The 46,563-nt window shown below is 44.0% G+C and carries 40 protein-coding genes (1 of these 40 running past the window's edge); 5 read left to right on the top strand and 35 right to left on the bottom strand.

Going from position 1 to position 46,563, the window contains the following annotated elements; translation table 11 throughout:
• Positions 1-695: 695 nt before the first annotated feature.
• The 12 genes from lysS to pth all read right to left on the bottom strand — a co-directional run bounded on the left by lysS (position 696) and on the right by pth (position 15,575).
• Positions 696-2,189 (bottom strand): lysine--tRNA ligase, encoded by a 1,494-nt coding sequence (gene lysS / locus AEQ18_RS14390; protein WP_054117042.1) that lies wholly within the window; start codon positions 2,187-2,189, stop codon positions 696-698.
• Positions 2,190-2,290: 101 nt separating this feature from the next.
• Positions 2,291-3,301: a tRNA dihydrouridine synthase DusB gene (dusB, locus tag AEQ18_RS14385; RefSeq protein ID WP_054117041.1), complete on the bottom strand. Its 1,011-nt coding sequence runs from the start codon at positions 3,299-3,301 to the stop codon at positions 2,291-2,293.
• On the bottom strand, positions 3,302-4,183 hold the full coding sequence (hslO, locus tag AEQ18_RS14380; protein ID WP_054117040.1) for an Hsp33 family molecular chaperone HslO: 882 nt from the start codon (positions 4,181-4,183) through the stop codon (positions 3,302-3,304).
• Between the two features lie 143 nt (positions 4,184-4,326).
• Positions 4,327-6,438: an ATP-dependent zinc metalloprotease FtsH gene (gene ftsH, locus AEQ18_RS14375; protein ID WP_054117039.1), complete on the bottom strand. Its 2,112-nt coding sequence runs from the start codon at positions 6,436-6,438 to the stop codon at positions 4,327-4,329.
• A 73-nt stretch (positions 6,439-6,511) separates the two neighbouring features.
• A complete protein-coding gene (gene hpt / locus AEQ18_RS14370) occupies positions 6,512-7,057 on the bottom strand; it encodes a hypoxanthine phosphoribosyltransferase (RefSeq protein ID WP_054117038.1) in 546 nt (181 codons plus the stop codon).
• 19 nt (positions 7,058-7,076) lie between these two features.
• On the bottom strand, positions 7,077-8,468 hold the full coding sequence (gene tilS, locus AEQ18_RS14365) for a tRNA lysidine(34) synthetase TilS (RefSeq protein WP_054117037.1): 1,392 nt from the start codon (positions 8,466-8,468) through the stop codon (positions 7,077-7,079).
• Between the two features lie 96 nt (positions 8,469-8,564).
• Positions 8,565-9,008: a S1 domain-containing RNA-binding protein gene (locus tag AEQ18_RS14360; protein ID WP_054117036.1), complete on the bottom strand. Its 444-nt coding sequence runs from the start codon at positions 9,006-9,008 to the stop codon at positions 8,565-8,567.
• Positions 9,009-9,082: 74 nt separating this feature from the next.
• Positions 9,083-9,520 carry an FtsB family cell division protein gene (locus AEQ18_RS14355; RefSeq protein WP_054117035.1) on the bottom strand — a complete coding sequence of 146 codons (438 nt, stop codon included), beginning with the start codon at positions 9,518-9,520 and terminating at the stop codon, positions 9,083-9,085.
• 83 nt (positions 9,521-9,603) lie between these two features.
• A complete protein-coding gene (locus AEQ18_RS14350; RefSeq protein ID WP_054117034.1) occupies positions 9,604-9,870 on the bottom strand; it encodes an RNA-binding S4 domain-containing protein in 267 nt (88 codons plus the stop codon).
• On the bottom strand, positions 9,857-11,467 hold the full coding sequence (locus AEQ18_RS14345) for a polysaccharide biosynthesis protein (protein ID WP_054117033.1): 1,611 nt from the start codon (positions 11,465-11,467) through the stop codon (positions 9,857-9,859). The genes AEQ18_RS14350 and AEQ18_RS14345 overlap by 14 nt, the downstream gene beginning before the upstream one ends.
• A gap of 18 nt (positions 11,468-11,485) precedes the next feature.
• Entirely contained in the window at positions 11,486-15,004 is a 3,519-nt protein-coding gene (mfd, locus tag AEQ18_RS14340) for a transcription-repair coupling factor (protein ID WP_054117032.1), read from the bottom strand.
• Between the two features lie 10 nt (positions 15,005-15,014).
• Positions 15,015-15,575 carry an aminoacyl-tRNA hydrolase gene (gene pth, locus AEQ18_RS14335; RefSeq protein WP_054117031.1) on the bottom strand — a complete coding sequence of 187 codons (561 nt, stop codon included), beginning with the start codon at positions 15,573-15,575 and terminating at the stop codon, positions 15,015-15,017.
• Positions 15,576-15,931: 356 nt separating this feature from the next.
• Here pth and AEQ18_RS14330 point away from each other — a divergent pair, with 356 nt between their 5' ends.
• Both AEQ18_RS14330 and AEQ18_RS14325 read left to right on the top strand, forming a co-directional pair.
• Positions 15,932-16,915, top strand: a complete 984-nt coding sequence (locus AEQ18_RS14330) for an L-lactate dehydrogenase (protein ID WP_054117030.1) — start codon at positions 15,932-15,934, stop codon at positions 16,913-16,915.
• A gap of 215 nt (positions 16,916-17,130) precedes the next feature.
• Positions 17,131-18,528 (top strand): L,D-transpeptidase family protein, encoded by a 1,398-nt coding sequence (locus AEQ18_RS14325; RefSeq protein ID WP_054117029.1) that lies wholly within the window; start codon positions 17,131-17,133, stop codon positions 18,526-18,528.
• A 34-nt stretch (positions 18,529-18,562) separates the two neighbouring features.
• On the opposite strand, the gene AEQ18_RS14320 is transcribed toward AEQ18_RS14325, so the two are convergent.
• On the bottom strand, positions 18,563-19,261 hold the full coding sequence (locus AEQ18_RS14320) for a YoaK family protein (RefSeq protein ID WP_054117028.1): 699 nt from the start codon (positions 19,259-19,261) through the stop codon (positions 18,563-18,565).
• 53 nt (positions 19,262-19,314) lie between these two features.
• A complete protein-coding gene (locus AEQ18_RS14315) occupies positions 19,315-19,821 on the bottom strand; it encodes a VanZ family protein (RefSeq protein WP_054117027.1) in 507 nt (168 codons plus the stop codon).
• A 113-nt stretch (positions 19,822-19,934) separates the two neighbouring features.
• On the opposite strand from AEQ18_RS14315, the gene AEQ18_RS14310 reads away from it, so the two are divergent.
• On the top strand, positions 19,935-21,740 hold the full coding sequence (locus AEQ18_RS14310; RefSeq protein ID WP_054117026.1) for a M3 family oligoendopeptidase: 1,806 nt from the start codon (positions 19,935-19,937) through the stop codon (positions 21,738-21,740).
• 38 nt (positions 21,741-21,778) lie between these two features.
• Here AEQ18_RS14310 and AEQ18_RS14305 read toward each other — a convergent pair whose 3' ends face one another.
• The 3 genes from AEQ18_RS14305 to AEQ18_RS14295 all read right to left on the bottom strand — a co-directional run bounded on the left by AEQ18_RS14305 (position 21,779) and on the right by AEQ18_RS14295 (position 24,729).
• Positions 21,779-22,246 carry a TspO/MBR family protein gene (locus tag AEQ18_RS14305; protein ID WP_054117025.1) on the bottom strand — a complete coding sequence of 156 codons (468 nt, stop codon included), beginning with the start codon at positions 22,244-22,246 and terminating at the stop codon, positions 21,779-21,781.
• Positions 22,247-22,309: 63 nt separating this feature from the next.
• Positions 22,310-23,137: a glycosyltransferase family 8 protein gene (locus AEQ18_RS14300; RefSeq protein WP_054117024.1), complete on the bottom strand. Its 828-nt coding sequence runs from the start codon at positions 23,135-23,137 to the stop codon at positions 22,310-22,312.
• 203 nt (positions 23,138-23,340) lie between these two features.
• Complete coding sequence (locus tag AEQ18_RS14295; RefSeq protein WP_054117023.1) at positions 23,341-24,729, bottom strand: glycoside hydrolase family 1 protein; 1,389 nt, start codon at positions 24,727-24,729, stop codon at positions 23,341-23,343.
• 154 nt (positions 24,730-24,883) lie between these two features.
• Between AEQ18_RS14295 and celB the strand changes: the two genes are divergently transcribed.
• Together celB and AEQ18_RS14285 are read left to right on the top strand one after the other, a co-directional pair.
• On the top strand, positions 24,884-26,158 hold the full coding sequence (celB, locus tag AEQ18_RS14290) for a PTS cellobiose transporter subunit IIC (RefSeq protein WP_054117022.1): 1,275 nt from the start codon (positions 24,884-24,886) through the stop codon (positions 26,156-26,158).
• Positions 26,159-26,305: 147 nt separating this feature from the next.
• Complete coding sequence (locus tag AEQ18_RS14285; protein WP_054117021.1) at positions 26,306-27,022, top strand: GntR family transcriptional regulator; 717 nt, start codon at positions 26,306-26,308, stop codon at positions 27,020-27,022.
• Between the two features lie 42 nt (positions 27,023-27,064).
• On the opposite strand, the gene AEQ18_RS14280 is transcribed toward AEQ18_RS14285, so the two are convergent.
• The 18 genes from AEQ18_RS14280 to fliM form a co-directional block, all read right to left on the bottom strand.
• A complete protein-coding gene (locus AEQ18_RS14280; RefSeq protein ID WP_054117020.1) occupies positions 27,065-28,087 on the bottom strand; it encodes a saccharopine dehydrogenase NADP-binding domain-containing protein in 1,023 nt (340 codons plus the stop codon).
• A 105-nt stretch (positions 28,088-28,192) separates the two neighbouring features.
• Positions 28,193-30,646: a heavy metal translocating P-type ATPase gene (locus tag AEQ18_RS14275; RefSeq protein WP_054117019.1), complete on the bottom strand. Its 2,454-nt coding sequence runs from the start codon at positions 30,644-30,646 to the stop codon at positions 28,193-28,195.
• A 164-nt stretch (positions 30,647-30,810) separates the two neighbouring features.
• Positions 30,811-32,247 (bottom strand): glycoside hydrolase family 1 protein, encoded by a 1,437-nt coding sequence (locus tag AEQ18_RS14270; protein ID WP_054117018.1) that lies wholly within the window; start codon positions 32,245-32,247, stop codon positions 30,811-30,813.
• A gap of 128 nt (positions 32,248-32,375) precedes the next feature.
• A complete protein-coding gene (locus AEQ18_RS14265; RefSeq protein WP_054117017.1) occupies positions 32,376-34,145 on the bottom strand; it encodes an ABC transporter ATP-binding protein in 1,770 nt (589 codons plus the stop codon).
• Complete coding sequence (locus AEQ18_RS14260) at positions 34,138-35,853, bottom strand: ABC transporter ATP-binding protein (RefSeq protein ID WP_054117016.1); 1,716 nt, start codon at positions 35,851-35,853, stop codon at positions 34,138-34,140. The genes AEQ18_RS14265 and AEQ18_RS14260 overlap by 8 nt, the downstream gene beginning before the upstream one ends.
• Positions 35,850-36,398, bottom strand: coding sequence for a MarR family winged helix-turn-helix transcriptional regulator (locus tag AEQ18_RS14255; RefSeq protein ID WP_235505559.1), 549 nt, complete (start codon positions 36,396-36,398; stop codon positions 35,850-35,852). Before AEQ18_RS14255 ends, AEQ18_RS14260 begins: the two co-directional genes overlap by 4 nt.
• A 48-nt stretch (positions 36,399-36,446) precedes the next feature.
• Positions 36,447-38,174 carry a hypothetical protein gene (locus AEQ18_RS14250; RefSeq protein ID WP_054117015.1) on the bottom strand — a complete coding sequence of 576 codons (1,728 nt, stop codon included), beginning with the start codon at positions 38,172-38,174 and terminating at the stop codon, positions 36,447-36,449.
• Positions 38,175-38,329: 155 nt separating this feature from the next.
• A complete protein-coding gene (gene fliS / locus AEQ18_RS14245) occupies positions 38,330-38,698 on the bottom strand; it encodes a flagellar export chaperone FliS (RefSeq protein ID WP_054117014.1) in 369 nt (122 codons plus the stop codon).
• Positions 38,699-38,712: 14 nt separating this feature from the next.
• Complete coding sequence (locus tag AEQ18_RS14240) at positions 38,713-39,063, bottom strand: hypothetical protein (protein WP_235505556.1); 351 nt, start codon at positions 39,061-39,063, stop codon at positions 38,713-38,715.
• 15 nt (positions 39,064-39,078) lie between these two features.
• Positions 39,079-40,503 carry a flagellar filament capping protein FliD gene (gene fliD / locus AEQ18_RS14235; protein ID WP_054117012.1) on the bottom strand — a complete coding sequence of 475 codons (1,425 nt, stop codon included), beginning with the start codon at positions 40,501-40,503 and terminating at the stop codon, positions 39,079-39,081.
• A 4-nt stretch (positions 40,504-40,507) separates the two neighbouring features.
• Positions 40,508-40,882 (bottom strand): flagellar protein FlaG, encoded by a 375-nt coding sequence (locus AEQ18_RS14230; RefSeq protein ID WP_054117011.1) that lies wholly within the window; start codon positions 40,880-40,882, stop codon positions 40,508-40,510.
• Between the two features lie 111 nt (positions 40,883-40,993).
• Positions 40,994-42,013: a flagellin N-terminal helical domain-containing protein gene (locus AEQ18_RS14225; protein WP_054117010.1), complete on the bottom strand. Its 1,020-nt coding sequence runs from the start codon at positions 42,011-42,013 to the stop codon at positions 40,994-40,996.
• Positions 42,014-42,152: 139 nt separating this feature from the next.
• Complete coding sequence (gene flgL, locus AEQ18_RS14220; RefSeq protein WP_054117009.1) at positions 42,153-43,073, bottom strand: flagellar hook-associated protein FlgL; 921 nt, start codon at positions 43,071-43,073, stop codon at positions 42,153-42,155.
• A 4-nt stretch (positions 43,074-43,077) separates the two neighbouring features.
• Entirely contained in the window at positions 43,078-44,598 is a 1,521-nt protein-coding gene (flgK, locus tag AEQ18_RS14215) for a flagellar hook-associated protein FlgK (RefSeq protein WP_054117008.1), read from the bottom strand.
• An 11-nt stretch (positions 44,599-44,609) separates the two neighbouring features.
• Positions 44,610-44,966: a hypothetical protein gene (locus tag AEQ18_RS14210; RefSeq protein WP_054117007.1), complete on the bottom strand. Its 357-nt coding sequence runs from the start codon at positions 44,964-44,966 to the stop codon at positions 44,610-44,612.
• On the bottom strand, positions 44,967-45,239 hold the full coding sequence (gene flgM, locus AEQ18_RS14205) for a flagellar biosynthesis anti-sigma factor FlgM (protein ID WP_054117006.1): 273 nt from the start codon (positions 45,237-45,239) through the stop codon (positions 44,967-44,969). It abuts the gene before it with no gap.
• Positions 45,240-45,335: 96 nt separating this feature from the next.
• Complete coding sequence (gene fliY, locus AEQ18_RS14200; RefSeq protein WP_054117005.1) at positions 45,336-46,394, bottom strand: flagellar motor switch phosphatase FliY; 1,059 nt, start codon at positions 46,392-46,394, stop codon at positions 45,336-45,338.
• Positions 46,394-46,563: the 3' portion of a flagellar motor switch protein FliM gene (fliM, locus tag AEQ18_RS14195; protein ID WP_054117004.1), read on the bottom strand. 838 nt of this gene lie beyond the right edge of the window; the window shows 170 of its 1,008 coding nt (coding positions 839-1,008); its start codon lies beyond the right edge, outside the window; the stop codon is at positions 46,394-46,396. Before fliM ends, fliY begins: the two co-directional genes overlap by 1 nt.

The following is a 46,563-nucleotide window of genomic DNA, read 5'->3' as shown; positions in this document are numbered from 1 at the left end:
CGCCAGCGTTCGTCCTGAGCCAGGATCAAACTCTCATAATGATTTGTTTGAACGATCCAAAGGATCGTTAAGCTCATAAAATTAAAACTTTGCTAGCTATTGCTTGCATGTATTTGCTTCATATAAATGAAGCGTCCTACACATTGGTTCGTTTGCTTGCTTTGTTCAGTTTTCAAAGGTCTACAGTGTTGCGTTAGCAACTTTTATATCATATCAGAGTGACAAGCGATTGTCAACACTTTTTTATAAAAGTTTTTTTTGCTCGTTGTTTTGCAACAACGTGTCGGCTGCCTTAGCAACTTAATCATAATAACAAATGATTTGTTATTTGTCAACAACTTTTTTTCAATTAATTTGCTGTCATATCAACAACGATCAATCAATTTATTTTTGCGACTTCGTTATAATATCATCTGTTTTATCGTGCGTCAACCTTTTTTTCAAAAAAGTTTTTTTGATTGTATCGGTCATTTGGCACATGTAATAATATACCAACTAAACGGCTATCGGTCAATCATTTTCTATTTATTTTTATGGATATTTTGCAAAGCCGTTCAATGACTAATTGACGCTTTTTTATCGTTCGCTATTCATGCGTTTTCTCGTTACAAATATCCTTTGACAGCCGTCTCAACTTGCTTTTTCAATAAAAACAAAAACCAACGCCTTTTTAAAAGACATTGGTTTTCGACTGATTATCGCATCGTTGGGAATAATAATACATCACGGATCGATTGAGCATCTGTCAAGAGCATCACTAAACGATCGATACCGATTCCTAACCCTCCGGTTGGCGGCATACCATATTCTAGCGCTTCTAAGAAATCTTCATCCACACCATGTGCTTCGTCATTTCCAGCTTCGCGTTCTTTTTCTTGTGCTTCAAACCGTTCCCGTTGATCGATTGGGTCATTTAATTCTGTAAAGGCATTGGCAAATTCTCTACCAACAATAAACAGCTCAAAGCGATCTGTGAAACGACCGTCTTCTGGATTTTTCTTCGCCAAAGGAGAAACTTCGACTGGATGTCCAAAGACAAATGTTGGTTGCTGTAAGGTTTCTTCAACAAATGTTTCAAAGAATTCATTGATGATATGTCCTACTGACATAGCATCCGTTATTTCGACATGATGGGTTTTAGCCAATTGACGTGCTTCTTCGATGCTCATTGGTTGCCAGAAATCAACTCCGGTTTCTTTCTTGATGGCATCTACCATATGGATCCGGGCAAAATCACTCGCTAAATCAACTGTTTGTCCATCATATTGGATCGTCGCAGTTTGCAGTACTTTTTCTGCAGCATGACGAATAATACCTTCAGTTAAGTCCATGACATCTTTAAAATCCGTATAGGCAGTATACGCTTCTAACATCGTAAATTCAGGGTTATGGGTCGTATCGATCCCTTCGTTTCTGAACACACGACCGATTTCATAGACTTTTTCCATGCCGCCTACGATCAATCGTTTCAGATGCAACTCTAGCGCAATACGCAAATACAAATCAATATCTAATGCATTGTGGTGCGTAATAAATGGACGTGCCGCTGCGCCGCCTGCTTGATTATGCAGTACTGGTGTTTCGACTTCAATATATCCTTGACCATCTAAGTAACGACGGATTTCACTGATGATCAAGCTGCGTTTCATGAATCGATCAAAACTTTCTTTGTTGCTGATCAAGTCTAAATAGCGTTGACGGTATCTTTGTTCAATGTTTGTTAGACCGTGATATTTATCTGGTAAAGGACGTAATGCTTTCGATAAAATGACGATTTCTTTGGCTTTGACTGTTACTTCGCCGGTATCCGTCTTCATGATTTCCCCTGACACACCAAAGAAATCACCTAGATCTGCATGTTTGAACACTTCATATGGTTCATCTCCAACTTGATCTTTGCGGACATATATTTGGATTTGGCCTTCGCGGTCTTGAAGATGGGCAAATCCAGCTTTCCCTTTGCCCCGTTTGGTTACAATTCTTCCAGCAATACTGGCAGAAAGATTCATTTCAGCTAATTCTTCTTTGGTTCGTTGATCAAACAACTCATGCAACTCGGCAGAATTATGGGTGCGCTCAAATCGCTTCCCAAAAGGATCGATACCTTCTTCCCGTAATTTGTCCATCTTTTCACGGCGAACCAGCATTTGATCGTTTAATTCTTCTTGTGTTTGTCGTTCTTCTGTCACGAGTTTTCCTCCATTCTTAACTTGTGCTTCCTTCTTATAATGCCAATGAACAGCCAAAAAATCAAGCCGAACTTTTGAATCAGCTTGATTTTACAGCTTATTTACGAAAGTTTTACCGCTTCTTGCGCTTCGGTTTTTTCTACAAAAGCATCTAGCAGATCAAACATGGTTTGTTTGTCCTCCGCTTGATTGATCGCTGCTTTGACTTTCGCCGCACGAGAGGTACCTTTCAAATAATAGGCGGCATGTTGCCGAAATTCTCTGGAAGCAACTTTCTCCCCTTTTAAATCAGCCAACCGCTCTAAGTGCAGTTTTGCCGTCGCGATTTTCTCTCTGGCTGAAGGTTCCGGCAATAGTTCCCCTGTTTCTAAATAGTGTCGGGTTCGATGGATCATCCATGGATTGCCTAAAGCTGCTCGGCCGATCATCACTGCATCCGCCCCCACTTCTTCCAACATACGTTTCGCATCTTCCGGCGTCCGGACATCCCCATTCCCCATAAATGGAATGGTAAGATTCTGTTTGACACGCTTCAACACAGACCAATCAGCAGCACCTTCATACATTTGTACTCTAGTTCGTCCATGCATCCCAATAGCCGCAGCGCCGGCGGCTTCTGCAGCTTGGGCATTTTCAACCGCAAAGACATGTTCGTCATCCCAGCCAATCCGCATTTTGACTGTCACTGGTTTATCGATTGCGCTAGACACCGCATGCACCATTTCATAGACTTTGTCTGGATCAAGCAGCCACTTCGCTCCAGCTTCTGCTTTGATGATTTTGTTCACTGGACAGCCCATATTGATATCGATAATATCAGCCGTCGTATGTGCAGCAACAAATTGCGCTGCCTCAACCAAAGAAGCTTTATTGCCGCCGAAGATCTGAATACTCAACGGATGTTCTGTTTCGTCGATGAATAGCATATCTAAGGTTTTTTTGTTTCTTAATTGAATCCCTTTATCACTGATCATTTCACAAACCACTAAACCCGCACCAAATTCTTTGACGGTCACGCGAAAAGCTGAATTGGTGATTCCGGCCATCGGTGCAACAACAACGCGATTGGGGATCTCAACGTTCCCAATCGACCATGTATGTGTTTCTTTCAATTATGCACTCGCCTCTTTCTTTAAATCAGCTAGTTCCATTTCGTCAAAATGATATTTATTGCCACAGAAGGCGCACACTGCTTCAGCACCATGGTCTTCATCGATCATCGCTTGTATTTCTTGCGCGCCCAGCGTAATGATTGCTGTAGCAAACTTTTCTTTGTTGCAATCACACTTGAATTGAACAGGCAGCTTCTCTAACACTTCTACACCAGCTTCTGGCATCAAGGTCATCAATATTTCTTCAGGCGTTTGTCCTTCATCGATCAAGGTAGAGACGCGAGGCAATTCTTTTAGTCTAGCTTCAATTGCTTCGATGATTTCCTCACTGGCACCGGGCATGATTTGCAGCATAAAGCCGCCTGCTGCACGAATAGAGTCGTCTGTTTCCACCAAGACACTCAATCCTACTGCCGAAGGAATTTGTTCTGAAACAGCTAAATAGTAAGTAAAGTCTTCCCCTAATTCACCTGATACGATCGGCGTTTGACCGGAAAACGGTTCTTTAAGACCTAAATCTTTAATGACCGTAAAAATACCTTGGTCACCGACAGCGCCTCGCACATCCAATTTTCCAGCAGCATTTAGCGGTAAACTGATATGCGGATTTTTTATGTACCCTTTAACGTCCCCGTGGCCATTGCTATCGACAATGATCGCTCCGGCAGGACCATTTCCTTGGATTTTTACTGTTAATTTGTCTTCGCCTTTTAAGGTACTGCCTAACAAAAGGCCGCCAACCATGCTGCGTCCTAATGCAGCTGAGGCAGTGTTCCACGTTTGATGACGTGTTTGCGCCTCCGCTACTGTATGGGTAGCTGATACCGCATATCCACGGACATACCCGTCATACGCTAGGGCTTTAACTAGATAATCTTTCATCTTCAATCTCCTTTTTTCCATTCATTAGTGAATCATACTAGGAAGTGTCTTTTTTTTCAACTGTCTGTATTCGATTTTAGAAAAGCCTACTTATTCATAAGAAAAAGCATCGAGTTTCCTCGATGCTTTTCAGTGCTTATTGATTATGCTTTGTCATCTGGTTCATGTGTGTCTTCGCTGTTGCGTCGAACATCTTCCAGTTGTTGATCAAAGTCTTTGCTTTCATGATCGTCGTGATGCGCAGTTGCTTTTTCGGCAGCTTGTTTTTCAGCGTCTTTTTCTTCTAACGCACGTTTTGCTTCTTCAAAAGTCTGTGCTTTTTCACTTGGATATTCTGAATCCTCAGTACCTTCAGGCATTTTACCTTCTTCAAACAACGATTTGATTGCTTTAGCATCCAATGTTTCGTGTTGAAGCAGTTTTTCAGCGATCAACTTATGTTGCGCACGGTGTTCTTCGATGATTTCATGGGCTTTTTGATGTGCATCCATTAAAATCTTGCGCACTTCTTGGTCGATTTCGTATGCTACTTGTTCAGAATAGGCTTTTGTTTGACCATAATCGCGGCCAACAAATACTTGGTGGTTGCCTTCGTATTGAACTGGCCCCAATTTGTCGCTCATGCCATATTCAGTGACCATACTTCTTGCTAATCCAGTTGCTTGTTCAAAGTCATTTGACGCCCCAGTAGATTGTACACCGAAGATGATTTCTTCTGCTGTACGTCCACCTAACAAGCCAACGATTTGTTCAAACATATCTTCTTTGGTCATCAAGAATTGATCTTCTTTTGGTAAAGCAATCATGTAGCCGCCAGCGCGTCCTCGAGGGATAATGGTTACTTTATGCACCACACGGGCACGGCTCAAGACCAAACCAACGATGGTATGACCCGCTTCATGGTATGCCACCATTTCACGTTCACGTTTATTGATCACACGGTCTTTCTTCGCAGGTCCGGCAATCACGCGGTCTTCTGCTTCATCGATATCCGACGCATCGATTTTTTTCTTGTTCCGGCGCGCAGCAACCAATGCTGCTTCATTCAAGACGTTTTCCAAATCAGCACCGGCAAAACCTGGTGTTTGTTGGGCAACGACTTTCAAATCAACATCATCTGACAATGGTTTGTTGCGGGCGTGGACACGTAAAATCGCTTCACGACCTTTCACGTCTGGACGGCCAACTAAAATTTGACGGTCAAAACGACCTGGACGGAGCAATGCTGGGTCTAATACATCAGAGCGGTTTGTTGCAGCGACGACGATCACGCCTTCATTGCCATCAAACCCATCCATTTCAACCAACAATTGGTTCAATGTTTGTTCACGCTCATCATGTCCGCCACCCATGCCAGCGCCACGTTGACGACCGACAGCATCGATTTCATCGATGAAGATGATCGCTGGCGCATTTTTCTTCGCTGTTTCGAACAAGTCACGGACACGGCTTGCACCGACACCGACGAACATTTCTACGAAATCTGAACCAGAGATCGAATAAAACGGCACGCCTGCTTCTCCGGCTACTGCTTTAGCTAATAGGGTTTTACCTGTCCCTGGAGGGCCTTCAAGCAAGACACCTGCTGGGATCCGGGCGCCTAATTCGACGAAACGTCGGGGATCTTTTAGGAATTCCACAACTTCTACAAGTTCTTGTTTTTCTTCTTCCGCACCGGCTACATCTGAGAACCGAACACGGTTGGCTTTTTTGTCGGCTTCTTTGGCTTTGGATTTACCGAAGTTCATCACTCGGCCACCACCGCCGCCGCCACCGCCACCTTGTTGACTCATCATCATATAGAAGAAGAAGATAATGATCACGATTGGTAAGAAGCTGATCAATAGTGACAACCAAATCCCACTATTTGACTCTTCTTCAATCGTGGTTTTCACCCCTGCGGTTGATGCAAGGCTGGTTACTTCACTCAATGTGGAGTCATTTGGCAACACAATGGTTGTAAATCGAGTTGAGCTTGATGAAGAATTTCCGCCTAAAACGGATAAACTATTGTCATTGCTGACTGTCTGTTCTTCGTTGTACTCTCCTACGATTCGATACACTCCATTGGCGGGTTGTACAGTAAACTGTTTGATTTTCCCGTCTTTCAGTTGTTCTGTAAATGTAGAATACTCAATCGTTGGTGTTTGCTGGCTGCCATTTCCAAAAATGAAATAAACGACCATGACCATCGCCAACAAGACGAGTACATAATATAAGGTATTTTTTACCATACCGTTATTTTTCTTATTCATGCGTACCTCCCTGGCTATTTTGTTTTATCAATCCTGACCATTTGATTGTATCACAATTGATTTAGAACAGTCACTAATTTGACTGATAAACACTTGGTTTTAATACACCCACATAAGGCAAGTTGCGGTATTGTTCTGCGTAATCTAATCCATAGCCGACCACGAACTCATTTGGCACATCAAATCCGATATAATCAGCTTCAATATCAACCACTCGGCCTTCTGGTTTGTCTAGCAGTGTAACGATTTTCACCGATTTGGCTTTGCGGTATTTGAATAAATCAACCAAATAAGCCAATGTACGGCCACTGTCGATAATATCTTCCACAATCAGTAGATCTCGGCCTTCAACATTGGTATCCAAATCTTTGACGATCTTGACCTCTCCAGATGAAATCATGGCATTGCCATAACTGGATACATCCATAAAGTCAATTTCTAAGTAACAATCCATCTCACGCACGATATCTGCCATGAATGGGACTGCACCTTTCAACACACCAACAACCAACGGGTTCTTATCAGCATACGCTGTTGTTAGTTCTTGACCCAACTCAACACAACGATTTCTGATCTCATCACGTGTAATCAAAACTTTTTCAATGTCTTTATCTAGCATAAAGTTCTCCTTCCAACTCTTACTCCTGATATTTATAAAGAAGTATGTAGTGTATTTTATCAGTTTCCGCCGCAATACTCAAATAGGAAAATACGTAAGGGATCAAGGCTACGACTTCTTGCCCAGGGGTCGTGACGACCCAACTTTTTTCCCGCTGTTCATTTGGTACTTTGCCGTCAATGAAGTAACGACTGATTTTTTTGCGCAGATTGGCTTGCAATTGAATCCGGTCTCCCGGTTTTCGTTTACGAAGGATCAGCTCAGATGAATAGTTTAGCGGTAAATCTTGCGAAAACTCCGACCAATTTGTGATTTTTTTGGGAATTTCGATATGATCACTGCGAAAAAATCCGATCCATTCGTTTTCTGACAAGAATAAGGAACTGCCAATTCCCACGCGCATTTCTTGTTTCGACGACACAACCGTTTCTGAAGGGACTGGTTTTTGTTCCAATATCACGACATCGTAACTGCGGCGTATCTGCCAACGGTCCCCCATGTCGATCTGCCATTGTCCTTGTGGCGTGTCCAATGCGTCTAGAACTTGTTGCAGTTGTTTATGGTTCAACGCCCCTCGCTGGCTATTGGTTTGTTGCAGCAAGCCTGCAAAAAACCAATACCTGGCCGCCTTAGACAAATCCGACAGTTGCTCCAGCCAAACGATTTGCTGATTTTCTCTGCGCTCGACATAACGGGACAACCATTCTTTTTGCAGGTCAGCGATCAATTCTTGCCCGTAAATCATTTCTTCAGATAATTGTTGGAAATGCGGAATGGTCTGTGCATTTTCTTTTTTCAGCGTCGGAATGATGTGATGTCTGATTCGATTGCGCAAATAAAGATCTTGTTGATTGGTTTCGTCCTCAAAATAAGGGACTTGATTTGCCGCAGCAAATGCATGAATGTCATCTTTGCTCAGTTTTAGCAACGGCCTCAGCAAGATACCCTGGCCAAAATGTTGCGTTTGCCGTATACCAAAAGCGTTATGCAGGCTGCCATCTCGCACCATTTTCATTACCATGGTTTCCGCTTGGTCATCTCCATGATGGGCCGTCAACAAGATGGGGTAGTGGTCATGTGCCATGATTTCTTTAAAAAAATCATATCGGAATGCTCTGGCGGCCGCTTCCACTCCAACTGCCGGACGCTTTTCCCATGTTCTTTCGACATACACAATGCCCCGCGTGGCACAATAGGCGCTGAGGAAAGCTGCTTCTTCTTTGGACGCCGTCCTTAATTGATGATTGACATGTGCGACAGCAAAGGGTTTATCCTTTTGATCAGCGAATAACTTTTCCATCGCCGTCAACAAAACCATCGAATCTACGCCTGTCGACACAGCCAACAAATAGCGCGGTCGCGGAATCGATGTGCAAGATGCCAATTGCTGCCGCAGTGTTTCAATGACCATCCGCTTCCCTCCTTTGATCTGTACTCAAGAAAGAAAGCTGAAACAAAACAATCCAATGGTTTTGTCCCAGCTTTCGTCTAACTTGCTATTCACCTTTTAGTTGCGTCGACCGCCTCGGCCACCGCGTTTTCCTTCAGTGTTGCGACGTAATGATGACAGACGATCATCACTATCTTTAAGAAAAGAACTCATCAATGAATCGAAGTCTTGTTTATTTGTATTGGCAGGTTGATTGCGTGAAAAAGATTTCTTCGGATTCGGCCGATTGAATTCTTTTTTCGGGTACTCGCGTTTTTCTTCTGGTTTGTCTTCTGCTTTTCGGATTGACAAACCAATTTTCCCATCATTCCCAATGGCTGTAACTAGCACAGTGACTTCATCGCCAACAGTTAATACATCATGGATATCTTTTACAAAACCATTTGATACTTCACTGATATGTACCAAACCAGTTTTCCCCTCACCCAAATCAATGAACGCACCAAAATTTGTAATACCTGACACTTTGCCCTTTAGTTTCGCTCCAACTTCGATTGACATATAAAAAATGTTCCTCCTAATTTTAACCCATTTGAAATTCATTCAAACTACTCGATCGAGTAGGTATAACCTTGCTAATCTTGTGATGCTGTTGTCGACTCGGTACTGTCCTCAGTCGCATCCCCTGTTGTGTCTGTTTCATTGCTATCCGGCAAAACAGGATAAATCTTCTCGTCGTCCTTTGAGTAGAACAGACGGCTGCGGGCTAATTTCGCCACGTATTCATCATCTTGCAACAAAGCTACATCTCTTGCTAAATCGGCGTTTTCTTTTTCAGCAGCTTCTTGTTTTGCGATCGTTTCCGCCTTGTATTCATTCAACTTCTGCAATCGCACTTGATCATTAAATAGCTGGATACCGACAATGGCAAACAGTGCCAATGCTGCGATGAAAAAAACGGCGAGTCGGCGTCGGCGAAAAATAACTTGACGCCGTTCTTTTTCAAACTGCGCAAATTTTTCTTTTGCATAATCCGTTTGCAGCAGTTCTATTTTGTTTTTATCTTTTGACAATTGAACTCGCTCCCGTCGTTACGCTTGTTTTTTACATTATACCAACATACACATGGCTTGTCTAACTGAAAATGCCGTAAAAATCAAGCATTTTCTGAAATTCTTTCTTCTGAAATGAGCTCATACATTTTGGCAGCGTCATCTTTTTTGGTTGACTCGTGCAATTCTCTAACTTTGATTTCCAAGACTTTATTGCCAAACTGGATGCGCACAGTATCGCCTACTTTGACATCCGAACTCGACTTCGCTAGTTTGCCGTTGATTTGGATACGTCCTTTGTCCGCAACTTCCTTCGCGACTGAACGACGCTTGATGATTCTTGAAATTTTAAGGAATTTATCTAATCTCATGTTTTCCACCTCTTAATATTTTTTTCCCGAATGGGACGAGCAGCCATTCTCTGATCGTTAATAAATTGATTTTGAGCGCTGTAAAGATAAAAATGCCCCCTCCGATGATCACACCACCGATACAAAAGAGAAACGCCTGCCAGCGATGTGCCAATGTCCCGTTGATCAAAATAGAGATAACGGCATAATACAAGAACAATCCGCTCGTCATCACAGCTAAGCAAGCAAACAACTTCTTGCCATAATTGCCTTCAAACCAGAACTGATTCAAGTTACTTACTTTCCCACGGTGTTCTGACCAGACAAAACAGGCAAGCGTGGCCGCTAAGCCCAGCAATGTACTGAGACTTGCACCTGCTGTACCCAAATAGACCGTTAACGGCCACATTGATACACCTTTCGTCAATAAGCCAACCGCTGCGGCAATCAGTCCAAAACGAAAGATATTCCGGCTTTGCTGGATACTCTGATAGGCTTGGATCGCAGCCATCAACGCCACGGAAAAGACAAACAAGACCAATGTCGTATTGCCTGATCCATCCTTAAACAACGCAAAATTGATATAGGGCAGCAAAATAGCCAAACCGACAGCGGAAGCCGAAGCAATTCCGATCGTGAGCCGTAAATACATCTTGGCCGACTTCTCAAAAAGTCTATGATTTCTGACTGTCATATATTTGGTCAATGTGGGCAAGAACGTTGAACTTAAAGCCATCGCAATCACCAATCCCAGTTGAACCAATGGTTGGCCGCGATCATAGATCCCTTTAGCAATACGGGCACTTTGTGCAGGCATACCGCCAGCATCCAAGGCATTCGTCAACAAAAAAGAATCGATCAGCTGAAATAAAATCAAGAAACCACTATAGACCGTCAGCAGGCCACCTTCCAGAAAAAATCGCTGCCGCAGTTCACCCGCCTTTAGGCCATCGCTTCTGCTAATTCTCAGTGAAATCGTTTTACCTTCGATTTGCCGACTATAATAGCTTAAAATCCGCCATGCCGCAAGTCCGCCTATCAACGCCCCAGCCATTGCCAAGGTGCCTGTTTGATAAATCGTCCAGCCAAACCGTTGGAAGCACATCGCTGCAAACAGGATCACACCTACCCGCAACAACTGTTCCACCACTTGCGAAACAGCAGTGGGTACCATTTGCAGATTGCCTTGAAAGATACCGCGATAAAATGTCAACGGCGGCACGAACAAGAATGTAAAAGAAACCACCCGGATCAAATTGGCCAATTGCGGATCGCCCATGACTTGTGCGATAGGCCCGGCAAAGGCAAAGGTGCCGAACCACAAACCGACAGCGGACCACATTACGTAAGGGATCATCACCTGTAGTTTTTCTCTGCGTTTCAGAGGATCGATTTCTTCCGCCACGATCCGAGAGATAAATTGCGGCAGCCCTGACAAGGCCAACGTCATCGCCAATCCATAGATCGGATAGACTTGCTGATAGACATAAAATCCTTCATCCCCCACCAAATTCTGAAAAGGGACACGGTAGATCGCACTTAATATTTTCGCGATGAACGATGCGATCGTGAGAATAAATGCGCCTTCCATCGTGCGTTTCAATTGTGATTTCGGCATCTCATCGGACCCTTTCCCTTAGTTTGCTGCTTGATACTTTTGTTCTCGCAACGCTTTGACAAAGTCTTGTACTTCTAATAACCAAGCACTTTCTTTCATTGTTGGCGGAATCTGCAATTTGATCGTCATCTGTTCTCGCTCAACCCCCATAGTAGCTTTAAGTTTTGTGGCGCTTAACGCTTCAAACAATTGTTCTACTGAATATTGCTTGGTGCCCACTTTGCTCAGGGTAAAATGAATCGATTGCTGTTGCTTGCGAATCGTATCCAACAAGGCACGATCTCCGTTCATCTTGATCTCACCCACAGTCAGCAAATGAACCACTTCCGTCGGGTACTCGCCGAAACGATCCAACAAGTCATCTTGCAACTCATCCACCGCTTCTTGGGTATCCAACTCACGAATACGTTTGTAGATTTCAATTTTTTGCCGTTCATCTTCAATATAAGTTGTTGGCAAGTAGGCATCGATACCGAGATCGATCTCGACGGTTGTTTTTTCGGTTTGGGCATTTTTGCCTTGCTTGCGGGAAACCGCTTCTGAAAGCATTTGTGAATACATATCAAAACCGACCGCATCGATAAAGCCGTGCTGCTGCGCACCCAACAAGTTCCCCGCACCGCGGATCGATAGATCCCGCATGGCAATTTTAAATCCAGAACCTAGTTCGGTAAAATCTTTGATGGCTTGCAAACGCTTCTCACTGACTTCATTTAAGACTTTTTGTTGTTCATACATAAAATAGGCATAAGCAACACGGTTGCTGCGCCCGACCCGTCCCCTTAATTGATATAAGGTCGATAAGCCCATATAGTCGGCATTCTCCACAAACAATGTATTGGCATTCGGAATATCGACACCCGTTTCAATGATCGTGGTCGTGACTAAGACATCAAATTGACCTTCAATAAAGTCAAAGAGTGTGTTTTCTAATTGAATTTCTGTCATTTGTCCGTGGGCATACGCAATGCGTGCTTCTGGAACCAAGGCTTGAAGTTCTTCTACTTTTCGTTCAATCGTATCCACACGATTATACAGATAAAAGACTTGACCACCACGTGCCATCTCTCGTTGAATGGCTTCCCGAACCGCCCCAGGGTTCATTTCCATCACGTATGTTTGGATCGGATACCGATTTTCCGGCGGTGTTTCAATGACAGAGAGATCACGCACCCCCAACATCGACATATGCAAAGTACGCGGGATCGGCGTAGCGGTCAGCGTTAAAACATCTACTTGCGAGCGCAACTGTTTTAATCGTTCTTTATGTTTGACGCCAAATCGTTGTTCTTCATCGATCACCAATAAGCCTAGATCAGCAAAGACTACGTCTTTTGACAATAGCCGATGGGTACCAACTAAAATATCCACTTGGCCTTTCTTGACTTGCTCGATGGTTTCATTCTGCTGCTTTTTGGTTCGAAAACGGCTCAAGACACCGACATTGACTGGGAATCCTTCAAAACGGTCCACCATGGTTTCATAGTGTTGCTGCGCCAAAATCGTCGTTGGCACAAGGAAGGCCACTTGTTTGCTTTCTTTGATGGCTTTAAAGGCCGCTCGTAATGCGACTTCTGTTTTCCCGAAACCAACATCTCCTACGAGCAAGCGATCCATTGGCTTTTCTTTTTCCATGTCTCGTTTGATTTCTGCGGTACTCCGCAGCTGATCATCGGTTTCTGAATACGGAAAGGCATCTTCGAATTCTTTTTGATAGCCATCATCCGGTTGAAAAGCAAACCCTTTTTCTGATTCGCGTTTGGCATACAACAAGATCAGATCATCTGCAATATCCTCAATTTTCGCAGTGACTTTGCGTTTGGTTTTTGCCCATTCGCTGCCGCCGAGTTTATTGATTTTTGGTGTTTTTGATTCTGATGCTACATACTTTTGAATAAGATTCAATTGCGTGACCGGAATGAACAGTTTATCTTCATTTTGATAAAGGATCGTCATATAGTCTTGATGGACACCATCGACTTCTAACGTTTCCATGCCAATATATTTACCGATTCCGTGGTTTGCATGTACCACATAATCTCCGGCTTTCAATTCGTTATAACTCTTTAAGCGTTCCGCATTGGTGACATTTTGGCGACGGGTCCGCTTTTTGTTCATTTTTTGGAAGATCTCTTTTTCCGTCACGACGACTAGCTTGTCTTGCGGCATTTCGAAACCACTTTGCAACGTCTCAACCACGATTTGTGTCCGACCTGTAAAGAGCCGTTCTTTTGATGTTTGGACAGCATATATGTCATGATCACGTAAATCTTGTTCCAACTTTTTGGCCCGTTCTAGATCGCTGACTAGGAAAATCACCGTTTGCTGTTGTTTCTCCCAGCGATCGACTTCCACTTTCAACAAGCCCATTTGACTGAAAAATTGCTGCATTGGCCGATATTGAAATTGGTGGATCGCTTGAAAACGGATATTGCCCATCCCTTTTTGGAACAACGAGAAAAAGCTTGTCACAAAAGTTTCTTTTTGAATCAATTGGTGCACATCGATGCCGAAACGCTGCTCGGAAAAGACCCGTAATTCGGCTAGCTTTTGGGTGTGCCATTCCGCTTCCTCGCGTTCAATTTCACGATTGGTTTCCATAATACGCGCATAATCATCAATCATCAGCAACGCATCTGGTGCGAAGTAGTCTAAAATCCCAGTTTCCTTACTATATAAAAGATCTGCATAAAAGCGTGCATTTTCGCCGGGGATTCCTGCTTGCCACTCCGCCGCTAACTGACCGAAATAATCCTGCAAGAAGTTGCGGTCCACTTCCTCTTTGGTAACGGCCAATCTCTTGGTCAGTAATTCTTGGATGCGGACTTGCCCCCCGGCTAGATCTTGCCCAGAGAAGACGAGTTCGGAAGTCGGCAAGATCGTCACCTCTTCTAAAGCTTCAACTGAGCGTTGTGTTTCCACGTTGAAAGAACGCATCGAGTCGATTTCTACATCGAACAACTCGATCCGTATCGGATAAGCGGCACTCAAAGGGTAAATATCTAAAATACTGCCGCGGATACTGAATTCTCCAGGTTTGCCAATCATTGACTGGCGTTCATAGCCCATCAAAACCAACTGCTGCGGCAGCGCATCTAACTCGATCTCATCACCGACACGCCAGTGCAATCGGTTGGCTTGCCATGTTTCTTTAGCAGGCAAATATTTTCTCAAGGCTGCAACTGGCAAGACGTAAATACCAGCTTTTCCTTGTGCAACGGCATTGAGGGCAGTCACCCTTTCTTCTCGCGCTTCTGGAGAAGAAAAAGCCATTTCTGCAGATAAGACTTCATCTACTGGAAAAACATAGACGTCTTCGATCACATTACGCAGATCTTCTGCCAATTGATTGGTGTAGTATAAATTAGGTGTCACCACGATGACTTGTTTATGAAACGACTGATAAGCGCCTGCAATGGCTAACGTTTTGGCAGATCCTGCCAAGCCCGTCAGCAATTGCCGCGGTGCTTGGTCTTTCAGTTCTTGATGCCAAGCAGCGACAGTCGGTACTTTATTGATTAATTCGATAACGTCCATTTTGGCCTCCTTAATTAAATCGATTCATTGTGGCAATAAAGTCGCCGTTGGTCAAGTAATCAACACTGGCATCAACCGCCTGATCAATACTACCAAGAACAATAGGTAAATCATCCTTGCCAAACGGACTCAGTACATGATCCACGACTGTTCGCCCAGGCAAAGGACGATCAATCCCCACTTTGATGCGGTCAAAAACTGTCGTATTTAAATGGGCGATAATACTCTTGATACCATTGTGACCGCCAGCGCTGCCTTTTTGCCGTAAGCGGATTTTGCCTAACGCCAAGTCTAGGTCATCATAGACAACGACCAACTCTTCCGGGTAAACACCGAAGTATGTCATCAAAGGTCCTACCGCACGGCCAGATTCGTTCATAAATGTTTGCGGCTTGACCAGCAAAATCTTTTCTCCGTTTAAAAAAAAGGTCGCCACTTCTGCTTCAAAGGCCGATCCTTTGAATGAGGTCTGGTGCATTTTTGCTAACGCATCCACCACCATAAAACCGATATTATGTTTTGTTTTTTCATATTTTTTGCCGGGATTGCCCAAGCCAACGATCATTTTCATTTAGGCATACACTCCATTAATTCGCATCATCTGCAAGTCTATTTTGTTTATTTTATAATTTTTTTGCGCCAAACACAAAATACTGGGCACAAATATATGCCCAGTTGTTCTTACCAGTTGATTATAACACAAAACTGACTGTTATGGTTACGCTCTCTTGCTCAGTTTTTATCTTTCTTAACAAATCTTAATGAAAGCTTGATATATAAAGATTTTGACGTAATAACAAAGAAAGCATTTACAACTAAAACAGCAATATTTTGTGTAATATTGTTGTGCAAATCACATGACAAATGTTGTTGGAAGTGTTAGGATATTAGCGTGTAAAACAATTAAGTGGAAGGAATGATACACAGATGACTGCAAAAACGAACAAAAAAGATCACCAAAAGGTAATTCTTGTTGGAGACGGTGCGGTTGGTTCTAGTTACGCATTTGCGTTAGTGACACAAAACATTGCGCAAGAAGTCGGAATCATTGATATAAATACAGCAAAAACAGAAGGCGACGCAATTGACTTGTCACACGCTTTGGCATTTACTTCCCCTAAAAAAATCTATGCAGCTTCATACGCTGATGCCCACGACGCTGATTTAGTCGTTATCACAGCAGGTGCGCCTCAAAAACCAGGCGAAACGCGTTTAGATTTAGTGCATAAAAATTTAAAAATCAATCGTGAAGTCGTTACGCAAATTGTTGACTCAGGTTTCAATGGTATTTTCTTAGTTGCAGCGAACCCAGTTGATATCTTGACTTACTCAACTTGGAAATTCTCAGGTTTCCCTAAAGAACGCGTCATTGGTTCAGGTACATCATTAGACTCTGCTCGTTTCCGTCAAGCATTGGCTGAACTTGTCGATGTCGATGCACGTAACGTCCATGCCTACATTTTAGGCGAACACGGCGATTCAGAATTCCCAGTTTGGTCACATGCCAATGTGGCTGGCTTGCAAATTTATGAGTGGGTCAAAAACAATCCAGATATCGATGAAGAAGCGATGGTCAACTTATTCTTTAGCGTTCGTGATGCTGCTTATACGATCATCGAGAAAAAAGGCGCGACGTTCTATGGTATCGCTGTTGCCTTGGCCCGTATCACTCGTGCCATCTTAGATGATGAAAATGCAGTATTGCCATTGTCTGTTTATATGAATGGTGAATATGGCTTGAAAGACATCTATATCGGTGCCCCTGCTGTCATCAATGCGCAAGGTATCCAAAAAGTCATCGAAATTCCACTAACAGATGCAGAACAAGACCGTATGGCAGCTTCTGCAAAACAATTACAAGATATTTTGGACGAAGCTTTTGCAAAACTTGAAGCTGAAGAAAAAGCATAAATTTTGCTCTCTAAGCGATTCAGCACGAGGGGTACTTTGGTATCTCTCGTGCTTTTTTCTATGAACTGGCCACCAAAGCACTTACTTTAAGATAGTTTAAGATTTCTCTATTTTTCAAGAAACTTTCATGTGCCTAGTTCGCTTTCATCCTAGAATATGGTATTATTTAAACGTTCTTATTGTTTATTATGACATGGAAAAAAAGGAGTAATTGAATGACTCGTTCGAACAAACATAGCAATACAAACAGCAAAACGAAGAAGATCATTCTGATCGTCTTAGCAGCTTTGCTTGTAGTGATTGCCGGCGGTTATACCTATCGGAGTACATATTATGCCACACGATTCTTGCCTAACACCAAAATAGACGGCGTCGACATGAGCAATAAAACCGTTGCCGAGGCCAACACCTTGCTGCATGATCGTTATTCTCAAGAAGATTTCACCATCAAAGACGGAGATAGCGAATGGAAAACCGTTAACCTGGCACAGTTCGGTTTGCAAACAGACTTTACCGATGAATTGCAATCGATGAAGGATGATCAGAATCAGTGGCGCTGGGGGATCTCGTATGTATCCGCTGCGGAAGAAAAAGACTTAGACAATGTGTCTGTTGATCAAGACACGTTGACCACTGAAACAAAAAAAATCCAAACTGAATTAGAAACCTTGAATGAAGACCGGACCAAATCTGCAGATGCGACCTTAGAAAAAGGCGAAGATGGATTCACGATCAAACCAGAAGTCGTCGGTGATGCCATCGATGTTGATCAAGCTATGACAGATTTGCAAGAAGCGATCGTTAGTGGTGAAAAAGAGTTGGATTTGACTGCGTATGAAACGAAACCAACAGTCACTTCAGATGATGCAGATTTGACCAAAGAAATGGATGCATTGAATAAAATCGCCCAAGTCACAGCGACTTATTCGATCAATGGTTCAACCTTCCAGATCCCTACGGATACAATCATGGACTGGTTGTCTTTTAAAGAGGGCGAAACAACGATCGATGAAGACAAAGTACGATCTTATGTCAGTGACCTAGGTGACAAATACAATACCAGCACCAATTCGTCAACATTCAATAGTACCAAGCAAGGGGAAGTCACTGTTCCGGTTGGAACACTGAGCTGGACGATCCAAACAGATACCGAAACTGCTGCGTTGATCGACGCTTTGAAAACAGGGGAAGACTTCACCCGATCACCAGTTGTACAAGGCAGCGCTGATGCAAGTGGGCCATTATTCGGTAATACGTATATCGAAGTCGATCTGAAAAATCAGCATATGTGGTATTACAAAGATGGCGAAGTCGTCTTAGAAACAGATATTATTTCTGGGAAACCAAAGACCCCTACCCCAACTGGTGTCTTCTATGTCTGGAAAAAAGAAGAAGATGCAACTTTGACCGGTGAAGATTATGCGTCTCCTGTTGATTACTGGATGCCAATCGATTGGTCAGGTGTTGGGATCCATGATTCCGACTGGCAAACTGAGTACGGCGGCGACCTTTGGAAGACCCGTGGTTCTCACGGCTGTGTCAACACCCCGCCAGGCGTGATGAAAGAACTTTATAGTAAAGTTGAAGTGGGTACACCTGTTATCGTGATTTAACAAAAAAACTTTCGACGTTTTGTCGAAAGTTTTTTTAATATCTATTTTGACGCGTCACCGTGATTGCCAACACCGCGATCAAAATCACAGACACCAGCCAAATCGTACGATGGAACATAATCGTCCCTAGCAAACTACTCAAGAGCGCTCCTAGAAAAAAGCCGCCGATGATCAAAGCAATCGAAATGATTTTCGGTGTCACAGTCGCATCTTTCTTAAAAAGTCTCAGATACAGGTAGTCGGCCAACGAACGCAAATTGCCAGTGGTCATCGTTGTAGCATAAGGCATCCCAGCTAACTTGCGATAGGCAGCATATTGGATGGCGGCAAAAAAAGACAAGCCTGCATCGACCATGACATTGGGCAAACTTTGGGCAAAGAAGCCTAAAATGAAAATGCCAATGGCTTCAAAAATCAGCGCCGCATTTTGCCAAACGATCCAGCCTCCCGTTGGAAAATGATGCTGCAAATAATTGGTCACCATGATCCCAATCAAAAACAATGTGATCGGCGGCACATAATGCATCGCTTGAGCAACATTTCCCGTTGAAAGATTGATCCCCAGTAAAATGACATTCCCCGATTGCATACTGGCAAAGACTTCGCCATGAAAGAGATAAGTATACGCATCTAAGAAGCCCCCTGCCATGGCGAGAAGGATGCCGACGGGCAAACTCTCATGGACAACCAATGTCGCTTCATTTTTTGTTCCCTTACTTATTTGTTTTTGCATCATTCTTCCCTCTTACCTTTTGAATGGTAGATGTTTCATTCCTCAGATAGGAATTATCGTTTACGCTTTTTTTGACGCCACAAGCAACAGAGCCAGCTAATCAACACGGCTGTCAATGCGCCAGCAGAGTCCAACATCACATCTTGGAACAACGGCGTCCGACCACCAGTCAGCATTTGATGATACTCGTCGATCCCAGCATACCCTGTCGCTGCCAACCAAGCAAAAAAGGCTGCCAACCACAGAGGCACTCGTCGATAGACCAACACAAAAAACAAACTACCGCTCAATACGAAATAGGTAAAAAAATGCGCCCCTTTACGGATAAAAAATTCGACAAACGAAAAATAGCCCTTAGCTGCAATACTCACTTCTGAACCCGCATAAGCAAAAGAAATACCTGACAACCAATCTTTCAAGGGTTCATTTTTCAAAAGGCGCGACAATAAGCCAATCTGAGATTGCTGCTCATAGGTTTGAGAAGAGCTAATAAACAGCACCAAGATCACTGTTACGGCCACAAAAAAATAAAAATTTGAATCTTTCAGTAACTTTCTCATCATTTCCACTCCTCATTTTCTTATCTTACCATTTCCATTGATCGATGCAACCACTTTTATTGAGTTATGCTATACTTGAATAGGTTCACTATTATAAAGGGGGTTTGATAGGGATGACCTATTCAATCAATTGGAATCTTGAAACGATTTTTCCAGGAGGCAGCCAGTCTGAAGCGCTGCAAGAACGATTAGCACTTCTGACAGAGCAAATTACCAACTATCGGACACAAGTCGATGGATGGACACCTGGTGGAGAAGATACCGCCGCTGGTTTAGCGGATCTACTCGATTTATCTGCAACCATTAGCCAAGGCTTTTCTCAATGCGGCAGTTTTATCAATGCGCTATTGTCAGCCAATGTCAATGACAATCAAGCCAAGTTGTTATCTGGCGATCTGTATGCCAAACTACCCGCACTGCAAGCGGCACAAACCGTTTTTTCAAAAAAATTGACAGAAATTTCTGAGGATGACTGGCAGACATTGATGACCAATCCATCTTTAGCACCCGTTGCTTTTCGTTTAGGTGAAATTCGCCGTGATGGCAAAGAATTACTGTCCGAAGCCGAAGAAAACATCATCAATACCCTCAGTCTGGATGGTTTGAATGCTTGGAGTCAGCACTACGATACGATCGTGGCAAGTGTTGAGATTCCATTTAAGCAGGCAGACGGCACAACGATCACCTTATCAGCTGGTCAAGCCTTCAACAAAATGATGGGAGATCCCGATGCTGAAGTGCGGGCACAACTATTTGACACTTGGGAAAAAACCTGGGCAGAAAAAGAAGACCTATTCGCTGATACGTTGAATCATTTAGACGGCTTTCGTCTATCTACGTTCAAATTACATGGTGTGACTGATTATCTGAAAGAACCTTTAGACTATAATCGTCTGCAAAAAACAACACTGGACGCTATGTGGGGCACGATTCAAAAAAATAAACAACCGATCGTCGATTTCTTGACGCGTAAAGCCAATCTTTTCGGCAAAGAGAAAATGGCTTGGCAAGACCAAGACGCACCGATCATCTTAGGCGATATGGAAGAACGAACTTATTCTTTCGATGAAGCAGCCGACTTTATTTTGACCAATTTCCGCAAATTCAGTCCAAAAATGGCTGATTTTGCCCAAAAAGCTTTTGAAAACAGTTGGATCGAAGCGGAAGATCGTCCCGGTAAACGCCCTGGCGGTTACTGCACGAGTTTACCTGAAACCAAAGAGTCACGAATTTTTATGACCTATAGCAACTCCGTCAATGAAGTAGCTACGTTAGCCCATGAACTTGGTCATGCTTTTCATAGCAGTGTTTTATGGGATCTGCCGGAACTAAACCGGAACTATGCCATGAATGTAGCCGAAACAGCCAGTACCTTTGCTGAATTGATCGTGGCAGATGCAACATTGAAAGAAGCGACCACTAAGGAAGAAAAAATCAACTTGTTAGATGCCAAGATGCAAAATGCGATTGCGATGTTCATGAACATCCATGCCCGTTTTATCTTTGAGAACAGCTTCTACCAAGCACGACAAGAAGGATTGGTGTCACCTGCACAAATCACAGAAATGATGACAGCGGCCCAAAAAGAAAGTTATGCGGACGGGCTTTCAAGCTATCATCCGCATTTCTGGGCTGCAAAACTGCATTTCTTTATTGATGATGTGCCGTTCTATAACTTCCCTTATACCTTTGGTTATCTGTTCAGTATGGGTATCTATGCCTTTGCCAATCAAAAAGGCGCAAGTTTTGAAGAAGAGTATATCGCACTTCTACAAGATACTGCCTCCATGACTACAGAAGAATTGGCCCAAAAACATTTGGGCGTCGATTTGACCAAGCCAGATTTTTGGCAGGCAGGCATCGATATGGTCTTGCAAGATATCGATACATTTATGGAATTGACCGAAGAATATGTATAAAAAAAAGACCGTTGCAGCGTATGACTGCAACGGCTTTTTTAGGTATTCAGCAAGGTCAAACCAATCGTGAGGTATCCAGCATACAGACACCAAATCAAGTAGGGCACAAATAGGTACATCGCTTTCTTGTCCACTCGGGCAAACAAAACCAAACAGATGACCACAGATAAGATCAGCAAAATGATCACGACCGTTCCTGCCCAATAAGCTTGCCAGCCAAAGAAGACAATACTCCACAGAAAGTTCAGCACTTGTTGGATCCCAAAAAAGAGATAGGCTTGTTTCTTAAAGATGGGGTTGCCTTTTTCGGTGATCAAAAAATAAAGCGCGGTACCCATCAAAGCATACAAAAAGGTCCACACAATACCAATGATACTACCTGGAGGTGCTAAAAACGGTTTATCCATTTGTCCATAGACACCTGCGATATCCCCTGCAAATACACTAGAAATGATACCAGTTGCTTCAATACCGATGACACAGACGAGCCAGAGAATCAATTTCATTTTGGTCACTCCTTCTTTACCCTAATGGTACCATTGAAAGGACTAAAAGAAGACACTGCATGCTCACAGGCCATTTTCGGCTTTTCGCCGAGTGCGGTCGATATATTTGTACAAAGCCCCAAAACGCCCGCGGTAACTTTTTTGCCATGGTTTGTCTTTACCGCAAAAATGCAGCAGGGCAGTATGTTCGATCACCCAATCTAGACGCCACTCACCCAAGCTGATCGTTTCGTAGGTTCGATTTTTGCGTACATCGTAATTATAGATATGGTCTGGTATGGCAATGATCCGCTCTCCATATAAGCCATTCAGAATATCTTGATCCGGCAAAAACAAATTCAACTGATTTTTTTTGATAAACGCCGCTATCTCCGCTTCTTTGACTTCATTTCTTAATTGCCGCAAATTCATCAGCAAGACGCCTGAATTAAAATACCCTTCAGACTCATAGTTGCCTAAACGTACTTTATTCAACACTGTCGTCATTTCTGTCAATTTTGCATGGCTGGCTGCGGCGTACAGTGATTCGCCTAAAGGCAGTTCGTACAGCGGCAGCAAATCATTGATGCATAGAATATCTGCATCCAAATATAGAATGCGGTCTAAATCATTGGGCAAATAGTTTTGTGCCAGCAACCGGTAGTAGATAGATTCAGGATAACGATCACTGACCGGTGCTTCTTTGAAGATCGAGCCCGATCCGATCACCACAGGGTGGTACTGGATATCAAACTGCTGGCAAAAAAAGTGCAGTTCATCTGTTTTGAGCAAGGCTTGCTCTTGCAAGACATAGACATGTATATCTTCAAGATTGACATGCTGCTTGATAGAATACAAGGTCGTTTTTAATTGTTCGATAAAGCGATCATCGATAGAAAAAAGTAAATTCATGGTAATCACTCCACTTCTAGATTCAGCTGTCCCCCGAAAGTGTCAGCGAACTTTTGACTCTAGTATACATGATTTTTGTGATTTTTATAAATCATAGCAGCACAAAAAAAGATGACAGTTTCGTGAACAACCCCAATTTGAGCCATGATACTTGGTGTCCTCTGGTTCAATTTGTTCACAGCCCCTGTCATCTAGCGCATTCATTAAAATCCATTTTGGTCGGATACTTCTTTAAACCAATGCCCCGACTTCTTGATCGTACGTTTGGCATCGTTTGCCAAATCGACTGAAATAAACCCATAGCGATTTTTGTAGGCGTTGGTCCATGACCAGTTATCCATACAGGTCCACATATGATAGCCGACACAATTCGTGCCTTCTTGAATCGCTTGATGGACATACTTTAAGTGATCCTGGACAAATTCGATACGATAGTCATCTTCGATCACGCCTTGCGCATTAACAAAGCGACCTTCTCCTTCGACACCCATCCCATTTTCGGAAATATAGCATTTGATATTGCCATAGTTCTCCCGCGTATTGGTCAAAATATCGTAAATGCCTTTTTCGTAGATTTCCCATCCACGATACGGGTTCATTTTTTTGCCAGGCATGTCATAGGTATCAAAATAATCATCTGGCATCGGTCCATGGCGATGATCAACAGCGGATTCTTTGGCTTTGATCCGTCTAGGCTGATAATAATTGATGCCTAACAAATCTACCGTGTTCTCTTTGATCGTCGTCAGATCTTCTGCTTCCATTTCGGGAACCATATCTAGATCTTTGATAATGGTGACTAATTCTTCCGGAAATGTCCCTTTGACGGCAGGATCCAAGAACGAACGGTTGAAGAAAGCATCTGCGATCGCCGCCGCTTTGACATCTTCAGGGTCATTCGGGTTTCGTGGATAGCTTGGTGTCAAATTCAAAATAATACCGATCTCTCCCCCGAGATCCATTTGATGATAGGCTTCGATAGCTTTGGCACTCGCTAGATTTTCATGAAAAGCTACTTGAACAGCATGCTTCAGATTGATCTCATTGGGATAATGGAATTGGTACAAATACCCTGCTTCGACTGGCACGATAGGTTCGTTATGGGTGAACCACTTTTTGACACGATCGCCAAATAAAGTGAAACAAGTTTTAGCAAATTCGACATAGGCATCTACAGTTGCACGGTCCAACCAACCGCCTTTTTCTTGTAATGCCATTGGCATATCAAAGTGGTATAGGTTCATAAACGGTTCAATCCCATTGGCGATCAACTCATCGATATACGCATTATAAAAAGCGACAGCTTGCTGATTGACTGCGCCTGTTCCCTCAGGAATCAAACGACTCCATTGGATCGATGTTCGGAAAGAATTGTGTCCGGTCGCTTTCATTAATTGAATATCTTCGCGGTATCTTTTGTATACTTGCGAAGTCTTGTCTGGTCCAACCTGATCAAAAAATTTCTCAGGCGCTTCTTGATACCAATGATCCCAGATACTTGGACCTTTGCCATCTCCTTCAAATGTGCCTTCTGTTTGCGGACCGCTGGCAGCTGATCCCCACCAAAAGTCTTTTGGAAATTGATATGCCATTTTCGTCACTCCTCATTCTTTGTTACCTTAAGCATAAAGGAAGCCTTTACAAAAATCAATCCTTTTTAAACAAAATGTATAGACATTTAAAATAAAACGTGATACATTGTTTCGTGTAATCGATTGCAATAAAACATTTTAAGGAGTGGTAGTAATGAATGGTTTTATGGATAAGCTTTCTGAAAAGATTTTGCCGCTAGCCAACGCGTTGGGGCAAAACCGCTATTTGACAGTGTTAAGAGATGCATTTATGCTGTCTTTTCCGATCACCATGTTCGGATCAATCGTTGTTGTCCTGAATAATTTACCTTTTTTCAGTGATGCAACCAAAGGAACTTTGGGTACACTGTTTGGGAATGGACAAAATGCAACAATGAGTATTATGACCGTCTTTGTCACCTTCGGTATTGGCTATTATTTATCGAAATCTTATGATGTGGAAGGCATCTTTGGCGGTGCTGTTTCTTTTGCAAGTTTCTTGATATTGACCCCGTTCTTTATGACAACTGAATCTGGTGAAACGATTTCTGGTGTGTTGTCCTTGGATCGTTTAGGTGCAAAGGGCATGTTTATCGGAATGATCGCTGCATTTCTTGCTGCTGAGATCTATTGTCGTGTCACCAAACGCGGCTGGCAGATCAAGATGCCTGATGGTGTACCGCCTGCAGTTTCGAAATCATTTGCAGCGTTGATTCCTGCCATCATCACATTGACGGTATTTTTGGTGATCAATGCGATCATGACTGGCGTCTTCAATGCCAATCTGCATGATGTGGTCTATGAAGTCATTCAAAAACCATTGACTGGTTTAGGCAGCAGCTTGCCTGCCACTTTATTGGCACTCTTCTTCGTTCAATTCTTATGGTTCTTTGGCCTTCATGGTCAAATCATCGTCAATTCTGTGATGGATCCGATTTGGAATACCTTGATGTTGGACAACTTAGAAGCTTACCAAAATGGTGATGCATTGCCGCATATCGTCACTAAACCATTTATGGAAACCTTTACTGTCGGTTTAGGTGGCTCAGGCATGACTTTAGCCGTTGTCATTCTGATGGCTTTTGTGTTAAAGAAAAAACAATACCGAGATGTGGGTCGTTTGGCCTTGGCTCCTGGTATCTTCAATGTCAATGAACCAGCAATTTTCGGGATGCCGATCGTGTTGAATGCCACGATCTTGATTCCTTGGGTCGTAGCACCTTTAGTTGTAACAACCTTCAACTATTTGGTGATGGCGGCTGGATTGGTTCCTGCACCAACTGGTGTTTCTGTCCCCTGGACAGTACCCGTTGTCTTTAGTGGGGTTCTTGCTACCAACTCATGGTTAGGCGGGTTGCTGCAAGTAATCGATGTCGTGATCGTTGGCTTGATTTGGTACCCATTCTTGCGGGTCTTAGATCGTCAAGTGGAACCTAGTATCGAACAATAAGATGTACCGCAAACAATCGCGATTGCTTGCTTGCACCCCTGCCGACAAAATCTTTTTGTCGGCAGTTTTTTTATCTATTTTTAGGAAAAAGCAGTCCGCGATTGTCGAAACCGTTTTTTTCCGCTATACTTCTCTCGAGGTGATCAGATGCCAAAATACCAAGAAATTGCGGATATTTTGCGAAATCGCATAAAAAATCAAACCTATCCCCCAGATAGTTTACTGCCCAATCAAATTGATCTGGTTGCTGAGTTTGGTGTCAGTCGAATGACAATCAAAAAAGCCATCGGCATCTTGGCAATGGAAGGCTTGGTGTACGCACAGCGAGGCGCTGGAACCAAAGTGCTGAACCATCCCTTTGTCAACAAAGATACGACAGCTTTAACGATCTATGAAGGACTCTCAACCGAAATGGCAAAAGCCGGACGCACCCTAACAAGTACAGTCATCGACTTTCAAGTGACTTTCCCTGACGCAACGATCCAAGAGAAACTGATGTTAAAAGAAGAACAGCCTGTCTATATGATCGTCCGACTGCGGGTACTTGAAGATGAACCATTTATTTTGGAGCATACCTATATGCCGGTTCATCTTGTGCCCAACTTGACCCGCAGCCATTTAGAGCAATCGATCTATGCATATGTCAAAGGAGATTTAGGAGTGCAATTTGCTGGTGCCTATCGAACGATTTCCGCCGACAAAAGTTCCGCATTTGATCAACAATATCTCCATTGCCAAACAGATGATCCGGTCCTTGAGATCCAGCAAATCGTTTACCAAAAAGATGGACAGCCGATCGAGTTTTCCCGCAGTCGCAATCGTTACGACAAACGTGCCTATTCTTTCTTAGATGTTCAGAGTTAAAAAAAACGACTTCGCAGTCATCAAGCTGCAAAGTCGCTTTTTTTATTTTACCTGAGATAAACGCGGTAAAGCCACCAATTCTGGCAGCGTGGTAATGTCTGGCAATTGATATGCGCCGGCTGAAAACTGGTCTTCAATCAATTTGTTGGCCGCGAATACTGCTACTTCTGCAGTCATGTTCGCTTCTTCTTCACCAAAAAGCACGATTTGATGCGGATCATCTTTCCCACCATCAGAAATTTTGACGACAAATCGTTGACTGCCAAAGAAACCTTTTTGCATCACCCAAACGAGCATGGCCATGATGGCGCGTTGCTTGAACAGGCCGGCCATCCCTGCTTTTTTGATCCAGGCCAGCAAGGCAGTGACACTGTTCTGATCAAATCCAAGATATGTTGTGTATGTTCTGGAAGAATCATTCCTTTGCAACATGTGTTGATCTGCAAAATCAAAGTTATAGCTGCGCAGCTGTCCCAAAGACTTGCCAAAGCTGGTTTTTTTTCCATACAGGAAGTTTTCTGTTTTTTCTGACCATTTCGGATGTTGATAGGTCCGATTGAGTTGCGCGAAAGTCCATTTGACTGCGGCTTCTCCATGTTTATCGCCTAGTCCGAGGAGAATATCGATGTCGATATCCTTGACCTCTGGATGTTGACTCGCATATGTGGCTGCTGCCACATTCGTAATACCCGGCGCTAAGCCCAACCCAATCAAGCGGCGACTTGTTTCAGGTGTAGGCAGTTGCGCAACTGCCTGCAAAAAATCACTATTGGCGCTGATGTCCAGGTAATCGATCCCCAATGCTTGGCATGTGCTGACAAATTTGGTGTTGCTTTGATCCAAACAAACGATGACCATATCGATTGCTGCCAATTGTTCTGGCGCGATCTCCTTTGTGAGATCTAGTTGACGTGTGGCCAATATCGGCGTGAACGTGTGGGCAAACGCGTCCATTTTTCCTTGATTTCTACCCATCAGCACAATTGTATAACCTTTCTCTATCAATCCTTTGACGATCACTTGACCAACTTGTCCATGACCGCCGATGACTGCGATATTCTTCATATAATTTGCTCCTTTTATTAGGGATTGATTACCAGTAAAAAAAAACAGACCCTTGACGACCACTGTCTAAGGGTCTGTTAGCTGCCTTTATTTTATTGACCCAACTCAGGCTTTCGTTGGTTTGAATCGCTTCAAGCGCAAGGCATTGAGTAAGACTGACACTGAGCTGAAACTCATAGCAGCGCCAGCGATCATCGGATTCAACAAAGGACCGCCAAAAAGATGCAGCAAGCCCATCGCGACAGGTATACCTAATATATTGTACGCAAAGGCCCAAAAAAGATTCTCTTTGATGTTTTTGATGGTGGCCCGGCTCAGCTCAATAGCAGCTGGCACATCCATCAAATCACTGCGCATCAAGACAATATCTGCAGATTCGATCGCGACATCTGTCCCAGAACCAATGGCCAAGCCAATATCCGCTTGTGCCAATGCGGGTGCATCATTGATCCCATCCCCCACCATAGCGACCTTCTCTCCATTCTGTTGCAAGAAGGCCACTTGATTGGCTTTGTCTTCTGGCAAGACCTCACTGATCACTTGATCGATACCTACCTGTTTCGCGATTGCGGCAGCTGTGGCCGTATTGTCCCCCGTGATCATTGCAATGTGCAATCCCATCTCATGCAGACGCGCAATGGCTTGCTGGCTGCTGGCTTTAATGGTATCTGCCACTGCAATCAAGCCAATTGCTTCTCCATGGCGGGCAGCATACATCGGTGTTTTGCCGTTTGCTGCCAACTGTTGTGCCTGTTGCACCAAGCCAGCAACTGATATGCCTTTTTGCTGAAGCCATTTTTGGTTCCCTAGTAAGACTGTTTCGCCTTCAACTACACCTTGAATCCCATGACCAGGAATAGCTTCAAAATCTGAGGTAGGCAACAATGTTAGTTGCTGCTTGTTGGCAGCTGCGACGATTGCTTCTCCTAAAGGATGTTCAGATCCTTTTTCAACAGATGCTGCAATTTGCAGCAACTCTGATGCCGTATGTCCAGAAATAGGCAATACGTCTGTAACTGCTGGCTTGCCTTCAGTGATCGTACCTGTTTTGTCAAAAACAACTGTGGTGATACTTCTGGCGGTTTCCAGCGCATCCCCGCTCTTGATCAAGACGCCGTTTTCAGCACCTTTCCCGGTACCAACCATGATGGCAGTGGGTGTTGCTAACCCTAATGCGCAAGGACAAGCGATCACCAACACAGATATCGTGATCGTTAATGAAAAAATCCAGGACTCTTGCCCAAGGAAAAACCACGCCAAGCCAGCCGCAATCGCAAGAACGATCACGATTGGTACAAACACACCAGATACTTTGTCTGCCATCCGCGCAATCGGGGCTTTCGACCCTTGAGCATTTTCAACCAACTGAATGATTTGTGCCAATGTGGAGTCATTGCCGACCTTTGTCGCCTCATACTGAAAGGTACCATTTTTATTCACGCTCGCGCCGATGACTGAATCGCCTACCTGTTTTTCGATTGGCAGGCTCTCACCGGTGATCATCGATTCATCTATAGCAGAGCGGCCGGAAGTAATCACACCATCTACCGGAATTTTCTCCCCTGGTCGAACCACGATGAGATCGCCAGTGACCACTTCGGCAATGGGCACTTCGACTTCTTGACGGTTCTCAGCTATTCCACGAATCACACGGGCTTTTTTCGGTGCCAGATCCATCAATTTTTTGATAGCTTCTGAAGTTTTGCCTTTAGAGACAGCTTCCAGATATTTCCCTAGGGTAATCAATGTCAGAATGACGGCAGCTGATTCATAGTAAAGATGCATGGCATAATGGGTCGTGCCTAAATAGACCATGACCGTGCCGTACAAGCTGTATAAGAAAGCTGCACTCGTACCTAATGCGACCAATGAATCCATATTGGGATGACCCTTGATCAAGGCTTTGTACCCCGTTACAAAAAAGGGACTGCCTAAGATCATCACGGGAATAACCAGTATAAACTGCAGCGTCACAAAGGTCGTCGGATGGGCCATCGGTGACAAAAAACTTGGGATAGGTAAACCCACCATCTCGCCCATTGCCAAGTAGAACAAGGGCACTGTAAAAATAGCAGATAGCCAAAACCGCCGCCACAAGTGCTGCATTTGGCTTTCTTTATCCTGTTGTGTCGATTCAGAAACAGACTGTGCGTCGTACCCTGCCTGTTTGACAGCCGCTTTGATGGCTTCTGGCGTGATGGATTTTTCATCGTAAGCGACAGTCAGTTTTTCTGTCGCCAAATTGACAGCAGCAGATTGAATGCCTGACAGCTGCTTGACTGCGTTCTCTACTGTTTGTACACAAGAGGCACACGTCATGCCTGTGATTGCAAAGACGGTTTCTTGTTGTGAGCCAATCAGTTCGTATCCTGCATCAGCAACAGCTTTTGCCAACTGTGCTTCATCTACTTGCTGCTCATCATACCGGATATGCAACTTCTCTGTTGCTAAGTTCACGTTGGCCGTTTCCACACCGGTCAGCTTCGCAGTCGTTTTTTCCACGGTTTGCGCACAAGAGGCACACGTCATGCCTTTCACAGCAAAATTGGTTTCGATCATGGTGTTCCTTCCTCCTCTAACGATTGGGGTTCGATGATGCTGTTCATTTTTTGTTTACAACTGTAATCATCCTTTTCTATACTTTACCTGTATCGTTTACACTTGTCAACGATTTTTATTCAAAAAAAGCACGTTCACGAAGAACGCACTTTTTTCCTTGCTGTTTAAGCGTTTTGGCCATTTTCTTTGATCAAAGATTGGTACCAATAGAAACTATCTTTCTTGATTCTATCTAAACTACCATCTTGATTTTCATCTTGGTCGACATAGACAAAACCATACCGTTTTTGATACCCATTCAACCAACTCAACAAGTCCGTGAAGGACCATGTGCAATAACCTAAAACTTCGGCTCCATCGCTGATTGCTTCTTTGATGGCATGGACGTGTCCGGCTAGATAATCGATCCGATATTGATCATGGACTTGCTTGTCTGTTGTCAACTTATCGTATTCTCCCAGACCATTTTCTGTAATAATGACCGGGATCCGATAGCGGCTCGTGAGTCTTCGCAAAGCCACACGCAGCCCTTGCGGATCAATTTCCCAATCCCAATTGGTGCGTTCAACAAATGGATTCTCCGCTTTTTTGAACATTCCTGGTGTTCCTGTTTCTTCACTGCTGCCTTTTTTCCCTGTGGTATTCATTTTCCCTGCACCTACACCATCCAATGGGTTAAAGGCATTGGTCGATGTTTGATAGTAATTGATACCTAAAAAATCTGGTTTTGCAGAACGCAGCAAGTCCATATCCCCTGCTTCAATGGTTGGGGCAATACCTTGCTCGACCAAATAGTTGAAGGCCGCCTTTGGATATTCTCCCCATAAGTAGACATCCAGCCAATAATGGGCCATCAGGTCTTCCGCATTTTCCGCTGCTAAGATATTTTTGGGATCACTATTGATTGGATAATTCGGTGAATAAGCGAAACTAGGGCCAATTTTGCCCGGCATATCCATTTCATGGAACGTGTTGATCACTGTCGCATTGGCGAGGTTGGCGATGTGATTGACTTGGTACATCCGTTTTGGATCAGTTACGCCTGGTGGATGTGCCGCCAACAGATAGCCCAATGACGTAAAAATATTTTGCTCATTCAAACTGACCCAATAGTTGACCTTGCCGCGAAATGCCTCAAACAAGACCTTTGCATAGTTGTTGAAATCAGCAATGATCTCACGTGATTCCCAACCGCCGTATGCTTCTTGCAATGCTTTAGGCAGATCCCAGTGGTACAACGTGACCATTGGTTCGATCCCTGCAGCCAATAATTCATCGATCAATGCCAGATAAAAATCGATCCCTGCTTGATTCACTTCCCCACGACCTTCAGGGAAAATACGTGTCCACGCAACTGAGAAACGATAGGTTTTCAAGCCTTGTTCTTTCATCAGTGCGACATCTTCTTTAAAACGGTGGTAGTGATCCACTGCCACATCTCCATTGGTGCCTTTAAATGTTTTGCCTGGGATCCGTACAAAATCATCCCAAACTGAAACACCTTTACCGTCTGCTTCCCAAGCACCTTCTACTTGATAAGCAGCCGAAGCTGAACCCCATAAAAAATCGGCGGGGAAATCTTTTAACTGTTTATGATCCATTGTTTGCCCTACTTTCTGATTGTTGATAACCCTTACTTCTCTAGTATACCGATTATCTGCTGTTTTGTCTTGAATTATCCGAACAAACACAGTCGATCAAGTAAGTTTGGGCTAGTTGGTGCGTGGGGTCACTGCTCAAACTGTGCTTGATACAGTGCCGCATAGCGTCCGCCTTTTTGCAATAAGGCATCGTGGGTGCCTTGCTCCACAATATTGCCTTGTTCCACGACCAAAATCAAATCAGCATGGCGGATCGTTGACAGGCGATGGGCAATGACAAAGGATGTTTTGCCCTGCATCAATTCTGTCATGGCTGATTGGATCAGCAATTCTGTTTGGGTATCCACATTTGACGTTGCTTCATCAAGGATCAGCAAGTCAGCATCTAATAACATCGCTCGAGCAATCGTCAGCAATTGCTTTTGTCCTTGCGAAATCCCCGCACCGTCTTCTGAAATGATCGTTTGATATTTATGGGGCAATCTGTCGATAAAATCATGGATATGCGCCGCCTTTGCAGCTGCTTCTACTTGCGCCAAAGTAGCGTCGGCTTTCCCATACGCAAGATTTTCAAAAATCGTTCCTGTAAATAGCCAAGTATCTTGCAAGACCATCGCATAACTGCCTCTTAGACTCTTCCGCGTCGCTTGACGAATATCATGACCATCTAAACGAATCTCCCCACTGTCCGGATCATAGAAACGCATCAGCAAATTGACAATGGTCGTTTTGCCGGCACCCGTTGGTCCGACGATCGCCACTAGACTGCCGGGGGGTACGGTCAATGATACATCCCGTATGATCGGCCGATTCCTTTGGTAGCCGAAAGACACATGGTTTAAAGCCACTTCACCCGCGACTTCTTTAAACACATAAGCATCCGGCACATCAGAAACCTCTGGTGCTTCATCTAACAAACGGAAAATCCGCTCTGCCGCCGCTAAGGCTGATTGCAAATCGCTGAAGATATTAGCCAGTTCATTGATTGGTCCTGAAAATTTCCGTGAATACAATACAAAAGAAGATACATTCCCTAAAGACAAGTGACCAAATAAAAAGAGCAAAGCCCCAAAAATACTGATCAAAGACAAAGAAATATTATTGATAAAATTGATGGAAGGTCCTGTCATACTACCGTAGTATTCAGCATTGTAGTAAGCATCGACTGCATCCTGATTTTTTTCATCAAAACGTTCAATGATGGCTTCTTCTTGATTATACAATTTGATCGTTTGCTGACCAGAAATGATTTCTTCAACAAATCCGTTCAATTCCCCTAGCTTGCGGGAACGTCGACTGAATAGCGGTTGGAATTTCCCCATCAAATAGCGGGTCAACAAGACTGATGCCGGAACCGTCACCACAAAAATCAAGACAAGCACTGGCGAGATCAAAAGCATCATTGCGAAAGAACCAACGATCGTCACTATACTGCTCAAAACTTGGATGGCATCGCTGGCTAACGAGGTATTGATCGTATCGACATCATAGCTGACGCGACTGATAATGTCCCCTGTCGCCACCCGGTCGAAATAACCAATCGGCAGTTCAGTGATTTTGTCAAAAATATGCTTGCGCATCGTTGCAACGACACGTTGGCTCAAACGAATCATCAGTAGCGAGATCACATAACTCAACACAGAAGACGCGCTATAAAAGACCAGCATCAACCCACAATAAAAGAAGACTTTATCGAACAAAACTTTTCCTGGTCCTAATTGAATGGCATCGATCGCATAGCCGGAAAGCAGTGGACCGACTAAAGCAAATAGATTGCTGGCCATCATCAAGAATGCTGCTAAAAATAAAAGACCTTTACTATCATAGAGATACCCCCACAAACGCAGCAGGGTTTGTTTACTATTCTTTGGTTTTTCGGCAACTTTTCGATTAGCCATTGATCGCACCTCCTGTCTGTCCTTGATAAATCTCTTGATAAATCTGATTTGTCGCCAGTAACGATGCGTGCGTGCCAAACCCATTGACGCCACCATCTTCTAGTACCAAAATTTTATCAGCATGCTGAATTGAGCTGATGCGCTGGGCAATCAAGATGGTTGTTGTTTCGCGAAAATCTTCTTTTAAGACCCGGCGCAAACGGGCATCGGTTTGATAGTCTAATGCACTGGCTGAATCATCTAAAACCAATATTTCTGGTTCTCCCGCCAAAGCGCGGGACAGCAGCACCCGTTGTTTTTGCCCGCCACTTAGATTGCTGCCTTTGGCATGTAATTGATGACCAAACCGTTCAGGCAATGTTTCAATAAATTCTTTGGCTTGTGCCCGTGCTGCGGCTTCTTCCAACTGTTCTTTCGAAAAACGACGCCCAAAAGCAATATTCTCAGCAATGGATTCGGCAAATAAGATATCTTTTTGCAGGACGATCCCAAAAAGTTGATGCAGTTCCTCCGAAGGAATCGTTCGCAGATCCCGGCCATCGACGCGAATCTGTCCGGCAGTGGGATCATACAGACGCAATAATAACTTCACGATCGTGGACTTGCCGCTTCCTGTCGCTCCGATGATCCCAAGAGTCTCTCCAGGCAGTAAAGAAAAATCGATCTCTTTCAACACTTGATTGCCATTCGGATACGTAAAGGACACATGATCGAAGACGATATGGGCTGCTTCTTTTTTCACTGGACCATCAAGCACCCGCATATGCTGTGGCAATTGCAAAACCGCTTGAATCCGATCAGCCGACGCCAATCCTTTAGAAACAATCACAAAAATACGGGTGATACTCAACATCGCATTCAAAATGATCGTAAAATAAGTCAAAAAGGCAATGATCACTCCTGGCTGGGTCAACCCTTGATTGACGCGAAACGCACTGACAACGATCACTAGTGTCAGCCCAATATTCAAAAAAAGGTCCATCAAAGGTGGCGTGGCGGCCATTGTTCGATTGGCATGGGTTTCAGCAACGACCACGCCGCGATTGACTTGATCAAAACGGGTTTTCTCAACGTCTGCTTTTGACAATGCTTTGATCACCCGAGCCCCAGTCACATTCTCTCGCACAGTCCGAACCAGTAAATCCACTTGCTGCTGCAAAGTGGCAAACAAAGGAATCCCACGTTTAGAGATCAAGACCGCTGCGATCAATGTGAAGGGCAGCACACCTACCAATACCAGCGTCAAGACTAGATCGAGCGTCGCAGTGATCATGATCCCCCCCAGCAAAAGAATCGGTGCGCGGATACCTAGGCGCTGACTCATCCCTACCGTTTGGTGAATATTGTATGTATCGGTTGTCAAGCGGGAAACCAACGATGGCACACCTACCGATTCGATTTGCGGAATCGATAAGTAACTGACTTTGGCAAACAAATCATGGCGGATATGTCCTGTTGTATCCCGGGCAACACTCGAAGCCATTCGATTGGCCACAATGTTGGTCACAACGGCAATCACAGAACAAATCAGCATCACCCCGCCCCAAAGAAAAATCTGAGGTACTTCCTTGGTAGGAATCACCGTATCGATAATATAAGCCAATATCCAAGGCAAGAGCAGATCCATCAATGAACCGAAAAACTTGATACTTACACCAAGGGAGATGCGACCGACATAGGGTCTGATATATTGTTTGAGTAAATTCATTCCCCCACCTCTGCTTTCTCTAGCAATTGTTGGGATTTTTCTTTGACCACCGCCAGCTGGTCTAGTAATTGTTTTTGTTCTTCGGCGGAAAAATCAACCATCACTCGGGCATTCCATCGTTGCAAAATGTCTTGGATCACAGGTATGAGTGCACGCGCATCTTCTGTAGGGTAAACCAGCAATTGCCGACGGTCTTCCTGACTGGTTTGCCGTGTAACAAATCCCTTTTCTTCCAAAACCGCTAGTTGACGGGCCACATTGCTCTTATTGACAAAAATCAACTTTGCCAGTGCCTCTTGGCTAATCCCAGGCTGACGGCAAATATTCAATAGATAGGTGTGGTGCATCGCCCCTAACCCATATTTTTTCAATTCTTGTTCTCGATATAAAGTCGCCATGCGAGCGATATGGTTGATTGAACGAATAATGGCTTCCATCTTATCTTTCCTCTCTGCTGTTCTGACTTTTTGCTTGCTTTCTAGTATAAAGAAAAACCGTTGCGAACGCAACGATTGATGTAGTCTGCCATCAATGGTCAATAGCACATCAAACAAAGAAGAAGCCTCCGCACAAATTGGCAGAGGCTTACATTGTTATTTGATTGCTGTGCTTGTCTTTTTCGACCATCGCCACCACCAAGCGGCATACCCAATCGGTAATATCAGCCATGCTGCCATCGTAAGCCACAAGGCACTATCAAAATACCATGGCGCATCGTAATCTACTACCAAGACATTCGATCCCACTTTCTGCTGCACAGTCACCACACCAATCGTACTTAGCTGGATATCCTCTCTCGTAAGGGACTTTTCGTTCAGCGTCAGTTCTGTGTACCGATAATTGATGATCGGTATTTGTACCCAGTCAACAGCATCTCCCTGCCAACGTACCGTCAGCTTGCCATTTTCTACCGTCTTTATGACAGTATTGTTGCCTTCTATGATTTGCTCCCCATAGGCATCATATTTGTTTTCAGTGGTTTCTTGGTAAATCGGCACATAATCCGGTGTGGAGCGCTGATAAAGATCCAACGCTAAGGATTTGTCTGTGACAAAATAAGCGGCTTTCAATTCAGCGGCAGAGTCTGTACCTAAATAAGTATGATTGCGTAAAGTTACCGCTGCTTCATCTGATTGCCATTCTCGCATTTTGTTCGTCGTTTGGATCAGCACTTGACCACTACTCAACAGCACCAATAAGACGACCCAAACCGGTTTGACCAACTGCTGACCTTGGTAATAAGGGATCAGCAAGCATAGACCTGCAATGATCAACACCGTGGCGGGCACAAAAAAGCGAAATGGGAACTGGATCAATGCAATCAATCCATTATCCAAACTGCCCAGCCAAGTCCAAGGCACAAAATTGGTGGCTAAAATGAAAAAAATCGCCGCCACCCAAGTCAGTAACTTGAAGTCACTGGTCAACTTGGACCAAACTTTCAACGCACCACAAAAGAATAGGGCACAGAGGATCGGCAACAGTACCGGTGTTGACCACCAGTAACTACTGGTGCCAGTAATCGTATTGTTCTGCATATTATGGTTGACGAAAGGTGCCAAAAGCTGGTTGTTCAAATACAGATCTGCCATCCCCACCCAAATATTCGCTGTCAATACCATAAAAATTGCGATGGCACCCACCAATTTGATGATCAGCTGACGTTTGGCCTGCGGTTCCTCGCTGCGAAAGAACGCACGAATAAAAAAGGGGCCGTACATCAAGACCAGCAAAATACTTGAGAACACATGGATTTGAAACAAGACAGCGACCGAAACACCCACAGCAAATGGCCGCAACCGTTTTTCTTGGCCTAATGCAATCAACGGAATCAGACATAAAGGTAAAACTGCCGCACCCCAAGCAGAGAATCCTTGTCGTTCGATCCAGTATTGGATCGAATAGGTCGACATATAAAAAATCCCCATTGCTGTGGCCAACCAGCCATTTACCTTGAGGTGCCGCAGCAGTCCATACATCGAGAAGCCTGCCAACAGATACAGCAAGCCATTTGACAGCAATTGATACGCATACCAAGAAGGACTCAACAGAACCAACAGCCCTTGAAAGTACGCAAAAAAAGGGCCATACAATGCATTGACGATCCGCCCAGATTGCTGGAACCCATAGATCGATAAAAAGTACTGGAAATTGCCTTCTTTGATTTGCTGACTGGTTTCATAAAAGCGATTGAAGTGAAAGACCACATCGGACCCTAAGATCATGCCTTTGCCAATGATTTGCGGCAGCAAAAAGACGACACTCATGCCAATCAATAGCAAAACCTGCCCCATCAGTGGATGCTGTTTTATTTTTTGCATAAAAAAAACCTCCTTGCACCTTTTCTAGTGCACTCATAAAAAGAGTACCAGATAGTCGCATGGAGGTAAAAAATTAGACTCAATGTAAAGGGATACATGGGGAAAATTTAATCATTTGTCGGTTATTTTTCATTTATCCATAGATACCAATGATTTTATTGGGTGATGGTTTGCCAACTTTCCAACAACTCTGACAACAAACTTGCTACCTGTGCTGCAGGTTGCGGATCTTTGCGGACATTGGCTTGGACCAATTCATCATACATATAGCCGTACAGTTGATCCAAATCTGCTGCGATCTCTCCACCTTGTGCAGCATCCAAAGCATAGCGCAATTCCAATAGAATATTTTGGGCTTTGGTCAACTGCTGATGGGCTTTAGCTGGCTGTGCCTCAGTGATGGCGATCTGCCCTAACTTGACGTGTTTGACAGCTGCTTGCAACAGCATTTCTATCAATTTATTGGGGGAGGCGCTCATCACTTGGTTTTGCAGATAATTGTTTTGCATTTGCTGATAATTCATTTCTTTCTCCTCACTTATAAATCAAATTCCACGAAAGCTGCACCATCTTCTTGTTGCAGATAGGTTTTAACCAAATTGTTCGGCCGATTCAACCGGGCCAATTCTTGTTTGATCACTTGCTGCTGTGCTTTGAGTTGGGCCAAAAAGTCTTGATAGGCGTTCATAACTTGTTGGGCTAACGCCGCTGTTTCAGGACTATGCACTGAATCAGTGGTCAACCCATCAAGCAACGATTGGTTTTGTGTCATCAAGGCTGCCGCTTCTTCAACGGAGCCTTGCCATTGATTGAACCCTGCCAAAATCTGGGTCAAACGGCTATCAAGTGTCTCAAAAGTGTCCATCGTTCGATCCTTTCTACGTAGCATCCTATCCGCGTTTCATTAGCTGCTGGAGGTTGTTGAAAATTGACTCGTTAAATAGCTCAATTGACTCTCAGCTTCCATCATGACCGTATCTAGTTTAGTAAACATCGTGACATATCGTTCTTTTTTCATCGCCAAAATATCGTCAAACCGCTCGATCTGCTTATTCAAATCTTTGATCGTGGTATCATAAGTCGCCGATTTTGTTGCAATCACGCCTTTATTGGTAGATGTATTGACGACATAGCTATTGGCCAATTCTTTCAACGCCAGTGTATAGCCGCTTTCTGTCGTGGTAGATGTTCCATCTGCTGCTTTGGTCTTGGTCGAAGCATAAAAGAAGGATTTGACTGCTGACGGATCCGCCGCGATCGCTTCTTTTAATTTGGTCGTGTCTAGGCCTAAAGTGCCTTCATTATCGACATTGGAGATACCCAACTTGTTAGGCGTCAATGCTGAGCCGCTGACAGAAGGGATCGTGATCAAGTTTCTTAATTGGGCTTGCAGCCGTGTCAAGGCACTGTCGCCGACTAAGGCGCCGGTAGTGTTGTCCTCGCTGCTGGGGTCCCCGACAGCCAACTTTTCGCCGATAAAATTCATCAAGCTGTTGTACTGATCCACCAATCCTTGGACGGCATCAACGATTTTAGATGTGTCGTTGGTTAGAGATAAGGTCACATGTTCATCGCTTTTTTTGGCCAATGTCAACGTCACGCCATCAATGACATCCGTCACACTGTTGCTATCTCGAGAGATAGCCAGTCCATCCAATTCAAACAACGCTGGCTGACCTTGGGTCGTGGTTGCTGTTGCACCAATGCCTAATCCTTCGACAGCGTCGCCATCGATTAAGAAGGTTTTGTCCCCCATTTTGCTATTGGTCAAAATCAAGCGATTATCAACAATACTTGCCGCAATCGAGGTTGTTTTGGTTTGTTCATTGATTTTGGCTGCGACGTCTTTCAGGGTTTGTTCACTGCTGATTTCAATGGTTGCAGTGATTGCTTCTCCTTTGTCATCTACTTCAGCACTTGTCAAAGTCAGTTGTCCACTAATATTCAAGGCTGTCGTACTGCTGTCAGCTACTTTAGTCCCCGTGACTTTGGTAGCCGTCGCCAATTGATTGACTTTCAGATCATAAGTGCCTTCTGGCGCATCGGTCGTTCCTGCGATCGACGCAATACTGCTATTGGACGTGGTCACCTTCTTGGTTTGATAGGCATCAACTTTTTGCAACGCCTCAACTTTGTTCAGAAAGTTGGTTAAACGGGTACTGATATCACTCCATGCTGTCTTTTGGGCAGTGATCGTGGTGATTTTGTTTTGCGCCCGGGTCTTATTGACGGAATCAGCCGCCAATAAACTCTCGATATCATCTGATGTGATCCCTGAGTAACTGCCTAATGTAGTACTGATACCTGAACTGCTGGTGACACTTGCCATAGTTTCATCCCTTTCGATCGACAGCAATACCCATGTCATCCCAAATCTTGCCGATGACATCTAACATATTGGCTGGCGGTATTTCCTTGATGACTTCTTCCGTTCGCATATCAATGAGCCGAACCATGGTGCGGCCAGTTCGTTCATGGACTTCGTAAGCCAATTTCATGTCTTTGCCTAACAATTTGTGGTTCAACGTTTCCACCGAAGCCTTGATCGATGCTTGGTCTTTTTTCGAGAAGTAATGGATCTCTGTTTGCTTATCCTGTGCTTCGTTTTGGTCATTCGCCGTCAGCACTTGGCTGTCTTTGATTGGTTCAACGGGTAGAACCGGTGTGATTTTAGTCACCCCATCTAGGGAAATCGGATCGATCGCCATACAACATGCCTCATTTCTGATTTAAGTAAAAGACGAAAGCGGTATTCTATGTAAACAAGAACTGCCCTTCCCCCAGACAGTTCTTGTAAGTAAAGATAAGAGCAAAGGTGCTTATCCTTGTAGCAAGCTCAATACGCTGTTTGGCATAGAGTTTGCTTGTGCCAACATGGATGTTGCTGCTTGAGAAAGGATATTGCTCTTCGTAAAGCTCATCATTTCTTGTGCCATATCCACGTCACGAATGCGTGAGTTGGCTTCAGAGATGTTTTCTTGGGTTGTACCTAAGTTGTTGATGGTATGTTCTAGACGGTTTTGTGCAGCACCTAAGGCAGCACGTTGGTCTGATACAGAGGAGATTGCTTTATCAATTGTAGATATAGCATTCGATTCAGTGTCTGCTGCTTTAAAGGTTTTCAACGCAGCTTGGTAGCTTGCCTTATCCGCATCTGTTGCATCCTCAGCTTCAGCTGCCTCTTTTAGTTCAGACGCTTTTTTACCATCTTCAGTAACTACTTTTCCAGCCCCATCGTAGGTTTTTTCACTTGCTAAAAACTCTTTTTCAATATCCGTATCACTCTTCGCTGCACTTAAAGTTAAGCCTTTCACACCAAGTCCGTCAGAACCAGATCCCATATTTTTAATTGAAACTGAAACGGTTTGATTGGCATTTGCACCAATTTGAAATGTAAACTCTTGTGCATCTCCTGCAGCATCAGCGCCAGACAACAAACTTTTTTTATTGAATTCAGTTGTTGTACTAATACGATCGATTTCATCTGTTAAAGCTGTGTATTCTTTTTCAATGGCATCGCGATCGTCTTGGCTCAAGGTACCATTTGAGCTTTGCACTGCTAAGTCACGCATACGGCCTAAAATGCTGTGGGTTTCGTTCAAGGCACCTTCTGCAGTTTGGATCAATGAAATACCGTCTTGGGCGTTGCTTTTTGCTTGTGATAAGCCGCCGATCTGGCCTTTCATTTTTTCTGAGATCGCTAGTCCCGCTGCGTCATCACCGGCTTTGTTGATTCGTAAGCCTGAAGATAATTTAGATAGAGATGCACTTTTTGATGCATTGGCGCTGGTTAAGCTTGAGTACGTATTTAATGCTGAAACATTCGTATTGATTCTCATGTATAGTTCCTCCTAATTGTGTGTATTCGCTAAGGTTGCCCTCTGATACTATGTATCGGCAGAATGTGGGGTGGGTTAAGTCTTTTTTGCGAAAAAAATAAAAAACTTTCACCAAAAGTGAAAGTCGGTGATTCTGGATTTAGTTGATATAATCCAAAATCGTCATTTGCATGATTTTGGTCCCCATGGCCAATGTGGCTTGGTAGGCAGTCATTTGATTTTGATATTCCATATATTTTTCGGCAACATCCACATCTTGTTTGTTAGAGAGGGTTTCGGTCAGATTCAAATTCTCTGTTTCATTCCGATCTGCGGCTGCCTCCAACCGGTTATACAATGTGCCGATCTGGGCACGGACGTTGACAATATTATTGGCATACGTATCGTGGGCTGCCAATAAATCGCCGCTAAGGGCATCCTTATCATCGCTGCGTAATGCAGACAATAAGTCATTGAAATAGGTGCTCAAGTTTTCAGGATCTGTTGCCGTGCCGGTTTCGTTCATCAGGCGACTGCCGTCTGCCATCAGATTCACCGACACACCACTGGCGATTTCTCGTGGCAAGTCTTGACTGGTGCCATTATATTTGATGCCAATGATGGCATCATTGTCTTTGATTACTTCAAAGGGGGCAGTTGTGGTGTTGGTGCCACTGAATAGATAGCGGCCATCAAAATTGGTATTCAAGGATTCGACGATACCACTGATTTCTTGTTCGATCTCAGACTGGTTGGCTTTTAACTCATCACTGCCAGCCGTGGCATTCGCTGAAGACTGAATCAACGAACGGATCCGCAACATCGAGGTACTGACGCTGTCTAACGTTGCATCTTGCGCTTTTGTCCAGGAGATGCTATCGGCGATCGTATTGCTGTAGGTTTCATTTTTGCTCAATGACACATTGAGATCCATGATTTTCGACACCAGCAGTGGATTGTCCGAGGATTTACTGACTTCTTTCATGCTAGAGATCTGATTCAAGGTCGTTTGGACTTTAGAGGCATTGGTGCTTAGATTTCGCATGAAATCACTGTAGGTAATATTATTTGAAATACGCATGACGTTACACTCCTGTCCGGTTGATCAAGGTATCTAGCATTTCAGAAACTACTGAAATGAGCCGCGCATTGGCTTGGAATCCTTGTTGAAAGCGAATCACATCTGACATTTCTTCGTTGATCGACACGCCAGATACAGATTGGTTTTTGTATTCTAATTGGTTCAATAGCGACAATTGTGCACTGGATGTATTGTCGGCTTGCTGTTTTGAGATCCCATTCTTGGTCACGATACTATTAAAGTAGCTATTGACTGTCATCCCTGATGTCGCATTGCTGAAGGTCAATGTTGCTGCATCAAATGAAGCCAACGTTGTTTCAGAAAGGGGGAAATCTAGTTTGGTGGTACTTAATTTCGCCATGGCAGCAGCTAATGTGCCATCTCCCGCAGCGTCTGTCATCCCGGCTTTGACTAGGCTTGGATTGTCCAACAAGGATTGGCTGACACTGATCGTAGTGGCTGCGCCGGTATCGTCGGTACTTAGGTCAAATAAGCCACTGGTACTTGACGCGCCGCCAGTAAAGACCATATTCATGGCTTGGGCAATTGTGGTCGTGAATTGGTTCAACTCATTGAGGCGGCTACTGATCTCAGTAGCTGAAGCCTGTAATCCGCCAATCGCGCCTTCCTTGATCGGTAGTTCCTGATAAGTTGTTCCTGTGTCTGAAGCCTCACTCAACAACACTGTCCCGACAGGATAGGTGCCACTGATGGTTTCCGAAGGATTTAATGGGTTGCCATCTTTCGATACCACGGCCCCTGTATCAGATTGGCCGACGACGACACTCAAGGTATTGCGGGTATCTGCATTTAAAATCGTTTGCCCGCTGATTGAAACAAAGCCGCGACCGTAGACATCGGTCGTTGTTTCGATACCTGCTAATCCGGAGAGGTCCTTCAATAAGCTATCACGCGTATCCAATAAATCATTGGGCGTTCCCCCGCTCGTCGTTAAGCCATAGATTTGCTCATTTAGCGATTGCAGGGCTTTGACTTTTTCGTTGAAATCTAGGACCGATTTTTCGATCGTGTCCGTCGTATCACTCTGTAATTGCGTCATTTGAGTTGCCATTTGGTTGACCGTATCGGCAAAGGTACTGCTATTTTCTAATACCAATGTTTTGGCTGTGTCCAATTCGGGATTATTGGCCAATGATGTCCACGAATCAAACATTGTCGCCAACTGGCTAGACAATCCATTGTCTGAGGGTTCATTCATGATGCTTTCTAATTGTCCTAAGATATCTGCTTTTTGTTCATAATATGTATAGTTGGAATAGGCATTACGCACTTGGCCAATCACGAAGTCATCGACGATACGTTCGACGCTGCCGACTTTAACGCCCATGCCAATACTGCCGACACCCGCGATATTATACGAAGCTTCCGCTTGCAGATTGACCCTTTGTCGCGAGTAGCCGTCTGTATTGGTATTGGCAATATTGTGACTGGTCGTTTGCAGCGCTGTTTGGTTGGCGGTCATCCCCCGTGTGGCTGTCCCTAAAGTACCAAATAATCCTGTCATCTTTCTACTCCTTACATGTCTTGGTCAATGATTGCGGTGGAAACGCTTGGTTTGGTTTGATATTTTGAATAGGTATTGGCGGGTGTTTTGATATTGTCTTTCACAGCTTCCATCAATACTGTTTGAAAACTGATAGCTTGTTGCGTCAACAATAGATTTTCCTGTTGCTGGATTTGGATATCTGCTACCAACGCTTGAATGGTTGCTGTGATTTCTCCTTCATAACTAGATAAAATCGGTACAAATGCTGATTTTTTCTCAACCAGTCCTGGCAATTGGTCGGCATGATTTTTGATCAAAATATCTTTTTCTTTTTTGAGCAGGCGTAAAAACTGCTGCAGTTGGCGTTCAAATTCACGACTATTCATCTAATCGACCTGCTTGTCTTGCGCCAACATGTTATCGGCTATTTTTTCGGCTGAAACTTGATAGGTCCCAGCTTTGATTGCTTGTTTCAATTCAGCGACCCTGGCACTGCGACTGGTTTCTTGGCTGGCACTTTTTTGCATCGCTTGGGCTGTTTCGGATAATTGAACATCGACAGTCTTCTTGACTTCTGCGGTGGCTGGTTTGCTTTGTTTGACAGCATCTCTTTGGATGGCTTTGTCGGTATATTCGGCATAACCTCTTTCGATTTTCATAGATTCTCCTCCGTTCTCGTTCTTCTACCCTATACTATCGGACAAAACACAAAAAAGTTAAACCATTTTGTTTCACTTTTTTGTGTTTTGTACAAATTAATGTAAATTATGGATCCGTTGTTTTTGGGAAAGAATATTGGTGATCCGAACACCAAAGTTTTCATTGATCACGACAACTTCACCGGTAGCGATCAATTTGCCATTCAATAAGATTTCTAATGGTTCGTCCGTCAACTTGTCTAATTCAATCACGGAACCGGTATTGAAAGATAAAATTTCCTTGATCGATTTTTTGCTGCGACCCAAAATCACACTCAAATCAAGTGGGACATCTAAAATCAAGTCTAAATTGTCCCCCTCATTGACGGATTTTGTTGCAAGGGTTTGGAAAGCTGGCTTGCTGACTTCAACTTGTGCTTTCTCTGTTATCGGTTCTGCTTGAGGTGTAACGGGTGCTGCTGGTGTTTCTTCAACTGGTGTTTCACGTGTAACAACAGTGGCCTTATCCGATAGCATCGCATCGGCGATATCATTGACGACATGGTCCGTGAAAATCTGCATGATTTCACTTTCGATCAACCCTTCAACACGCAGCGAGAATGAGATGCAATAAATCTCTTCTTGGGCGTCGATAGCCGCGTATTCAATATTGGCGGGTGTTTCCCATAATTTGACGATTGGCGGCAAAATATCGACTTTCCGGCTGATCATCGTGGCCATTGATGTAGACGCTGTCCCAATCATTTGGTTCATCGCTTCAGCGACAGCACTCAATTCTAATTCAGTGAATTGTGTGTTGGCTGTTTCGCCTGTCCCACCCATCATCAAGTCGGCGATCACAATGGCATCTTTGACTTCCAGCAGCATCAAATTGCTGCCCAGCAATCCTTCTTTAAACTCAACAGTGGTCGCCACTTTCGGTGCGGTCAAATCTTGCAAAACTTCACCAAATTTGATTTTCGCTACCCGCGGTGTCGTGATACTGACGCGACGGTCTAAGATCGAGGACAAGGTGGTGGCCGCTTGGGACATCGAAATATTGCCGACTTCACCGATAATATCAACTTTTACTTGTTCTTCAAGACCGGCTGGTTGTGTTGGCGCACTTTGGCTCAACAAGGCATCGATCTCTGCTTGGGTCAAACTTTCACTCATTATTCTTGCTCCTCTTCTAACTTGTCTAGTAATTCAATGGCTAAGCGCTCGTTTTGCTGACCTGGTTTGGCCCTAAAAAAAGGTTTGCCGTCAATATATGTATCTAATGGCTCACTGATTTTTTTGTTCAGTTGGATCACGTCCCCTACTTCTAAGTGGATAAACTCGG

Source organism: Enterococcus sp. RIT-PI-f, from assembly GCF_001297065.1.
Taxonomy (GTDB): Bacteria; Bacillota; Bacilli; order Lactobacillales; family Enterococcaceae; genus Enterococcus_D.
Note: the sequence above shows the minus strand (reverse complement) of the source record. Positions and strands in the feature narration are given on the sequence as shown.

What these genes read in the sequence shown, in the direction of transcription:
- hslO (WP_054117040.1), bottom strand. Translation starts at nt 4,183, where the DNA reads ATGAAAGATTATCTAGTTAAAGCCCTAGCGTATGACGGGTATGTCCGT.
- ftsH (WP_054117039.1), bottom strand. Translation starts at nt 6,438, where the DNA reads ATGAATAAGAAAAATAACGGTATGGTAAAAAATACCTTATATTATGTA.
- hpt (WP_054117038.1), bottom strand. Translation starts at nt 7,057, where the DNA reads ATGCTAGATAAAGACATTGAAAAAGTTTTGATTACACGTGATGAGATC.
- tilS (WP_054117037.1), bottom strand. Translation starts at nt 8,468, where the DNA reads ATGGTCATTGAAACACTGCGGCAGCAATTGGCATCTTGCACATCGATT.
- AEQ18_RS14360 (WP_054117036.1), bottom strand. Translation starts at nt 9,008, where the DNA reads ATGTCAATCGAAGTTGGAGCGAAACTAAAGGGCAAAGTGTCAGGTATT.
- AEQ18_RS14350 (WP_054117034.1), bottom strand. Translation starts at nt 9,870, where the DNA reads ATGAGATTAGATAAATTCCTTAAAATTTCAAGAATCATCAAGCGTCGT.
- AEQ18_RS14345 (WP_054117033.1), bottom strand. Translation starts at nt 11,467, where the DNA reads ATGCCGAAATCACAATTGAAACGCACGATGGAAGGCGCATTTATTCTC.
- mfd (WP_054117032.1), bottom strand. Translation starts at nt 15,004, where the DNA reads ATGGACGTTATCGAATTAATCAATAAAGTACCGACTGTCGCTGCTTGG.
- pth (WP_054117031.1), bottom strand. Translation starts at nt 15,575, where the DNA reads ATGAAAATGATCGTTGGCTTGGGCAATCCCGGCAAAAAATATGAAAAA.
- AEQ18_RS14330 (WP_054117030.1), top strand. Translation starts at nt 15,932, where the DNA reads ATGACTGCAAAAACGAACAAAAAAGATCACCAAAAGGTAATTCTTGTT.
- AEQ18_RS14325 (WP_054117029.1), top strand. Translation starts at nt 17,131, where the DNA reads ATGACTCGTTCGAACAAACATAGCAATACAAACAGCAAAACGAAGAAG.
- AEQ18_RS14320 (WP_054117028.1), bottom strand. Translation starts at nt 19,261, where the DNA reads ATGCAAAAACAAATAAGTAAGGGAACAAAAAATGAAGCGACATTGGTT.
- AEQ18_RS14315 (WP_054117027.1), bottom strand. Translation starts at nt 19,821, where the DNA reads ATGAGAAAGTTACTGAAAGATTCAAATTTTTATTTTTTTGTGGCCGTA.
- AEQ18_RS14310 (WP_054117026.1), top strand. Translation starts at nt 19,935, where the DNA reads ATGACCTATTCAATCAATTGGAATCTTGAAACGATTTTTCCAGGAGGC.
- AEQ18_RS14305 (WP_054117025.1), bottom strand. Translation starts at nt 22,246, where the DNA reads ATGAAATTGATTCTCTGGCTCGTCTGTGTCATCGGTATTGAAGCAACT.
- AEQ18_RS14300 (WP_054117024.1), bottom strand. Translation starts at nt 23,137, where the DNA reads ATGAATTTACTTTTTTCTATCGATGATCGCTTTATCGAACAATTAAAA.
- AEQ18_RS14295 (WP_054117023.1), bottom strand. Translation starts at nt 24,729, where the DNA reads ATGGCATATCAATTTCCAAAAGACTTTTGGTGGGGATCAGCTGCCAGC.
- celB (WP_054117022.1), top strand. Translation starts at nt 24,884, where the DNA reads ATGAATGGTTTTATGGATAAGCTTTCTGAAAAGATTTTGCCGCTAGCC.
- AEQ18_RS14285 (WP_054117021.1), top strand. Translation starts at nt 26,306, where the DNA reads ATGCCAAAATACCAAGAAATTGCGGATATTTTGCGAAATCGCATAAAA.
- AEQ18_RS14280 (WP_054117020.1), bottom strand. Translation starts at nt 28,087, where the DNA reads ATGAAGAATATCGCAGTCATCGGCGGTCATGGACAAGTTGGTCAAGTG.
- AEQ18_RS14275 (WP_054117019.1), bottom strand. Translation starts at nt 30,646, where the DNA reads ATGATCGAAACCAATTTTGCTGTGAAAGGCATGACGTGTGCCTCTTGT.
- AEQ18_RS14270 (WP_054117018.1), bottom strand. Translation starts at nt 32,247, where the DNA reads ATGGATCATAAACAGTTAAAAGATTTCCCCGCCGATTTTTTATGGGGT.
- AEQ18_RS14265 (WP_054117017.1), bottom strand. Translation starts at nt 34,145, where the DNA reads ATGGCTAATCGAAAAGTTGCCGAAAAACCAAAGAATAGTAAACAAACC.
- AEQ18_RS14260 (WP_054117016.1), bottom strand. Translation starts at nt 35,853, where the DNA reads ATGAATTTACTCAAACAATATATCAGACCCTATGTCGGTCGCATCTCC.
- AEQ18_RS14250 (WP_054117015.1), bottom strand. Translation starts at nt 38,174, where the DNA reads ATGCAAAAAATAAAACAGCATCCACTGATGGGGCAGGTTTTGCTATTG.
- fliS (WP_054117014.1), bottom strand. Translation starts at nt 38,698, where the DNA reads ATGAATTATCAGCAAATGCAAAACAATTATCTGCAAAACCAAGTGATG.
- AEQ18_RS14240 (WP_235505556.1), bottom strand. Translation starts at nt 39,063, where the DNA reads ATGCTACGTAGAAAGGATCGAACGATGGACACTTTTGAGACACTTGAT.
- fliD (WP_054117012.1), bottom strand. Translation starts at nt 40,503, where the DNA reads ATGGCAAGTGTCACCAGCAGTTCAGGTATCAGTACTACATTAGGCAGT.
- AEQ18_RS14230 (WP_054117011.1), bottom strand. Translation starts at nt 40,882, where the DNA reads ATGGCGATCGATCCGATTTCCCTAGATGGGGTGACTAAAATCACACCG.
- AEQ18_RS14225 (WP_054117010.1), bottom strand. Translation starts at nt 42,013, where the DNA reads ATGAGAATCAATACGAATGTTTCAGCATTAAATACGTACTCAAGCTTA.
- flgL (WP_054117009.1), bottom strand. Translation starts at nt 43,073, where the DNA reads ATGCGTATTTCAAATAATATTACCTACAGTGATTTCATGCGAAATCTA.
- flgK (WP_054117008.1), bottom strand. Translation starts at nt 44,598, where the DNA reads ATGACAGGATTATTTGGTACTTTAGGGACAGCCACACGGGGGATGACC.
- AEQ18_RS14210 (WP_054117007.1), bottom strand. Translation starts at nt 44,966, where the DNA reads ATGAATAGTCGTGAATTTGAACGCCAACTGCAGCAGTTTTTACGCCTG.
- flgM (WP_054117006.1), bottom strand. Translation starts at nt 45,239, where the DNA reads ATGAAAATCGAAAGAGGTTATGCCGAATATACCGACAAAGCCATCCAA.
- fliY (WP_054117005.1), bottom strand. Translation starts at nt 46,394, where the DNA reads ATGAGTGAAAGTTTGACCCAAGCAGAGATCGATGCCTTGTTGAGCCAA.